The following is a 57,671-nucleotide window of genomic DNA, read 5'->3' as shown; positions in this document are numbered from 1 at the left end:
TTCATTTATAAAAGAATATGGAGCAGGTACAGAAAAGTTGGAAGAAGAAACCAAAAAAATATTTCCAAATGCTAAAATATTTAGAATGGATGCCGATAGTATAAATAGTAAAGGTGATTATGATAAAGTTTATAGAAGCATGAAAAATGGTGATATTGATATATTAATAGGAACTCAAATGCTTGCTAAGGGACTGGATTTTCCAAATGTTTCGGTTGTTGGAATAGTTTCAGCTGATGTAAGTCTTAATATTCCAGATTTTAGAGCAAATGAAAAGACTTATGGTCTAATAACACAAGTTTCTGGACGTGCTGGTAGAGGTGAAATAGAAGGAAATGTTATAATCCAGACATATAATCCGAATAATTTTGCGATAGAAACAGCTGCATCAAATGATTTTGATAGATTTTTGATGTTAGAATTACAAGAAAGAAAAAAATTTAATTATCCACCATTTATTAAAATATTAAATATTAATTTATCTTCATCTGAAAGAGCATACGCAATAAAAGTAGGACAAAAGATAATGATAAAAATAAATGCATTTTTAAGAGAGTATAATGCTGATTATATAGAACTTACTGGACCAGTGCCTAGCCAGATTGAAAAAATAAATAATAAATATAAATTTGATATTATATTAAAATCAAAAGATAAAGATTTATTAATAAAAATTTCTGAAAGACTAAGAGAGGAAAAAAGGGATAATAAGGTTTATTTAAATTATAAACTTGAGGAGGAATAATGGGATTAAGACAAATTAGATTAGAAAACGATCCAATATTATATAAAAAAACAAGAGAAATAAAAAACATTAACGATAGAATATTATCATTACTTGATGATATGGTTGAAACTATGAGAGAGCATCATGGAATAGGATTAGCCGCACCACAAGTTGGTATTTTAAGAAGATGTTTTGTAGCTGAAGTGAATGAGGGAGAAGTATATAAAGTTATTAATCCTGAAATAATAGAACGTGAAGGAAAAGCAGTTCAAATTGAAGGTTGTTTATCAATGCCAGATTTTAGAGGAACCGTTGAAAGAGCTGAAAAAATTAAGATGAAATACACAGATGAAAATGGTAAAGAACAAACAATAGAGGCAGAAGGACTTCTAGCAAGATGTTTTCAACATGAGAGTGATTATTTAGATGGTGTATTAATTAAATCTAAATACATAAAAGAAATATCTGATGAAGAATATCAAGAAATTTTAGATAGTCATAAAGTTGAAGAGGAAATGTAACAAATGAAAAGAATTATATTTATGGGAACACCTGAATTTGCTGTAAATCCTCTTATTGCCTTGAATGATTGCAAAGATATTGAAATAGGATTTGTAATTACAAGTCAAGATAAGAAAAGAGGTAGAAATAAGATTTCACCAACACCGGTCAAAAAAATGGCATTAGAACTAGGTATTGAATCTTATGAACCCAAAAATGTAAATTCAAAAGACTCATTAAAAAAAATATATGATTATAATCCTGATTATATAGTAGTTATAGCATTTGGTCAGCTAATAAAAGATGAATTATTAGAAGCATACAAAAATAGAATAATTAATATACACTCATCTTTATTACCCAAATATAGAGGAGCGGCGCCAATGCAGTGGACAATATTAAACAAAGATGAAAAAGCTGGTGTTTGTGCGATGCTAATAGAAAAATCTATGGATACAGGAGATGTTTTAGATTGTAGAAAAATTGATATAAATGAAGACACAGATATAAAGAGTTTACATGATAGACTATCAATATTATCTAAAGATTTAATTGTAAATACAATCCTAAATTATGAAAATTTATATAATGACAGAATAGAGCAAAATGAGGATTTTGCAACATATTCTCATAAAATCGAAAAAGAAATGGGTCACATTAATTTTAATAATAAAGCGAGTGATATTAAAGCTAGAATTATGGCATTTTCTACATGGCCATCTACTTTTGTTAATTATAAAAACCAGAAGATGAAAATACACAAGATTTCTATAATTGATAAATATAATGAAATTAAAATAGGAGAAATATTTAAGGCAGATAAAGACGGAATATTTGTAAATTGCCTTGATAAATGTATCGTAATTAAAGAAATTCAATTTCCAGGAAAGAAAGCGATGACAGTAGATACATATCTTCTAGGAAATCAAATTGAAATTGGGGAAAAATTAAATTAGGAGGATTATATGTTAGCATATTATAGATATGGTTACGGGAATATGAATATGGATTGGCCATTTTTATTTTTTTTAGGAGCAATGATTTTAAGCTTTTGGGCAAGTATTAAAGTTAGGTCAAATTATTCAAAATTTTCCAAAGTTGCTGTAAATAGTGGAATGACAGGGGCAGAAGTTGCAAAACTAATATTAAATAGACAAGGTATATATGATGTTACTGTTCAAGAAGTTTCTGGAAATTTAACAAATCACTACAATCCAAGAAATAAAACTGTAAGATTATCAGAAGGAGTATATGATGGAACAAGCATATCTGCTGTATCTATTGCTGCACATGAAATAGGGCATGCAATTCAACATAACGAAGCCTACTATTTCTTAACATTTAGATCAGCTTTAGCACCTATTGTAAGCTTTACATCTAATTTTGTTTTTATGTTGATAATTGCTGGATTTATATTACAAATAACATCATTAGTAAACTTAGGAATAATTCTATTTTCACTAACATTACTTTTTCAAATAATAACTCTTCCGGTAGAGTTTGACGCAAGTAATAGAGCATTACGTTGTTTAGAAGACTATAGAGTAATTACACAGGATGAAAAAAAGGGTTCTAAAAAAGTTTTAGGAGCAGCAGCATTAACATATGTAGCGGCAGCATTGGTATCGTTAGCTCAATTGCTAAGATTCCTAAATATGAGAAGAGATTAAATTAAACCGTAACATTCTTTTGATGTTACGGTAATTTTTATATAATAAAATTGACATAATAAGGAAGGTGATGAGTATTAAAGCAAGAGAAGTCAGTATTAATACAATATATAAAATACTAAAATTAAATGAATTTTCTAAAGAAGTAATAAATAGTGATATAGAAAAGGTGGTAGATCAGGACAAAAAATTATATATGCAACTAATTTACGGTGTTATCGAAAATGTAAAATATATTGATTATGTAATTCAAAAATATTCAAAAATGAAGTTAAGAAAATTAGATGAAAAAGTTTTAAATATATTAAGAATTGCAGTATATGAATTAAAATTTTTAAAATCAAAAAAATATGCAGTGATAAATGAAGCAGTGAATAATACAAAAAAAGTCAATTTTAAGGCTAAAAATATGGTCAATGCAATTTTGAGAAACATAGATAGAGATAAAAATTCATTTGATATAAATGTAAAAGATAATGATGAAAAACTATCTATAAAATATAGCGTTTCACTAGAATTAGTAAAATATATTAAGAAAAACTATGATAATTATGAAAAAATTATAGCTAGCTTTACAGATAAATCTAATTTATCTATCAGAGTTAATACAAATCAAATTGAGAAAAAGGAATTAAAGGAAACTCTTGAAAAAAAAGGATTTAGTGTCTTAACTTCAGATTTAACTAACAATGCATTAATAATTGAAAACCCGAGTGGTTTATTTGATATAAGTGAATTTTTAGAAGGAAAATTTACAGTACAAGATGAAGCAAGTATTTTAGTATCTGAAATATTAAATCCAAAAAAAAATTCATTAGTTTTAGATTTATGTGCAGCACCTGGATCTAAAAGTACACACTTATTACAAATAATGGAAAATCAAGGAAAAGTTGTTTCAAATGATATTTCACTTAATAAGATGGATAAAATAAAAGAAAATTTTGAAAGACTAAAATTAACTAATTTTGAAATAACAAATTACGATGCAACAGAATTTATAAATGATTTTGAAAACAAGTTTGATTATATACTCGTTGATGCTCCTTGTTCCGGACTTGGAGTAATTAAAAGAAAACCTGAAATAAAGATAAATAGAAGCATAAAGGATATCAAGTCTTTAGTAAAAATACAGCAAGATATTTTACATAAATCATATAAATACTTAAAGTCTGGTGGATACATTGTTTATAGTACGTGTACTATTGGTGATTTAGAAAATAAATTTGTTGTTAACGATTTTATAAAAAGAAATAAAGATATAAAGTTTGTAGATATAAATGGTAGTAATTATATAGAAATACTACCAGATAGTAATCATGACGGCTTTTTCATATGCAAGATGAAAAAAGATTAAAATTTTGATATAATGAATATTATTAATCTTAAAGAAGGTAGATATGAAATATTTTAGTGTTTCAGATACAGGAAAAGTCAGAAAAAATAATGAAGACTGCTATATAAATCATGAAGGTGAGGGATATGGCTTGTTTGTCGTGTGTGATGGAATGGGTGGTCACAATTCTGGTGAAGTAGCATCTGAAATAGCAGCAAATAGCATAAAAGAATATATAGTATTAAATTTTGATTCTGAAGATAATTTCACATTAATATCAAATGCAGTTGAAAATGCACATCAAAAAATATACAAAAAATCAATTGAGGATTCCAAACATAAAAATATGGGTACTACAGTTATTATTGCTCTTATTGTTGATGATATTTTATATTTTGCTAATGCTGGAGATAGTAGAATATATCTATATTCTAAAGATAATATGCAACAATTAACCAAAGATCACTCATATGTTCAAGAACTATTAGATGCAGGTGCGATTAGTAAAGAAGAAGCAATATTTTTTCCAAGAAATGAGATTACTAGCTGTCTAGGTACAAGACTAGATTATAAGCTTGATGTTGACGTAAGGAAATTAGATGCAGGAGATATGATTTTATTAGCAACTGATGGATTAACAGATATGATAGATGATCCCGATATTGAAAATGTTTTGGTAGAAGATTACGGTGTAAAGCACACCTCTGAAATATTATTATATATGGCTAATTCTACAGGGGGAAAAGATAATATAACAATTACTTGTGTTAAAGTAAATGAGGTTTTTTATGAATGATAAATTATTAAATAATAGATATCAAATAAAAGATATAATTGGAACCGGTGGTATGGCAATAGTATATGATGGTTTTGACACATTACTACAAAGGGAAGTTGCGATAAAGATACTAAAAGATTCCTTGATTGAAAAAGAAGATTTTATTGATAGACTTAAAAGTGAAGCTAAAAATTCTGCATCATTAAGTGATGACAATATAGTAAGTATTTATGATGTTGGCCATACAACCATTAATGGAAAAGATGTTGAATATATTGTAATGGAAAAAGTTGAGGGACAGACCTTAAAAGATGTTATCGCAAATGAGGCACCTTTAAGTAATGAAAGAATATTGAAGTATGCAATTCAGATTGCAAAAGCCCTACAAACTGCTCATATGAATGGATTAGTACATAGAGATATTAAACCTGCAAATATTTTGATTACTAAAAATGATAAGGTAAAAGTAGTTGATTTTGGGATTGCTCGTGTAACATCAGATGCAACTCTAACATACACATCATCGATTTTAGGTACAGTACATTATATTTCTCCAGAACAGGCAAAAGGAAAATTAATAGATTCCAGATCTGACTTATATTCATTAGGGGTATTATTATTTGAAATGGCAACAGGCAAAGTTCCTTTTGATGGAGAAAGTCCAGTAGGAATTGCTGTAAAGCATATCCAAGAAAGTCCTGAACAGGTCAATAAACTAAATCCCGATATAAGCGAAGATTTAGCTATGTTAATTGCTAAATTATTACAAAAAAAACCGGAAAATAGATATAAAACTTCAAGTCATTTATATACAGATTTAGAAAAAATTTCTAATGGAATAAGTTTAGATAACACATTAAAACTTGAAGCGATGGAAAATGAAAAATATACAAAAAAAATAAATGAAGTAAATTATAAATCGGAGAAAAAGATAGATTCTAGAGAAAAAACTCAAAATAGTACCAATTGGATAAATATTTTAATTGTTATTATGATACTTGGATTTTCGTTATTTACAATATACTATATTGTTGATTCAAAGGTAAATAAACAATCTCTTGGCGACGAAATCACGATGCCAAGTGTTATTGATATAAAAGAAGAAAGTGCAATTAAAATGCTCCAGGAAAGAGGATTATCTGTAACAATAAAAAATAGAGAATATAATCCACAAATTATAGAGGGAAATGTAATTTCTCAATCAATTAGTCCTCAAACAAAAATTAAAAAAGATACAGTAGTTGAGTTAACTATAAGTAAAGGAAGTGAATTGGTAACAGTACCAAATGTTGTTGGATTTGATATTGATAATATTAAAAAGTTACTAGCAGATTATGGTTTAGAAATTAGTGAAAAGACTTATGAAGAATCAGATACAAAAAAAGATTTAATTATAAAACAATTACCACAAGCCGGGGAAAAAGTAAAAAAAGGTTCTCAGATTAATTTAGTTATAAGTTCAGGCCGACCTGAAAAAAAGGTAGTAGTACCAAATGTTGAAAATCAGGATCAGGCTGTTGCTATCTCTACAATTAATTCATCAGGATTAACTTTGGGAAAAATAACAAAAAAACATAGTAATGATGTCAAAAAAAATGCTGTAATATCACAATCATTAAAGCCTGGTGAAGAAGTAAAAAGTGGTACAGCAATAGATATTGTTATTAGTATTGGTGAAGAACAGACGGATATAGAAAAAGAGAATGAATCAAATGGAAATGATAACTCTCAAAATAACCCACAACCACCATCTCAAGCTGAGAAGAAAAAATATATATTTAAGATAACAGTACCTAGTGGAGATTCAAAAAAATTTAATTTGAAAATATATAATTTAACGAGAAATAGAGAGTTAGTATTTGATAAAAATATTGAAAAATCCAAAGCGGATGAAAATGGAAAAATTAGAATATCTATAATTGATACTGTCGATTCTAAATTTGAAGCTGAATTTGATGGTAAAAAAGCAGAAATAAATTAAGGGAATTTAATGAAAAAAGGTTTAATAATACAATCTCAAAAAGAGTTATATCACGTAAAAACTATGGACAAAAAAATATATCTTTGTAAGGCCAGAGGATTATTTAGAGATAAAAATATTAAGCCCTTGGTTGGAGATAGAGTAGACATTCAAATTTTAGATGATAACACAGGATATATTGAAAATATATATGAAAGAAAAAATCATTTAATTAGACCACCAATTTCTAATATAGATCAAATAGTTATGGTTTATTCATTAAAAGATCCAGAGATAAATTATTTAATATTGGATAAGTACTTAGCCATGCTAGAGCACTTTAATATTCCAATGGTGATTTTAATTAACAAGATAGAGCTTGTAAATGATGATGAAATTAAAATATTTGAAGAAATTTATAAAAAAACAGACTATAAAATTATATACACTTCAGCCATTGAACAAAAAGGCATTGATAATTTAAGAAATGTATTAAAAAATAAAATATCATCATTTGCTGGGCCCTCTGGAGTTGGAAAATCTACAATTATAAATCTTTTACATGAAGATATTAATATGAAAATTGGAGATATTTCTAAAAAAACTTCAAGAGGAAAGCATACTACTAGACACGTAGAAATATTTGAAATTGATGAAGATACATTTATATACGACACACCTGGATTTACGGCACTATCACTAGATTTTATAGAAGATTACAAAGATGTTAAGTTTTATTTCAAGGAGTTTGAAAAATACAGCAATCAATGTAAATTTAAGAATTGTGAACATATAAATGAGCCAAAATGTGCAGTAAAAGGAGCATTAGAAGCAGGTGAAATAAGCACCTCAAGATACGTAAATTATACGCATATTAGAAATGAAATAATGAATAGAAAGGTATATTAATGAAAGAAATAGCACCATCTTTATTAGCGGCAGATTTTTATGACTTAAGATCTCAAATTAGAGAATTAAATAATTCAAAAGTAAAATATTTACACTTAGATATTATGGATGGTAGATACGTACCAAACATATCATATGGTTCTGACATAATAAAAAACATAAGAAAACACACAAATCTAATTTTTGATGTACATCTTATGGTAGAAAATCCAGAAAACCATATTGAGGAGTATGTAAGTGCAGGAGCAGATATTATTTCATTTCATCCAGAAACTACCAAACACCCTAACAGGGTGGTTAGTCAAATAAAAAAAGGTGGTATTAAAGCTGGTATAGTTTTGAATACACATACAGATGAGAATATTTTGAAATATCTTATTCAAGACATAGATTTAATCTTAATAATGTCAGTAGTACCAGGATTTGGTGGACAAGAGTTTATTCCACAAATATTTGATAAAATTATACGTGTAAAAAAACTTATCGAAGATTCTGGCCGTGATATCATACTAGAAATTGATGGTGGAATAAAGCTTCATAACGTAAAAAAGGTAATAGATTTAGGAATAAATTTAGCCGTTGCAGGCTCCGCTATATTTAATGAAGATGGAATCCAAAATAACATAGATAAATTTTATAAAGAAATTAACAATGAAAAATAAAAAAGCAGTAATTTTTGCCGGTGGTTGTATAAGTGGATTTAATAATAACGATATAAAAAACACATATATAATTGCAGTAGATAAAGGATTTGAATTTTTAGTTGACAACAATATAAATGTTGACCTTGCAATCGGTGATTTTGATTCCATCAATTCAAAATATATAGAAAAACTTGATAAAATAGATGTCCATTCATTTAGTAAGGATAAAGATTTTACAGATTTAGAGTTGGCATATCAATATTGCTTAAAATATAATTTTAGTGATATTAAAGTATATGGAGCTACAGGTACCAGACTAGATCATACATTTGCAAATCTTCAATTATTAAAGGGATATAAGGAAAAAGGATTAAATATTACGATTATAAATAAATATAACGTAGTATTTTATACCAATAAAAATACACTCATAAAAAAACAATTAGAAAATATTTCAATATTACCAGCGAATTTAAGAACCATCATTTCTCTTAAAGGGGTAAAGTGGGAACTTGAAAAATTTGAAGTTAGTTATGGAGAAGCTCTAACAGTTTCAAATAAATTTATTGAAGATGCTAAACTAACTGTGCATCAAGGTGGGGTATATATAATATTAAGCAAAGATTAATTTATATAATTTTTGATTTAAAATTTCCCAAATATGTAAATTGTAGATTATAATGTTTTATTGATGTGGCATAAATTTTAAAAATTAAAATAGTAAATGTACACTCACATTTTGATTAACTCCAAAATTGAATTAATCATGAGTTGTCCATTTACTATTATGAATTAATGATATGTAAAATTTAATTATATATTTTTATTAATTAATACTTCCCTAATTCTTCGGCAAAGATATTTAACATTTTGAAAACTGATTTTAGTGTGATGTCATTTATATCTTTTTTAGGATTATATTCTACAAAATCTATTGAATTAATTAATCTCGTCTGTATTAATCTTCTTATTATTTTTTCAGACTGATTATAATTTAGTCCATTTTCAACTGGAGTACCTGTACCTGGAACCAATGACTTATCCATTGAATCAATATCATAACTTAAATGAATTTTATTAATTCCTTTACTTTTAATATCATTAATAATTTCATCTAAACATTTTTCAATTCCCTTAGAATGAATATCATCCATATACCATACATTTACATTATATTTTTCAATGATATCATATTCTCCGTCGTCTACACTTCTTGCACCGATTATATATACATTTTCAGGTTTTATTTTAGCTCCGTCAAAATGAACATTAACTAAGTCTTCGTGACCTAAATTAAAGGAGGCAGCAATTGGCATCCCATGAATATTTCCAGACGGAGAAGACTCAATATCATTAATATCAGTATGTGCATCTACCCATATAACAGCAAAATCATTTCCGATTGCTCCGGATACACCTGCAAGTGAACCAATAGCTAGGGCATGATCACCACCAATTACGAATGGCATATTTCCAGAGGAAAGAGAATTATGAACTTCATTTGCTAAATCTTCAACTGCATTTTTTATAGGTCTTAAAAATTTTAAGCTTTTATGGTCGCTATATTTATCTTCTTCTGATACTTTTTCAACAAAGATATCATTTTTTACTTCTGTTACAATTTTATTTTGATTGAAGATATCTTCAATACCTTCCTCTATTATCTTATCTGTGCCAAATTCAACACCAGCTCTATCAAATCCATAATACATAGGAATCTTTATAAAATCAATTTTCATTTTTATCCTCACATATACTATTTTAAGTTAGTTTGTTGAAAATATAATACTATAGCTATATAATTAATTTAGTATTAATTTAGAACAAATATATTATATAATAAAAAAATGGAAATTGGTGAAAAAATGAAAAATTTACTAGAGATTATTAATTTAATAAAAAAAACTGATAATTTTATTGAAAGCACGGACGATAATATAATAATAAAAAATATTTCTTATTATTCAAGAGATATATCTGAAAGCACTTTGTTTTTTTGTAAAGGATTAAATTTTAAGGAAGAATATTTATTTGATGCGAAAAATAGAGGTGCAAATTCATATATATCTGAAAAAAAATTAAATATAGATTTACCATATATAATTGTTAAAGATATTAGAAAAGCAATGTTAGAAATTGCAAGGTATTTTTATGATTTTCCTGATAAAAAAATTAAAACTATAGGGGTAACAGGCACTAAAGGAAAGTCAACCACAGTTACATATATTAAAAGTATATTAGATGTATATTTACTTAAAAATGGTAAAAAAACTGCTGGAATCATATCTAGTATCAATACATATGATGGATTTGAGAATTTTAAATCGACTTTAACGACTCCAGAGTCAATTATGCTTTATAGATATTTAAATAATGCAGTAAAGGCAGGTTTAGAATATATGATAATTGAATCATCATCACAAGCCTTTAAATATTACAGAATGAACAACATTTCTCTTGACGTAGCAATATTCTTGAATATTGGGGATGACCATGTAAGCGATATTGAACATCCAACCTTTGAAGATTATTTTAATTCCAAACTACAAATCTTTAATAATGCAAATTTTGCAATTTATAACAAAGGCTCAGATTATATACACAAAATAGAAAATAGAATTAAAAAACTAAATATTCCATCAGAAACATTTTCAATTAATAAGAAAACTGAAACATCATTAGCTGAATATACTTTCTTGAAATCTAGTTTAAGATTCACATTAAATTATAAAGGAGAAAAAATTTTAGCAGAAATAAATCAATTAGGTATTTATAATATTGAAAATGCAATAGCAGCAATTATGGTTTCTAAACATTTTGGTGTGGATAATAATTTAATTCAAAAGGGATTAATAAATGCGAATATTGATGCTAGAGAAAAAATTATAGAATCAATTGATAAGAAGTATATTATGTTTATTTCTTATGCTCACAATGAATTGAGTTTTGATAAAGCTTATGAATTTATTAAAATAAAATATCCTGAGTATAGAGTAGTTTCAATTTTTGGGAATAGTGGTAAATTAGCAAGAAATAGAATTGAAGGAAACTCCAGATCAGCGTCAAAAAATTCTGATTATATAATAATAGTACCAGAAGATTCAGAATATATAGAATATTCTAAAATATCAGAAGTTTTATCAAAAGAAATAATTAAGTACACAGATAAATATGAAATATCAAATACAAGAGAAGAGGGGATAAGAAAAGCTTTTATGGATGCCTCAGAGAAAACTATATTTTTTATAGCTGGAAAAGGAACAGAAGATTTTCAAAAAGAACGTGGAAAATATATTCCAATTAAGAGTGATGTTGAAGTTGCAAGTTCTTTAATTGAAGAATATAACAAAAAATCAAAATAAAACTCTATATTTAAAATTTATATTTTATTTTAAATATAGAGTTTTAAATTATAAAATATTCACATAAAAAAATCCGTAAGTAGAGTTAATATAACCCCCCAAAAAGCACCTATTGCAATTAAATGAATTATCCCCATTTTTTTTGAATATAATATAAATCCAATTATAAAAGTTATTGCCCCTACAATGGAAATATTAGCCAACGTAAAATAAGAGCTATTAAATACAGATTCAAAAAACATATTTAATGAAGCTATGAATATCAATCCTGCTACAGCAGGTTTTAGTGCTTTTATTATTTTATCCATAAAAGAAATTTCTTTTGAAGAAAAAAATAATTTTGCTAATATTGTCATTATAATAATTTGAGGAATGATAGTAGCGGTAGTTGCAACAATAGATCCTATTATTCCATATACTTTTGTCCCTACAAATGTTGCAGCATTTATAGCTATTGGACCAGGAGTCATTTGTGATATGGTAACTATATCAGTCATTTCATTTATTGTTAACCAAGCATATTGATCTACAACAATATTTTTTATAAAGGGTAGTATGGCATATCCACCTCCAAAAGCAAGAGATCCAATTTGAAGAAAAATAAGAAAAAGTTTAATTAATATCATTTTTTTTCTCCTTTTCCGTATCTATAATGGAATACACAAATAGACCAAATATAGCAACTACTAAAATGATAAGCCCGGTATTAATATTGAAAATATAACTAGCAATGAATGATAAAATCATTATACACACTCCTAGCACCTTATTTGTTTGTAATGATTGTTTAGCCATTCTATATGATGTTATCATTAAAGTTGCTGCAATGACTCCACCCATCCCTTTTAATGCGGCATTAATAAAGTAATTTTTAGAAAATGATTCGTAAAAAAATGAGAGTATAGTTATTATAACAAGAGAGGGTAATGCAGAAGCAATGGCCGCGACTACACCACCAATAAAACCATGTAGTCTATATCCGGTTAATATTGATGCATTTATAGCCATAGGACCAGGCCCAGATGTAGCGACTGAAACTATATCTATCATTTCCTCTTCATTTATTAAATTGGATTTTGTAGAAAATTCATCTTTTATTACAGGTACAATTGTATATCCACCTCCAAAAGTGAATAATGCGATTTTAGTAAAAATAAAAAACATTTCTAATAAACTCATTTTTTTCTTATTCATTTATTGTTTTATCTCCTAATTTTTTATTTAATATATTTTCATAAACGATCTTATCATCAATAAGCATTTTTTTTTCAGTTCGATTTAACTGTTTCAGATATACCTCTGCTCTCATAGCTTCGCTTTTCGAGTTGAACTCTTTAATATATACATATTTTACAGGAGTTCGTCCTCTTGTGTATTTTGAAGCTTTTTTTTCATTATGTAATTTCAATCTTTTTTCTAAATTAGTTGTATAACCAATATAATAGGTTTTATCATTACATTCAAGTATATATACGTATGATTTCATTTAAATTCTCTTAAAATTTTATTTATAATATCATATGTATATCCTTTATATGATAAATATCTAGTTATCTTATTTTTCACGTTAATATCAGAAATATCTTTATCTTTATACTTTTTCTTAAAAACATATATTGCATTTTGGTATTCTACATCATCGTCTATTTCTCTTAAGTATATATTTGATATATTAGATTGTATGCCTTTTTCGTAAAGTTTGTTTTTTGTATAATTTATACTATTTCTTTTAATGTAAATAGAATAGTCGATATAATCTTTAGCATATTTTTCATCATCTAAAACATTTAATTTTTTAAAATAATTAATTACCTTTTCTATATAAGAAGTATTTCTTGATGACTTATACAATTTATTACGAACTTCTTGAGTAGTTCTACGCTTATAGTTTATATAAACATCCGCTATTTTTTTTAATTCTTGATAAATAGATTCATCCTTTACGGCTTCATATAATTCAATATCAATTTGCATTTGATTTTTTATATTTAATTCATTGTATTTTTCATAAGAAATTAAAAATATTTCTTTATCAATTATTATTTCAAATAATCCTTTACTGTCAATAAATGTTATTTTTTCAACAAACATATTTCCTCCTGCTAAATAAGCATACAACTTGCATACGCAAATGTCAAAATGTAAAAAATATATCCATATTAAATATAAGAAAGTTTATTTGTCGTACAAGTTTAATATTTCAATGTATATAGCTAATAAAGTTTGACAATTTAGCCAATAAATGGTATTCTATTGCAAGTACGTGACAGATAGGAGACATAATGGCTGAATTAAAATTTGAAATAATTGAAAATCTAGGCGTTTTATCAACAAATGCTAAAGGATGGAGAAAAGAATTAAATATCGTTTCTTGGAATGAAAGAGAAGCAAAATTTGATTTAAGAGAATGGAATGAAGAACATACAAGAATGAGTAAGGGAATTACTTTTACTGAAGAAGAGGCTAAAGTATTAAAAGAAATTTTAATTGATGAATTTAACAAATAATTAATTTAAGGACTTACTGTTTAAGGTAAGTCTTTAAAAATAATATTGTAGTGGGAGAAAAGATGATACTAGCAATTGCAGACTTGCATTTAGATATAACAAAAGAAAAAGATATGTCTGTTTTTGGTGGCAACTGGGAAAACTATGAAGAAAAAATATTTTCTTATTGGAATAATTACGTTGCCAAAGATGATTTAGTTTTGATATCAGGGGATACTTCATGGGCTATGAAATTGGGAGATGCCTATTTTGATTTGAAAAGAGTTGATAAATTAAATGGAAATAAAATTGTCTTAAGAGGAAATCATGATTATTGGTGGAGTTCACTAAAAAAAATAAAAGACTTAAAATTAAATACTATCGAGTTCTTACAAAACAATGCATTTATTCACAAAAATATTTTAATAGTAGGTACAAGAGCTTGGGACAGTAGAGATTCAATTGGATTTAACGAAGATGACGAGAAAATATTTGTTAGAGAACTACATAGATTAGAATTATCTATTCAATATGGATTAAAAAATTTTGATAACTTTCATGAAGTTATTGCCATGCTACATTATCCACCTTTCAATAGAGATAATTCACCAAACGAATTTGAAAGAATATTTAAGAAGTATAATATAAAAACAGTTGTATATGGTCATTTACATGGAGTTGCTGCAAATTCAGCTCCTGAAGGTGAAATAAATGGCATTAAATATATTTGTGTTTCAGGTGATAAGATTAATTTTATTCCCGTAAAAATAAAAGAAATATAACAGGAGATAAAAATGACAGAAGGTAAAGTATTATTAACGCAAGAAGGATACGATAAGCTTAATGAAGAATTAAACTATTTAATAACTGAAAAAAGGGGAGAAGTATCTGAAAAAATAAAAATTGCAAGAGGATTTGGAGATTTATCTGAAAATGCAGAGTATGATGAAGCCAAAGCTGAGCAGGTAAAAGTTGAAACAAGAATTAGTGAAATTGAATTGCAACTTAAAAAAGCTGAAATTATTGCAAGACCAACTTCTTTAGACTTAGAAATAGTTTATATTGGAGATAAAGTTTTGATAACGGATTTATCTAAAAATATTGATATGCAATTACAAATAGTAGGAACAGTAGAAGCTGATATTGCTGAACGTAGAATTTCAAATGAATCTTTGTTAGGTAAAGCCTTAATAAATTCAAAAGCAGGAGATATTGTTAGTGTAAAAACAAAAGCAAATACTATTAAATATAAAATAAAAGAAATTATTAGGTAGGTAATTATGTCAGATGTAAATATCAACGAGATGTTACAAATTAAAAGAGATAAGTTAAAAAGACTTAAAAATGACGGTAAAAACCCTCATATTATAGAAAAAGTTATTGTTACAGCAAAATCAAAAGAGATTATAAAAAATTTTGAAAATTTTGAGGGTAAAGAAGTTACCGTGGCAGGTAGAATTTTAGGTAAAAGAACATTTGGAAAAATAAGTTTCTGGGTGCTGCAAGATGATTTAGGTAAAATTCAAATTTTTAATAGAGAGAATGTGTTAGGTAGTGAAATCTATGAAGATACTAAAGATCTAGATGTAGGAGATATAGTTAAAGTATCTGGTGAAGTAATTAAAACACAAACTGGAGAAATTTCAGTACTTAACAATAATTTTGAATTATTAACTAAATCACTACAAATATTACCTGAAAAATTTCATGGATTAAAAGATGTAGATTTAAGATATAGACAAAGATATGTAGATTTAATTGTTAATCCGGAGATAAAAGATGTATTTAGAAAAAGAACAAAAATTTTATCAGGAATACGAGAATTTTTAGATAAAAACGGATACTTAGAAGTTGAAACACCTATATTGAATACTATACCAGGTGGGGCAAATGCAAGACCTTTTGTTACCCATCACAACACTTTAGATATTGATATGTATTTAAGAATTGCCAACGAACTATACTTAAAAAGACTTATTGTAGGTGGGTTTGATAAAGTATATGAAATGGGTAGAATGTTTAGAAATGAAGGCATGGATGCAACACATAATCCTGAATACACAGCTATGGAGTTATATGAAGCGTATGCTGACTATAATGATATGATGGAAATAACCGAAAATTTAGTTTTATATGTAAATGAAAAGGTAAATGGAGGATTTACCGTTAACTATCAAGGAACAACAATTGATTTTACTACACCATGGAAAAGAGTATCTATGGTTGAACTCATTAAGGAAGAAACTGGAATAGACTTTAATGAAATCACTGACTATGATGAGGCTGTTAAATTAGCAAAAGAACATAAAGTGGAATTGAAGCCTAGTGATAAATTAGGTAATATAATTGTAAGTTTCTTTGAAACATTTTGTGAAGAGAAACTTATCCAACCAACATTTGTCACACAATATCCAGTTGAAGTTTCGCCATTAACTAAAAGAAATCCAGAAAATGAAGCAATGACACAAAGATTTGAAGCCTTTATATATGGTAAAGAAATTGCCAACGCATACTCAGAATTAAACGATGCAGAAGATCAAAAAGAAAGATTTGATGAACAATTAAAATTAAGAGAAATGGGTGACGATGAAGCAAATATGATTGATTATGACTTCTTAAATGCTATCGAGGTTGGTATGCCACCAACAGGAGGTTTAGGAATAGGTATTGATAGATTAGTAATGTTCTTAACAGATCAAACTACAATTAGAGATGTGCTATTGTTCCCAACAATGAAGCCATTTGGTAAAAATGCAGTAGAAAATCAATCAGAAAATAATTCAAATACAGAAAAAACAATAGAAATGCTTGATTTATCTAAATTAAGGGTAGAGCCTTTATTTGAAGATATGATTGATTTTGAAACATTTTCTAAATCAGACTTTAGAGTTGTTAAGGTTAAAAATTGTGAAGAAGTACCAAAGTCAAAAAAACTTTTGAAATTTACGTTAGATGATGGTTCTGAAAAAGAAAGAGTTATTTTATCTGGTATTAAGGAATATTACAGTTCAGAGAGTTTAATTGGAAAGACACTGCTTGCGATTTGTAATCTTCCTCCACGTAAGATGATGGGAATCGACTCAGAAGGTATGATTATATCAGCTGTATATGAATATGAAGATAAAGAAAAACTTAACCTAATAATGTTGGATGATAATATTCCAGCAGGATCAAAATTATATTAAAAAACACGCAAATTATTAAACTGGGATTTCTCATGAATCTCAGTTTAATTTTTAAAACTATGTATGAGATGTATAATTAGAATAATTTTATTGGAGCAACTACTGATTTAGTAAAATAAAATGTAGTTTAAGACGTGCCAGCAAGGATAGTCCATGATGTAGTTAATTATTTGATAGTAGGGTTGATATTTAGAAATAGAAGTAAATAATATGAAAGTTCAACAAAACTAACTTAGATTAGATTTTGTTGAACTTTTTATATTTTAAAATAGACTTATTATATTGCTCATACAGCTTTTCTAATTTATAATATTTCAGTGTTTTTAATGTATCATCAAAATATTTAGTATATTTAGAATCATCAAGTTTATGCAAACAAAGTCCTTTTAGATAGGAAAATCTAAATTTATGTTGATATAAGTGATTGTCTTCAATTAATTTTATACAATTATCTATCATTTCTAAAGAATATATATAATTTTTCTTTGAAATGTATATTTTAATTTTCTCATGTTCGATTTGCAATTTAAGTTCAATATCATTTAAATTTAGTGAAGATAAAAAAATTATTATATCTTCGTGTTTATTCCTTTGTCCCAAATACTTATAAGAAATACCTAAATGCAATAGAACTTTTATATCAGATTTATTATATAAATAATTTTCAATATTATTAATTTCAAAATTGGGAATTGATATAAAAATAGCTCTTTCAAGATAATTTTTCGCTTTTATATATTGTTTTTCTATCATTGATTTATAAGCCCTAGAAAAATATAGTATTTGTAATAAATGGTGAGAATTAGGTTCTTGATTAATAGTTGATTGAATGTTATTTATAAATATTCTTAAATTATTTATATCCATATTAAACATTATATTTTTCAACTTTAGTTCTAATTCTTTTATATATAAATAAGAATTATCATTAGATAATATATAATCATTTATCAAATTACTATTGTAAATCTTTGACAATTTAATTAACATGTCAAGATTCGGCTTATTATCTCCATTTTCAATTCTTTGATATTGCCTTACACTAATATCTAGAATTTCTGAAATATTTTCCTGAGAATATTTATATTTTATTCTTAAATTTTTTAATTTTAGTTTTAAATCCATAATTATATTTACCTTATAGAGAATATTGTTAAAATCTTATGACATTTTTGTCGTTGTATATTATATAAAAATATATTAAAATTCATACAAGTAAAATATTTCTATATATTAATATTTTACAATAAAAATAAAATAAATGAAAGGATAATGTTATGGATTTCCTTTTGAATAGATAATTCAATCCAAATTTTATTCATATACTAAAATGCTAAAGGAGTTATTATGAATGTTTTTTTACGAAATAGAGATTTTAGAAATTTAACTATAAACAGTTGGATTTCAATGTTTGGGGACATAGTTTTTTATTTAGCACTTATTAATTATGTGGCAAATTTTGAATTTGCCGAAAAGGCAATATTTTATATAATTTTATCTGAAACTTTGCCCCAAATTGGCCAAATATTTTTTGGGACTGTAGCTGATTTTCAAAAGGATAGGATTCAAAAAAATATTTATTCCTTATTTATAAGGTTTATATGTTATTTATCGATAGCCTGGATATTGTATAACTTAAATTTCAATCTAAAAGTAGTTATTATAATATGTTTCATTAATATTTTATCAGATCTACTTGGAGGACTAACTAATCCAATGTTGATACCTATATACATGCAGATTGTAGGAGATGATATTACGAGTAGTATGGGATTTATGCAAGGAAGCAAAATGATTATAAGGACTTTGAGTAATATAATTGGTGGTATTGCCTTAAGTTTATTTTCTATAGAAGTATTTGCCTTGATTAATGCTATAACTTTTTTATTTGGATTCTTTTATTTTATCATAATAAAAAAATCTTTATCTAAGTATGAAGAAAGCATTATTATAGATAAAAAATTAAACTTTAAAAACTATCTTGGACATTTAATCGATTCTACAAAACTTTTATTTAAGATAAATGAAATGGGCAAATTATTAATTATAACATCTATATTGCAAACTGTAGGTAATCTTATTATACCGGTAACAACATTAATTTTAATAAAACATTCATTTTATAATTTTGAAACAGGCCAAGCTATTGCCATACTTACTGTTTTAATGTTTGTAGGAGCTATTATAGGAAATATATCTAGTGGTGGCTTGTTAAAAAATCTAAAGAATAAGACGATAGTATTTATATGTCTGATTTTACAAGTATCCATATTGCTTGGATTTACTTTGAATTCATTTGTTATAATAGCGATATCTTCAATCTTATGTTCAATATCTGTAGGCTTGATAAGTCCAAGACTACAATCTATAATATTTGGTACAGTACCAACAAATAAAATGGGCGCTATAGAGTCGGCTATAAATGCAGTTAGTCTTTTGATTCCTACATTTTTAACAGTTTTTATGGTATCGATAGTAACAAATTTTGGAGTATTATATGTAACTGTAGGCATGCTGGCACTATTAGTTATATCAGGAATAATTGCACTAAGAATGTCCTTTAATTTTACTTTAGATAAAGAGGAATAATATAAATTAATATACATCTTATAATGATAAATAAACTAGTAGTATAGCTTTAAAAATTACATCTATATGTATAAACAATTTGTTGAACCGACTTTTGGTCGTATTAAACTACCTTTTGAAGATGAATCCATAAATATAGGAACTGCCTTTGAAACTATTTATTTTTAGAAGAACATAGAAGTACCTTTTAGGGAAATCCATCGTGTTCTAGTTAAGAACGGTTAGTTTCTAATATGCAATGAAGGAGTATATAGTATTTTTAGCTAGAAAATTATAAAAAATTTGCGAATAATGAAAAACAAATTATAAGTAGAAGTAGAGAAAAAATCTACTTCTTTTTTTATTTCAAGGAGGATTAGAATGGCAATAAACAAAAGATATTATTAGATAAAACTAAAAGAAGAGATCTTAATGAAAATCCAAAACCTAGTAGATGTCTTTGTAGGATTATAAGTAAAAAAAATAAAAATGCCATGTAGGCCTCATTTTTCGTTGGAAATGTTTATAAGTAAAACGAAACAAGTAAAATGAATAAACATTTAATAAAGATGACTTTCTAAAACCTTGTAATTATAACAAAATTAAATTCAAAATTAAAATATTAATATCAAGACCTTTATATTAGCTTGATTATATGATAGTATAAAATTATAATATTGATAAAGGTTATCAGGAGGGAAGATGAAATATATTTTTATTATTTTAGGATTTATATTTTTAGCCATAGGTGTTGTTGGAATCTATCTGCCACTTTTACCAGCGACACCCTTTTTATTTCTTGCAACATGGTGTTTTGCTAAAGGCTCTCAAAGGTTTTATAATTGGTTTATACAAACTAGTATTTATAAGAACAATATAGAACCGATTAAAAGCAAAAAAGGCCTTAGCCTTAAGAAGAAAATTAGAATTTTAGCTTTAATAACATTTTTTATTTCCATTTCCTTTTATCTAGTGGATATTCTTTATGTAAGGATATGTTTGATTTTGGTTTTAATTTTCCATTATTTTTATTTTTTCTTCAAAATCAAGACTATGAAAGAGGACACAGATGCTAAATAAAAACCTATTAAAGGAACTTGGCAGAGAAAAAAATTCTTTAATGCTTTTAACAGTATAGTTCTATATTTAACTTGAAAATAATAAAATCCATTTCTATTTCATAAATAGTTTTGTAACAGAAGTAAATATACTATTTATGTATAGAATAAATTAAAACTTTTTTCAGTTTTATATAATTACTTAATCTCGTACAAAAATCTATGATCAGTTTGCTAGAACGTCAAAAATTGAAAAATATCAAAAAAGCCTTATTTCTCAGTTTTTGATAAATGAGAAGATTTGTGGATTGCAGTTGACGACCTACGTTTTAAAGTAAATATTTGGTATAATTACAACTTAATATTAGTTGAAAAGCAATCGAGTAAGAGCTTGATTGCTTTTGTTATGTAGAAAATTAGATGGAGAAAATTAAAATGAAAGAATTAGAAAAAGTAATGGAACAAATAAAAAAGGAAACTAATAAAATTAAAAGACACGAAACAGAAAGAAACTTCTTACTAAGAAGCTAAATAAACTAAGAATAAGTGCTGAAACTCAAAGAAAAATAAGGAAAGGCGGAGTATTTAAGGACTTTGAAAGAAAATTTACAGATAGGCAAGAAGATACAAATAATGATTTAGTTTTTTTAGAAAGTGAAGATTAATAATAAAGATTAGACGGTGGCTTTTATGAAAACCAAATATAAAAATTTACGAATAATATTTTTATAATATCGCTAAGTTGAGTATATAATTTTTTATACAAAATTGACAAGTAAATAACGAAGTGTTAATATATTAATGGAGAAATTATGAGAAAAGGAAGGTTATTTTATGGAAAATAAAATAGAATTAAACGGATTTTTAATGAAAATCCTTAACGGAACTGCGATGGGTATAGTAGTGGGTTTAATACCAAATGCTATATTAGGTGAAATATTTAAGGCGTTAGCATCACAAGCACAAATATTTCAAACTATTCGTACAATATTATTAGTATCTCAATCAGCTACACCCCTTTTAGTTGGTGTATTCATTGGTTATCAATTCAAATTACAGCCAATTGAGACTGCTTTAGTAGGGGTAGCTACAATGATAGGTTCAGGTATATTGGTATCAACAGATGCTGGTTTAGTAGCTAAGGGTATAGGCGATTTAATAAACACGATGATTTCTGGTGCTATGGCTGTGTACCTATTAAGTTTAATTAGAGGTAAATTAGGCAGTTTAACAATGATTTTATCTCCAGTTATAGTTGTATTAATAGTAGGTACAATATCTATACTACTACTACCTTATGTAAAGCAAATTACAACAGCTATTGGATATATAATACGTAACTTTACAGAACTTCAACCATTACTCATGAGCGTTTTATTGTCAATATCTTTTGCCTTAATAATAGTTTCACCTATATCAACAGTTGCAATAGCATATGCAGTAGGTCTTGAAGGTCTAGCGTCAGGGGCTGCTAACTTAGGTATTGCTTCTGCAGCAATGACATTAATAGTAGGAGCTATGTATGTAAATAAAATAGGTGTTCCACTTTCAGTATTTTTAGGTTCTATGAAAATGTTTATGCCTAATTGGTTAAGATATCCGATTATGAATATTCCACTTATAGCAAATGCTATAATTACAGGTTTATTGGCTTATTTATTTAATATACAAGGGACAACTGCATCAGCAGGCTTTGGGTTTTCAGGTCTTGTAGGCCCTATTAATGCATTATCATTTATGAATGGAAGTATGTTTAAGAGTATATTGGTATTATTATTTGTATTTTTTATAATACCGTTTACATCAGCATATCTAATAGATATTTTATGTACAAAAGTATTGAAATTATATGATAGAAATATTTTTGTTTATGGACAAGAAAAATAGAAAGGTGATTTATGAAAATAGTATTTTTTAATTATAAAGAAGTAGAAGAAAAGGCAGTTAAAGAATGGGAAGAGCAAAATTCAGACATTGAACTAGTTGTAACAGAAGAAGATCTCTGTGAAGAGACTAAAGATTTATTAGTAGATGCTGATGCTGTGTGTATATCTCAAATAAAAGAAATACCAGATTCTGTTTATGACTTTGCTAAAGAAAATAATATTAAAATATTTTCAACAAGATCAGCAGGAGTTGATATGTATAAAGTTGATAAATTAACAGATTTAGGCATTAAATTAACAAATGTACCTTCATATTCACCAAATGCTATAGCTGAACACGCTGTTACAGCTTCTTTAATTATTTCAAGAAATATTAAGAAAATTGTTAAAAATGTTAAAGAACACAATTTTTCATGGGAAAAGAGACTTGTTTCTAGAGAAATGAGAACATTAACAGTAGGTATCTTGGGAACAGGTAGAATAGGTAGAGCTGCAGCTAAATTATTTAGTGCTCTAGGTGCGAAAGTTATTGGATATAATCTTTACCCAAATGATGAAGCTAAAGAATATCTATCTTATATCGACAGTGTAAAAGAATTAGCAAAACAATCTGATATAATTTCCTTACACATGCCAGCAACAAAAGAAAATCATCATATTATAAATGATGAATTTTTAAGCTTAATGCCAGATAATTCAATTTTAATCAACTCTGGTAGAGGAGCATTAGTTGATACAGAGGCTTTGCTTAGAGCCCTAGATAGTGGAAAATTACTAGGAGCTGGTTTAGATGTATATGAATTTGAGGGACAATTTGTTCCTAAAGATTTAAGAGGACAAGAAATAAAAGATGATATATTTTTACAATTGATACAAAGAGATGATATTTTATATACACCTCATACAGCATATTTTACTGAAACAGCAGTAACTAGCTTAGTTCAAAAGGCTTTAGATTCATCAAAAAACTATTTAGAAAATGGAGAAGATGAATTTATTGTAAATGAATAATGAAAAATCAAAAATCGAGTAGTAATTACTACTCGATTTTTCTAGTATGTATATCTCTATATTTTGATGGTGTTAAATTCGTTTTTTTCTTAAAAAGTTGATTGAAGTATGACTGAGAATTAAAGCCAACAGTAGAAGAGATTTCTTGCATTGTCAAGTCTGAATTTTTTAACAAATCTTTTGCAGCATTTAATCTAACATGATTTACATAATCCATTGGTGTAATATCATATAATTTCTTAAATTGATGAATTAAATAGTATTTATTGATATATCCAATTTCTGACAACACATCTAATTTTAAATCCATTGCAAAATGTGAATCAATATAATTTTTTATATATTCTAATTGTTTATTTTTCTTAAAATCGTTTTCTATAGAAATCTCTTTATTGTTATGTCTTAATATCTCAATTAATAACATATTTAACAATGAGTTAGAGTATTCAGTATAATATGGATTCTTGTTTATAAAATCATTATGAATTCGCTTCATTAAATCAAAAAATATATTATCATTGTTTTCAAAAGAAATCTTAAAAATATATTTATTTATAAAATAATCTATAAATTTATCGTTATCTTTACTAGCATTAAGTTCTGAAATTGATATACCTTTTACAGCTATAACAAGATATTCTAATTCCTTAAAATTGTCTTTATTAGAATGTGCGTTTGCTTCAGTATGCATTAAATTAGAATTGATAACTAAGAAATCATTAGTTCTTAATTCTATTTCTGAATCTTTAAGAATAAGTTTTCCTGACCCTTTTATAACATAGAATATCTCGGTATGAGGATGAGTATGTAATTCTGGTTGCCAATTTCTATTTACTGTCACTCTATTAGAATATATTAAATTCGCATTTATTTTAAGAAATTCATTAAAACTGTTATTTTTGCCAAATTTATTCATATATCTACCTTCCTTTATATGAGTTTATTTTATCAAATAAATTTATAAAAAGAAAGATATAACGCAATATATATAAAATTATAATAAATATATTTATATACTGGTATCGATTTCATGATATAATATAGTTACATAAAAAAATAGGAGGGCAAAATGAATAAGAAGAAATTTTTAGCGTTATTTTTAGCGTTAATTATGGTATTTTCACTTGTAGCATGTGGAGGTGGAAAAAATAAAGAAACTCAAAAAGAAACAAAGAAGGAGTCAACAGAAACTAAAAAAGATGCAGAAAATGATTCAAGTAAATTTAAAGGAAAAACATTAAAATTTGCTGGGTTTAATGGTGGTTATGGTGACGGAGCATGGAAAGCAGTAATCAAAAAATTTGAGGAAAAAACTGGTGCTAAGGTTGAGGCAACTATCGAAAAAAATATCGATGAAGTTATCAGACCTCAAATTTTAGCAAATAATATTCCTGATGTTATGTACTATAGTATTGGTGCAAAATCTGGATTTACAGAAACATTGATTAAAGAAAAAGCTTTAATGGATATAACAGATATGCTAAATCAAAAAGTACTAGGTGAAGAAAAGACAGTTAAAGAAAAAATTCTACCTGGTTTCTTGGATACATTTATGACAAATCCTTACGGAGATGGAAAAACATATTTGGCTCCATTATTCTATTCACCAACAGGACTATGGTATAATGCATCATTATTTAAGGAAAATGGCGGAAAATATGACTTACCAAAAACATTTGATGAATTCTTCAAACTTGGAGAAACAGCAAAAGCTGATGGAAAATCATTATTTACTTATCCAACAACAGGATATTTTGACGGTTTCACATATGCTTTAATTAATGAAGTTGGTGGACCAGATTTATTCAATAAATTAATGAACTATGACGTTGATGCATGGAAAAAAGACGCTAAACCAGTATTTGAAACAATTGGTAAAATCAAACCTTATCTAGAACCAAATACAGTAGCTCAAGCTAACAACGAAGGTTTTACAAAAAATCAACAATCAGTAATCGATGGTAAAGCATTATTTATGCCAAACGGTACATGGATTGTAGGGGAAATGGCTAAATCAACTCCAGAAAACTTCAAATGGGGATTCATGGCATTACCTGAATTAAAATCAGAACATGGTAGATATGCATATACCTTCTTTGAACAAGCTTTCATTTTCAAAAAAGCAGCTGAACCTGAATTAGCTAAAGCTTTTGTATCATACCTATACTCAGATGAAGCAGCTAAATTATTCGCAGCTACTTATCCAACAAAAGAAGTTGATGAAAAAGGTGTAGAAAAAGAAGTAAATAAAGGTGGTGCAATCCAACCTATAACTGGAGCAGCAGATTTAGTAAAAGATGATTTTATGAAAAATGTATACAAAGTTTATGAAAGTGGCGTTAAACCTGCTTTAGGATCATTTGCAGCATCACCAGCTGTAGAAGGAAAATCAACAGGAGAATTATTCCAAAACGTTGACAGTGTAATGAATGGATCAAAAACTGTTGAACAATGGCATAACGATTTCGTTGAAACTATTAAAGCAATAAAAGAAGCTATTGATAAACAATAATAATTCAATACGGCGGTGGACGTAGGTCCATCGCCTATTTTTTTAGAATGGAGATATTATGAAAAGTAGTAAAAATAAAAAGGTATTTATTTTTTTAAGTTCATTTCCAGCTATACTCCTATACACAATATTTATGGTATTACCGACCTTGGATATATTTAGAAATTCTTTATATAAATGGGGAGGATTATCAAATGATAAAACTTTTATAGGATTAGAAAATTTTAGAAAGTTGTTAAATGATGATAAATTTATAACCGCATTTCAAAATACTGTATTTTTAATAGTTATGGTAACTTTTGTAACTATGATAATGGCAATTTTCTTTGCATCTGTTTTTACCAAAGAAAATATAAAAGGGCAGACTTTTTTTAGAATTATATTTTATATTCCTAACATCCTTTCCATTGCAGTTATTGCCGCTATTTTTGCAGTAATTTATGGTCAGGATGATGGATTAATAAACGGGCTATTTAGATTAATGAATCCCGAAACCTGGCGTAATATTTCATTCCTTGGTGATGAAAACTTAGTTGTATATTCAATCGCTGGGGCAATGATTTGGCAAGCAGTAGGTTATTATATGGTTATGTATATGTCTACAATGTCACAAATTCCAAAACATTTATATGAAGCAGCAAATATTGATGGAGCTGGCCCTATGAAACAGTTTTTCGATATTACGCTACCTTTGTCATGGGAGACAGTTAGAACAACACTTACATTTTATGTTATATCTAATATAAATATAGCGTTCCAAATTGTTAAGGTGCTTACAGACTCTAAACCAAATGGATCATCAGCAACATTATTAAATTATATGTATGATCAAGCGTACACAAACTCTGTATTTGGTTATGGGCTAGCAATAGGTGTTATTGTGTTCTTGTTCTCATTTGGATTGTCATCAATAGTTAGTCATATAACAAAAAGAGATTTAATTCAATTCTAGGAGGGAATAATGAAAAATACATCAAAGACTTATAAATTATTTATATACGTAAGTATTATTACCCTTGCTATCTTAATTTTAATTCCTGTTTTATGGGTGTTTTTAGCGTCATTAAAAAATGATGCAGAATTTGTAGGTGGTAATGCGTGGGATTTACCAAACAGACTTCAGTTTAGAAATTTTGCAGACGCATGGTCAAAAGCTAAGATGGGGAATATTTCTTGAACTCAATAATTACTACCTCACTAGCATTAGTATTATTATTAATAATAGGGATACCAGCATCTTATGTTTTAGCAAGAATGAAATTTTTTGGATTTAGATTCTTAAATTCATACCTTAAGGCTGGGCTATTTGTTAATTTATCATATATAGTAATACCGATATTTTTAATGCTACTAAATTGGAACAGATTACTTAAAACAACATTTTTTCTAAATAATACATTTGTTCTAGCGTTAATTTATGCAGCAACGGCATTACCATTTACAATATATTTACTTACAAACTTTTTTAGAGCTATCTCGAAAACTTATGAGGAAGCTGCATATGTTGATGGAGCTGGATATTTTAGAACAATGGTTGATATTATGGTACCAATGGCAAAACCAAGTATAATAACAGTTATTTTATTTAACTTTTTAGCTTTTTGGAATGAATATATTCTTTCATTGACAATAAATTCTTCAGCAGGAAAGACATTGCCAGTAGGACTTATTAATTTACAACAAGTTGCAAGGGGTGCAGCAAATTATGGTACATTATATGCTGGTCTAGTTATTGTAATGTTACCAACATTAATTTTATATATTTTAGTACAAAAACAACTTACCGAAGGTATGATGGTAGGTGGAGATAAAGGTTAGGAGTAATTATGAAAAAAGTAGTAGGTAGACTTACACTTCCAAGTGAAGCAAATTTTTATGAAGAAACAAAAAAATGTATGAATTTATTGGGAGCAGATGCCTTAAGAGACAGTGATGGAACAAAGTTACCAGAAGATATTAAAGATTTAGATGCCAAGATTTATACAACATATTTTGTTGCAAGAGAATATAATGATTTTGCAAAACAAAACATGGATGAAGTTCAACAATTTTATTTAATGACAGAATATAATACTGCTACATCCAGCACGTTAAAGATTCCAATCATGAAAGGGTATTTTAGAGAACAAGTAAGACCTGATTATAAACATGATCCACATAAGTGGTGGGAAGTAATTGATTGGACAAAGGGAGAAGTAGTGCCAACTGATAATTGGGAAGTAGATGAAAAAAATGAGCAAGTTATAATTAAAAATGCTAAAGAATTTCATCAATACACACTTTCATTTTTAGCAGATGCTATATGGGATACTACATCTATGTATAATCATATAACAAATGATTGGGGAGATAGAGAACACCAAATTCCTTTTAATATGATTAAACCGAATTCTTCTAGATTTATGGAAGAACAATTAGATAGATGGTTAAAAGAAAATCCTAAAACAGATGTAGTTAGATTTACTACATTCTTCTATCATTTTACAATTGTATTTAATGAAGAAGGAAAAGAAAAGTATGTTGATTGGTTTGGTTATTCTCAATCAGTTTCTCCAGAATTAATAACAGAATTTGAAGAAAAATATGGATATAAATTTAGACCTGAATTTATCGTGGATGAAGGATTTTATAATTCACCATTTAGAGTACCTTCAAAAGAATTTAAGGATTATCAAGAATTTGTACAACTAAAAGTAACAGAAAAAGCAAAAAAATTAGTAGATAAAGTTCATGCAGCTGGAAAAGAAGCAATGATGTTCTTAGGTGATAACTGGATAGGAACTGAACCTCATGGAGAATATTTCAAAAATATCGGATTAGATGCAGTTGTTGGTTCTGTAGGAGATGGAGTTACTTTAAGAATAATAAGTGATATAGAAGATGTAAAATATACAGAAGGAAGATTTTTACCATACTTTTTCCCTGATACTTTTTATGAAGGTAATGATCCAACAATAGAAGCCAGACATAATTGGTTGACCGCAAGAAGAGCAATTATGAGAAAACCTATAAATAGAATTGGTTATGGGGGGTATCTATCATTGGCATATAAATTCCCAGAATTTATGGATTATATTGCTAAAGTAGCAGATGAGTTTAAATCTATAATTGAAATAGTTGAAAACAATAAATCATATTCATCAGCAAAAGTGGCTATTTTAAATAGCTGGGGTAAAATAAGAGCATGGCAACCATATATTGTAGCACATGGTAAATGGTATAAATTAAGTTATTCATACATGGGAATGATGGAAGCATTATCTGGTATGGATATGGATGTACATTTTATTAACTTTGAGGATGTTAAAAATGGAAGACTAGAAGATTTTGATGCTGTAATCAATGCTGGTGATGCATATACCGCATTTAGTGGTGGAGATGCATTTAAAGATGAAAAGGTATTGAGTGAAATAAGAAAATATGTATATAATGGTGGTGGGTTAATCGGAATTGGTGAACCATCAGCATATCAAAGAGAAGGAAAATTCTTCCAATTACATGATATATTTGGCTTAGATAAAGAGTTAGGATTTGGGCAAAGTACCAATAAATACTTTAATAAGACTGTTGATAAACACTTTATTACTGAAGATTGTGTAGAAGATTTTGAATTTGGAGAATCGACTTCAAATGTATTTGCAACATCAGAAAAAACACAAATTATAGAATACTCAAATAATGAAGTACACATGGCTACAAATCAATACGGTAAGGGAAGAGCATTTTATATGTCTGGTATGCCACATAGTTTACAAAATAATAGAATCTTAAAGAGAGCCATACATTTTGTATCGAATAAAGAAAAAGAGTTGTATAAATATTTTGCTCAAGATACTAATGTTGAAGTTGCAGCATATCCAGATGTTAAAAAATATGCTATCTTAAACAATTCAGATAAGGAAATAATTACAAATGTATATGACGGAAATGGTAATATGCAAGAGGTTAAACTTGACGTAGCTGAAATTAAATGGATTGATGAGGTTTAATATGGATATGTATAAAAAAGATAATATAAGACGTATTGTTATAACAATAGGAACAATAGTTGGTTTATATTTACAATGGACAGGTAGAAAAATCCCTGGCTTAAAGGGACTTGGTATCCAATTTATATCTTTAGCAATTTTATTGTTTAGTCTATGGATATATAATAGGAAATTTAAGTAGGATATTATGAATAAAATATTTTTAGGAATTGATGGAGGCGGGACAAAAACAGCTTTTTCCATTATTGACGAAAATGGTAAACTACTTTCAGAAACAGTTAAAGGGACCATTCACATTAAACAAGTAAGTAAGGATGAATTTGAACAAATTATAACTGAAGGAATTAATGACTTATTAAAGGCTTCACAACTTAAACTTGAAGATATCTCTTTTGTTTTCGCAGGAGTTCCAGCATATGGAGAATATCCTGAATTAATTGATCAGGTTCATAATAGTTTTAAATCTATATTGGGACATGATAGATTTAGCTGTGGAAATGATTGTGTAGCTGGATGGGCTGCAGGACAAGCGCTAAGACCTGGTGTAAATATGGTTTTAGGAACCGGTGCAATTGCTTATGGAATTGATTACCAGGGAAATGAAGCTAGATCATCTGGATGGGGTGATTTTTGCGGAGATGAAGGTTCAGCATTTTGGATTGCAAAAAAAGTTATTGAGATATTTGCAAAAGAGTCTGACGGAAGATATCAAAAAGGTCCATTGTACGATATAGTTAAAAACAAATTGAATTTAAATTCTGATTTTGAAATAATAGGAATAACAATCGATGAAATGAATTGTGAAAGAAATAAGGTTGCAACACTATCACCAATTATACTAGAAGCATATTTACAAGGTGATAAACATGCAGATAAAGTAATTGATGAAATTGCGTACGAGGCTAAGATTTCAATAGAAGCAGTAATACAAAAACTGAATTTTAAGAAAGATGAAGATATTTTTGTATCATTTACAGGCGGAGTATTTAACATGGGAGATGTTTTAGTTGATAGAATAAAAAAACTCCTTTATGTAGATAAGAGAATTAAAATAGTATACACAACTATAGAACCGCATATTGGTTCTGCTTTGATGGCTTATAAGAAATCTGAGGGTAATGTATCAGAAGAAGTTATAAATAGATTGAGAGGTTAAGATAAATGGCAGGATTAAGTTTTAAAAATATTTATAAAATATATGAGGGGGGATTTCAAGCTGTAACTGATTTTAATCTTGAAATTGAAGATAAAGAGTTTATAGTATTTGTTGGTCCTTCAGGTTGTGGAAAATCAACAACTTTAAGGATGGTTGCAGGACTTGAAGATATTACAAAAGGTGAATTATATATTGGTGATAAGTTAGTTAATGATTTAGAACCAAAAGACAGAGATATCGCAATGGTATTTCAAAATTATGCATTATATCCTCATATGACTGTAAAAGAAAATATGAGTTATGCATTAAAATTAAAGAAAATTTCTGAAGAGGAGATTAATACAAAAGTTGAAAAAGCTGCAAATATATTAGGTATAGAAAGACTTTTAAATTGTAAACCAAAAGCTCTATCAGGTGGACAAAGACAAAGGGTTGCTTTAGGTAGAGCAATTGTTAGAAGTCCAAAAGTTTTCTTAATGGATGAACCTTTATCAAATTTAGATGCAAAATTACGTGTGCAGACAAGATCAGAAATTGTTAATTTGCACGAAGAATTACAATCCACATTTATATATGTAACACATGATCAAACTGAAGCTATGACAATGGGAGATAGAATTGTTATTATGAAGGATGGTATTATACAACAGGTAGATACCCCTCATAATGTGTATTTTTATCCTGTAAATGAATTTGTAGCAGGATTTATAGGTTCACCACAAATGAACTTTTTAAAATCTACTGTAAATAAAGAAAATGATAAATACTTTATTACACTATTTGATGGAGTAAAGCTACCATTAAATGAAGAAAAAGGTAAAAAGATAGAATTGAATAATTCTTTAGATAAAGTTTTAATTGTAGGCATTAGACCGGAGCATATTTATGATGAAAATAGGACTACAAATATGCCATTTATATCAGATGTAAGACTGTCTGAATTATTAGGATCAGAAAAACATCTTCATTTATATGTAAATAATGAGAAAATTGTAGCTAGAATTAATTCTGATAATCCTGTAGAAAGAAATGATAAAATCAAATTATATATTGATCCCGATAAACTACATTTCTTTGATCCAGAAACATCAGAAAATATAACACTTTAGTTATTTGAATTTATTTGGAAATTACAGTTTTATTTAAAATTGTAATTTCCTATATTTTCATAAAGCTTAAATCAAAAAAAAAGTTTGACAATATCTTTTTTCAATGGTAATATAATTATGTTGTTGAAAATTTGGCGGTATAGCTCAGTTGGCTAGAGCATACGGTTCATACCCGTAGTGTCGGCAGTTCGAATCTGTCTACCGCTACCAACCTGCGGAAGTGGCTCAGAGGTAGAGCATCGCCTTGCCAAGGCGAGGGTCGCGAGTTCGAATCTCGTCTTCCGCTCCAAAATTTACTCGGTATATACTGAGTTTTTATTTTATTTAATATTCTTGCGTCATTAGCTCAGCTGGATAGAGCGTTTGGCTACGGACCAGAAGGTCAAGGGTTCGAATCCTTTATGACGCGCCAAAGACTACAGATAAAGTAGTCTTTTTTTACTTAATTTAAAATATAATATAATACCAAGTAAATTATAATATTGAAAGAGGATAAATAATGAAAGATAAAAAATCTCTATTAGTTTCTATACTTATACTACTAAGTTTGTTTTTTATAGCTTATAAAATTGGATTTTTAGATAAGAAGATAAAAAACGTTAATAACTCACAAAAGAAAGAAGTTGAAAATTTAGCAAATAAAATAACTCGTTTAGAAGACAGCAGTATTGATTTGAAAGAGAAGGTAAAAAAAATATTAGATTATAAAGAAGATACTACTAATTTTGAAAAGAAATATAATTTTGAAGTTATAAATTTCAATGGAGAAAAAGTGGAAATAAAATTAAGTTTATTACCTAAGATTTTAAGCGATAAAATTGAAATTGAAATTTTTAATGAAAAAAATAATTTGTACAAATTAAATAAAAATAATAATTTTTTTGAGCGTATTATCAATGTTAATTTAAATGAAAATATTCCAACATACGCAAATGTTAAAGGACTTAATAACTCTTTAGATGAAACTGATAAAAATTCTGTTGGAAATAATTCTACATCTAGAATATTTAAACTTACACCATACTTTGAGGAGAAGATGCTCTCAGATGAAACTAAATATGGTGATATAGTATTTGATAAAATTTTCTATGTTTACGATAAAAAGCAGGTAAAAGTTGAACCTAAAAAAATCACTTATAATTATGACTACACGATAAAAAAGATAGACAAATTTAGAAAATCTAATTTTACAAATCATACATTAATGATTGAAAAAAATGGTAAAATAATTAAAGAGATAAATTTAGTGGAAAAAAATCAAGTAACTGAAAATAGATTTTTAATTGAAGGTGAAATTGAGGCTACAATAAAAGACAAAGTAAACTTTATAATTAAGTCGAAAAATGAAGCTAAAGATGAGTATATAACATATTTAAGCAAAATTGAAAATGGTGTTAATTCTATTTCTGGGGATACAGAAATTGTTATATTAAACGAAAATAAAGAAGTATATAATTATAAGAATAGTATGTATAAAAAATAGAGTAAATATATTACAAGGAATAAAAGAGTTGGTTATTGTTACTATTCTCTTGGTAATGTGTTTTCAAATCAAAGTTGGATTCTTTAAGAGATTATAGGACTGAACATGAAGTTACTGTAGAAGTTAAAATAAAAAAACAAATAAAGATAATGAAGTTGAATCTATTGTTCTTATTGATCACACTATATGGACTATGTATTGAAATAATGAAAAAGGAAGAGGGACAAGAGTTCACTTAGTTTCTGATTATATAAATAATGGTCCAAAATCAAAAGATGCAACAGAAAAAGAAATTAAATGTATGGAAAAAGCTAACGAAATGACATTAAAAGTATTGAATACTAAAATAGAATCAAATTATTAAAAAAATAAAAGAGGGGATTTCCCCTCTTTTATTCATTTGAATAATTATCAAAATAACCCTGGATATAAATTACCGGTGTACCTTTGTCACCAGAACCACTCATTAAATCACATAAAGAACCAACTAAGTCGGTTATTTGTCTAGGTGTTGTACCAAGTTTAGAGTTATTATCAACTTCTTCATTTTTATCTTTAATTAAGTTTTTAATTGCATGTACCGCTTCATCTCCAGTAATATTAACAAGATCATTATCAGCTAAATATTTAATTTTAATTTCATTTGGTCTACCAATTAATCCATCAGTAAATCCTGGAGATACTACAGGGTCAGCAAGCTCCCAAATCCTACCTACAGGATCTTTGAACGCTCCGTCACCATACACCATTACTTCAACTTTTTTACCAATTTTCTTTAATATTGAAATTTGAACCTCATCTACAAATTTTTTGGCATCTCTAGGAAACAATTTTAATGAATTATCACATGAAAGATTTGAACCATATAGTCCGTAATCTGAATTATATCCTGATCCATTAACAGGTGCTGACATTATATCAGCTAAAGTGTAAACCTCTTTTAGACCTTTATTTATAAAAAATTCTTTGAAGTATTCTTGTCGTGTATATTTGCAATTAAAACTGAATTAGAATTTTCTGCAATATCATATAGATTATTGCTATAAAGAATTTCGACCTGTCCACTTTTAAAAACTGATTTATAAATTTCTGGATAATTTATATTAGTAAATGGATGTAAATATTGTTCACCTAATAAATCGATATATTGCTTTTGAGTAAGCGTGTCCTTGTAGATATTTACATTTTTTCTCATTATTTCATACCTATCCATTACTAAGTTACCAACTTCATCTGAAGGATAAGATAAATAAATTTTTACACGCTTATTTGTATTTGCTATAGCCTTAAGGATATTTAAGAATCTATTTCTACTTAATATTGGATGCACTAATGTTATTTCGTCACTAAATTTATTGTTAATATTTTCGGTAATATCGGATAGTTTTACATAATTACCTTGTGCTCTTGCAAGTAATGATTCGGTGATTCCAATAATGTCCGTATTTTTAACATCGAATTTTAATTCATTTACTGATTCAATAAAACAATCAGTAACAATTTTCACCAAATTATCATCTTGTTTTACAATTGGAAGTCTAATACCAGTTGCGGTAGTACCTATTAATCTTGTCATATTTTTACTCCTTATTATTTTTTAGAGTTAAACATTATATTATATAACTCAAGTGGTTCAATATATTTATCATTTGATAAACTTTTATATTACCAGCGTAAATTTCATCAATATTTGTAAATAAGAAGGATTTCATCTCCCAGTGTCTATCAAATTTAAGTTTAATACCTTATAAATCAGGATTGAATTCTTTTAAGATACTTTTGACTATATCATATATTTCATTTTTTAACGACTTAATATCACTGTATTGCTTAACTGTCATAATATTAAATAAAGTAACAATGTATTCATTTATGACAGGATATCTTGATACATCATTCATAAATATTAAGAGATGATTACCATTTTTGAGTCTGCATAATTTTGAGTTTCATATTAACCCTTCATATATTTTTTTTGCAACATTATTACGAAAATATTTTATATTAAATATATATAAAATACAAATATATTTTTAAGAATCGAGTTGAATACAATTGTCTTATTAAGTATACTTATGATGTATTTTAATAACTATAAAAATAAAATTTGAAGAAAAATTTCTAAAACTAAAATTAATAATTTTAATAATTTATCAAAAAATCTAATTCTAGTGACGTACATAAACACCACTTCAACAAGAGAAGGTAAGTTTACGGTTACTGTGGGTCTTTTTGATGAATTAAATAAAAAATTCTATAGTTACATTAAGAGAATCTTCTTTTGGTCCAGTTCTTGAAAAAAAATGTGGCTCTGCAGGTGAAGGATATACACAAGTAGTACCAATGAATGGAATTAACTTACACATCAATGGTGATTTACACGCTATACCTTAAGATTATAATGTAATTATGATGCTTATAAATAATCATATATTTCAAGGAAATGAATTAAAATTTGATAAAGTTGAATTTGAATATGTTATCGATATGAATAAAAGAGGATTTAGAAAAATTAATATATTTTAGGGGTCAAAGTTTGAGAAGGAATCATTTTTTGAAATAACAGTGACGGATATTAATATTAGAAGTGGAGCAGGCTTTGTAGTTATATACCTTAATAAAGTATTAAGTATGCCAGAATTTACAAAATTTCCAGTCAACAATATAGATGTAGATGAAAAGAGAAATACTGTCAATATATCTTAGTGTGATTATTGGCATATTATTAACTATAAATTTTGGGTATAATAAAATTATAATATTAACTAAATATCTGGAGGATAAAATGTCAAAGAAAAATAAGATAATAATCGTTGGAGATGGAGCTGTAGGTTCAAGTTATGCATTTGCTTTGACCATACAAGGTATTGGAAGAGAAATAGGTATTATTGATTTAAATGAAAAAAAGGCTGAAGGTGATGCAATGGATTTATCTGATGCTCTTGCTTTTACAGCTCCTAAGAAAATATATAAAGCAAAATATGAAGATTGTTCGGATGCCAGTATAGTTGTAATTACAGCTGGCATACCTCAAAAACCAGGTGAGACAAGATTGCAGTTAGTGGATAAAAATCTTAAAGTATTTAAAAATATTGTTGATGAAGTTGTATCCTCCGGATTTAATGGAATATTCCTAGTAGCAACAAATCCTGTAGATATATTAACATACGCTACTTGGAAATTCTCAGGTTTTCCTAAAAATAAAGTAATTGGTTCAGGAACTGTATTAGATTCATCAAGATTTAGAAAAGAAATCGCAGAGTTAACAAATGTAGATGCAAGATCTGTACATGCATATATTATGGGAGAACACGGAGATACAGAATTTCCTGTTTGGTCACATGCTAATATTGGTGGACTTCCAATTAATGAGTGGGTTAACCAACATGACCACAATGTAGACGAAAATATATTGTTAAATTCATTTAATAAAGTTAGAAATGCAGCATATGAAATAATAAATAGAAAAGGTGCTACATACTATGGTATAGCTGTTGCTTTAGCGAGAATAACAAAGGCTATATTAAATGATGAAAATAGTATTTTTTCTGTATCAGCATATCTTGATGGTGAGTATGATGCGAAAGATGTATATATAGGTGTGCCAGCAGTATTAAATAATGAAGGAGTTCATAAAGTATTGGAAGTACCACTTACAGATATTGAAAAAGAGAGAATGCATGAATCTATTAACACATTAAAGAGCATAATTCAAGATTCATTTTAAGAAAAATATTTAACATCCAAAATCTAGAATCTAAATCTAGATTTTTTGATTTTTAAATGGAAATATTTTTTATATTATAGTATAATTTTAAATACATAAAAAAGTAATTGGAGTGAGAGATGCAAGAAAAAAGTGTAGACTTTGAAAGAAGTTTAGAATATCAATTTTTATATAATGAAGATCCAGATTCTGTTTTCTTGCTATTATCTTGGCTTGAAAATAATAGGATAGGATATAATTTTATTCCTAAATATATCGTTACAAAGGCACTTTTGACGGGTTTAAGAAGAAGTATAAGAAGCAGGAAAGATAAAAAATCTATTGTAGACGCCATTAGTAAATTAGTTTCAGAAGATTTAAATAGACTTGAAATGGCTTTTACAATCAAGGGATATAGAAATGCACAAAACTTTAATAACTTGATTGATACATTAGAAATTTTATCATTAAAAAAATTTAATCCAAATGAACTATCTACAATGCAATGTTTGTTTCATGATAGTAAAGATAAGGATGTAGAAAAATTTAAGGAAGAAGTTAAAAAAGCATTAATTAAGTCAAAAATTGTTTCAAATAATGAATATCATATTAATTTGTTTTTGGACAAATACATTAAAAATAAATTTTTTAGAGTTAACTTCTATATGGACAAGCAAGTCATAGTCGACTATAGTAACACAGACATATTAACATTAGAAGGAAAAAATTTAACTATAAATGAATTATTACATATTTATAGTAAAGCAAAATTCTACATCAACAGAAGTCTGAATATAGCATATTTTAATCAATTTTGGAATTCACTAAATGATGCAGTATTGTGTAGGTATCAATGATAATTTTAGGAATAGACCCTGGATTAGCAATAGTTGGATATGGAGTAATTGAAGTTAAAGGAAATAAAATAAAAGTTTTAGAATATGGGAGTATTCAAACTAAAGCAAATAAAAGTATTCAAGAAAGATTAGCTATTATATTTAATGAAATGAATTCTTTAATCGATGACTTTAGACCAGATGAAGTAGCTTTTGAAAAATTATTTCATCAAAAAAATAGTAAAACAGTTATTGATGTTAGTCAGGCAAGAGGTGTTGAAGTATTAGCTACAAAACTAAAAAATTTAGATATATATGAATATACTCCATTGCAAATAAAAACGGCTATTACTGGTTATGGTCGTGCTACTAAAATACAAATGCAAGAAGGTGTAAAGCGGATTCTTAATTTATCAGAATTACCAAAACCAGATGATGCTGCTGATGCACTAGCTATAGCTATATGTCATTCTTTTAGTGGAAAATTAAAAAAAATGTACAAAATGGGGTGAAGATGTTTTCATACATAATTGGTGAAATTAATATTATAAGGGAAAATTACATTATTTTAGAAAATAATAATATTGGATATAAAATTTTTATGTCAGAAAGACACATTTCTTCAATAGTCAAAGGAGAAACCAGAAAAATATATACGCATTTCAATGTAAATGATAGTGCTATAGAATTATATGGATTTTTAGATTTTGACGAGGTAGAAATGTTTTTAACTTTAAATAACATATCTGGTGTTGGCGAAAAGCAGCTCTTGCAATTATTTCAAGTTTAACTGTTTATCAAATAAATAAAGCTATAATTGAAAATGATATTGATGGTCTATCTAAAGCTAAAGGAATAGGGAAAAAAACTGCTAGTAGAATAATACTTGATTTATCTGATAAGATAGACATAAATAAACTTAAGTCCTTAAATGTTAGCTCGGATATATTAAATACAAAGCAAAATAACAACTTTTATTTTGCAGTAGATGCGTTAGTAAACTTGGGTTATAATAAGGGTGATGCAGAGAATATAATTAAAAATTTAGATACAAATAATATGGAATTACCAGATATTATTAAAATAGCATTAAAGAGGATATAATGTCAGAAAATAGAATTATAGAATCAAATAGAATTTTAGATGATGATTTAAATGAGTATTCACTTAGACCGAGATGGTTAAGAGAATATATAGGACAAAATAAAACAAAGGAAAAACTTGCTGTATTTATAGAAGCAAGTAAAAGAAGAAATGAAAGTTTAGACCATGTCCTATTACAAGGACCTCCAGGTTTAGGAAAGACCACATTGTCACATATTATAGCAAACGAAATGGGAGTAAATGTTAAAGTTACATCTGGACCAGCGATAACAAGACCAGGGGACCTAGCAAGTATTTTAACTAATCTAAATGAAAATGATGTTTTATTTATTGATGAAATACATAGAATAAATAAATCGGTTGAAGAAGTATTATATCCTGCTATGGAAGATTTTGCGCTGGACATTATTGTGGGTAAAGGTCCGTCTGCTCAGTCTTTAAGGATTGATTTAGAAAAATTTACACTAATTGGTGCTACCACAAAAGCAGGTATGCTTTCATCACCGCTTAGAGATAGATTTGGAGTTTTACTTGAACTGGATCTATATAAAAATGAGGATTTATCACATATTATTGAAAGATCAGCCTCTATTTTAAAAACAAATATAGACAAAGAAGCTACAATTGAAATTGGTAAAAGATCAAGGGGAACACCTAGAATAGCAAATAGACTATTAAAAAGAGTAAGAGACTATGCAGACATTAAAAATAATGGAAAAATTGATATTGACACTGCGAAAAAGTCACTTGAATTTCTCGAAGTGGATAGTATGGGATTAGATAAATTAGATTATAAAATAGTTAAAATCATTGCAGATAATTTTGGAGGTGGGCCTGTTGGTATTGATACAATAGCAGCAGCAATAGGTCAAGAAGCAATTACAATTGAGGATGTGTATGAACCATATTTGCTTCAAATTGGGTTTTTAAATAGAACTTCTAGAGGTAGAGTTTTATCTAAAAAAGCATACGAACATTTTGGATTAAGATACGAGGAAGATTAATGAACACAAAAGATTTTGATTATGAATTGGATCCATCTTTTATTGCTCAACATCCAGAGGATAAAAGAACTGAATCTAAATTAATGATATTAAATAGAAAAGACAATACAATTAAACACAAGCATTTTTATGACATCATAGATTATCTAAATGAAGGTGATTGTTTAGTTGTAAATAACTCAAAGGTTATACCAGCAAGAATTTTTTGTCATAGAGAGGATAGGAAAGAGGCTATAGAAGTTTTTCTATTGAAAAATGTAGGCGATAAGAAGTGGGAATGTCTTGTTAAACCAGGTAAAAAAATGAAAATAGGTGTTAATGTAATTTTTAGCGAAAAATTGAATGGTAAAGTTATTGATATTACTTCTGAAGGACATAGAGTCATACAGATGAAATATGAAGGAATTTTTAATGAAATTCTTGAAGAAATAGGAAACATGCCATTACCACCATATATTACAGAATATTTATCAGATAAATCTAGATATCAGACAGTATACGCCCTAAATGATGGTTCAGTAGCAGCCCCTACAGCGGGACTACATTTTAGTCAAGAATTATTGAATAAAATCGAAGCTAAGGGTATTACAATAGCTTATGTAACATTGCATGTTGGATTAGGGACATTTAAGCCTGTTTCTGATGATAAAATTGAAAATCATAAAATGCATAGTGAATATTATGAGTTAACAGAAGAAAATTCAAAGAAAATTATAAATGCAAAAGATAAAGGTAAAAGAGTAATAGCAGTAGGTACAACATCTGTTAGAACTCTTGAATCAATTTATAGTAAGTTTGGTTCAATAAAAGCTGATAGTGATTGGACGGATATATTTATTTTTCCAGGATATAAATTTAAGATTGTTGATGGTATAATAACTAATTTTCATTTGCCTAAATCTACGTTAATTATGTTAGTAAGCACATTTTATAATAGGGAAAGTATTTTGGAAGCATACGAAAAGGCCAAAGAAAATAATTATAGATTTTTTAGTTTTGGTGATTCTATGTTTATTAGTTAGGAGAAGTAATGTTGATTAAATATGAATTAGTCAAAAAATCCTCAGAATGCGAGGCTAGAGCTGGTATTATACATACAAGTAGAGGAAATATTGAAACACCAGTATTTATGCCAGTTGGTACTAGAGCAACGGTAAAGACTATGACTGTTGAGGAATTAGAAGAATTAAACGCACAGATAATTTTAGGGAACACTTATCACCTATTTTTAAGACCAGGTGATAATTTGATTGCAAAAGCAGGTGGTTTACACAAATTTATGAATTGGAAAAAACCGATATTAACAGATAGTGGTGGTTTTCAAGTTTTTAGTTTAGGTGATATGAATGAAATAAGTGAAGAAGGAGTTACATTTAGATTATATATTGATGGATTTAAACAATTTATTTCTCCTGAAAAATCTATCGAAATTCAACAAAATCTAGGTGCGGATATAATGATGGCTTTTGATGAATGTGTATATCCCGAAGCAACAAAAGAGTATGTTGCATCATCATTAGAAATGACTCTTAGATGGTTGGATAGATGTATAAAAGCTCATACAAATAAAGATCAAGCACTATTTGGTATAGTACAGGGTGGATTGTTTAAGGACTTAAGAAAAAAATCTGCAGAAGAAACTATAAAAAGAGATTGTGATGGATTTGCAGTTGGTGGTTTAAGTGTAGGAGAAACAAAGGAACAAATGATTGATATTTTAAGATATACTACACCGCTTTTACCAGAGGATAAGCCTAGATATAATATGGGAGTAGGCACACCAGATTATTTATTTGAATCGGTAGAAGCTGGAATAGATATGGCAGACTGTGTGCTTCCTACAAGAAACGCAAGGAATGGGTCTGCACTTACATCAAAAGGTAAAATGAATCTAAAAAATGCAAGTTTTAAGGAAGATTTTACTCCATTAAATCATAAATGTGATTGCTATACCTGTAAAAATTATACGAGAGCATATATTAGACACTTAGTAAATGTTGGAGAAATTTTAGGAGCAAGATTAATTTCATATCACAACCTTTACTTTTTAACGAATTTGATGAATAATATAAGAAAGTCTATATTAGAAGATAGATTTTTAGAGTTTAAGGAAGAATTTTATAAAGAATATGGATATTCAAAGGAGGATTAACATATGTATTTAGCACAAGCACAAGGAGTAGGATCATTGATTTCACCATTAATAATGTTTGGTGTAATTGGTTTAATATTTTATTTTATGATAATAAAACCACAAAAGAAACAACAAAAGCAATTTAAGGAAACTTTAGATAACTTAAAAATTGGAGATCATATTATTACAAGAGCAGGTATGAGGGGAGAAGTTGTTCAATTAAAAGGGGATTCATTTATTTTAGAATCTGGACCAGAAAGAGTTAAATTAGAATTTCTAAAACAAGCAATTTCATACGTTGAAAATCCACAGGATCAAACAAACCATGAAAATCCATTTGCAGGAGCACCAGTTGGAGATTTATCTTATGGAAATGATGTAAGATTTATAAATAAGATTAAAGAATTGAAAAAAGCTAAGAAGATAGATAAAGAATTAGATATTCTAATTGAAGATGTTTACGAATTTGTAGTGATTGAAGAAGTTGGTAATGAAGATAAAGTTCAAAAAACTTTTAGAGTTGAAAAAGAAAGAGCTACAAATATATTAGATCAATTGACAGAATTGGGAGTTATCACAAAACCTAATGAAAATAATGATAGATTTATAAATATAAATCCAAGAAAATAATTTAGAAAAATGAAAAGTTTATTACTTTTCATTTTTTTTATCAAGGAGAAATTATGGAAAACTGGTATTTAATTAACCAAATAGAACTTTATAAAAAAATAGATACAGATAAACTAACTAATTTTCAAAAAATGATTATAGCGAATCGTGGAATTAGTTCACCCGATCAGGTGAATATATTTGTTTCCCATGATATAAACAATATGCATGACCCTCTATTGATGAAAGATATGAAATTAAGCGTTGATATTTTGTTTTCTGCAATAATGAAGGATGAGAAGATTAGAGTTGTTGGTGATTATGACCAGGATGGTGTTGCAGCTACCGTTATTTTAATTAAAGGTATAGAAGATTTTTATGATAAAATCACATATACCATTCCTGATAGAGTCGAAGATGGATATGGTATTAATAAAAAAATTATTGATGAGTGTATACAAGATAACGTAAAATTAATTATTACTTGTGACAATGGTATTTCTGCTATTGAACCTATTGATTATGCAAGAGAAAATGGAATAAAAGTTATAGTAACTGATCATCATCAGCCTATTATTTTTGAAGGAAAAGAAGTATTGCCAAATGCAAATGCGATAGTAAATCCTCATCAATTCAATTGTATGTATCCTTTTAAAGGGATATGTGGTGCAATGGTTGCCTATAAATTTATAGAGTCAATTCATCATTTATATGGAAAACAAATCGGACTCGATAAAAACATTTTCATAGAATTGATTCAACTTGCTACGTTGGGTACTGTTTGTGACATGATGGAAATAATAGATGAGAATAGAGTATTAGTTATAGAAGGATTAAAAAAAATAAATGAATCACCTTTAAAAGGACTATCAACTCTTTTAGAAACAAGAAATTTAGATTTTCCGGTAAATATCTACACTATAGGCTTTATCATTGGTCCAACTATAAATGCATCAGGAAGAATATATACGGCAAATCTTGGAGTTGAATTATTTCTAGAAGAAGACGAAGATATAAGAAAAAAATATTCAAAAACATTAATTGATTTAAATGAAACAAGAAAGCAAATGACAATAAATGGAGAAGAAAGAGCCATTGAGACAATAAATTCTCAAAAACTTTACAAAGATGATATAATAGTTGTATATGATAAATCTATACACGAATCAATTTGTGGGCTTGTTGCTGGAAAAATAAAAGAAAAATATAATAAACCTACTATAGTTTTATCATATTCTGAAAACAAAGATTTTTTAAAAGGAAGTGGTCGAAGCATTGCAGCCTATAATATGTTCGTTGAATTAAATAAGTATAGAAATGATTATATTTCATTTGGGGGCCATAAAATGGCGTGTGGAATATCTTTTAATAAAAATTATTTAGATGAATTTAGAAAGAAAATAAATGATGCAAGTACGTTAACTACGGAAGACTTTAGTAAAGAAATAGAAATTGATTATAATCTTTCTTTTTCACAAATTAACGAAAAAATTATATATGAAAAAGAATATTTAAGACCATATGGTTTTGGATTTAGTGAACCAATATTTGCTTCTAAAGATGTAATAGTGAGAAAAATAGACGTAATTGGAAAAAATAAAAATGTTGTAAAATTAATTTTAGAAAAAGATAATAAAAGATTACAAGGGATTTCTTTTGATGTGGAATATTTTTATAAGATATTTTCAAAAAAATACGATGTAAAAGATATTATGTCAATTAAAAATTTAGAAAATAGAAAAATTGATATTGCATATAAATTAAACATAAATGAGTATAATTTTTATAGAAATATTCAATTATTAATAACTTCAATGAGGTAATATGTTAGATAGATTAATTAACAAAATAAAAGAATACAATTATAATCCAGACGTTGAATTAATAACAAAAGCTTTTAATGTTGCTCGTGAAATGCACAAGGGACAAGTACGTAATTCTGGTGAAGAGTATATTGTTCATCCTGTAGAAGTATGTATGATTTTAGCATCATTACAAATGGATGATGAAACCATATGTGCTGGGTTAATGCATGATGTCTTAGAGGATACAGACTATCCAAAAGATAAAATGGAAGAAGAGTTTGGAGAAGAAATAGTTGTATTAGTTGATGGAGTTACAAAATTAAAAAATCTTCAATACAAAACCAAAGAAGAAACTCAAATTGAAAGTATCAGAAAGATGGTACTTGCAATGGCAAATGATATCAGAGTAATAATAATTAAATTGGCTGATAGATTGCATAATATGCGAACACTTGAATACAAAAAGAGAGATAAGCAAATAAGTACTGCTCATGAAACATTGGAAATATATGTTCCTATTGCTCATAGACTAGGGGTTAATACTATAAAATGGGAATTAGAAGATTTATGCTTAAGGTATATTGATCCTATTTCATACTATTCTGTAGCACAACAAATTGATCAAAAGAGGTCTGAAAGAGAAAAAATAATTAATATTATTGTAGAAAATTTATCTAAAGAACTCGATAAAATAGGCGTAAATTATAATATTTCTGGTAGACCTAAGGGAATTTATAGCATATATAATAAAATGAAAAAACAGGATACAACAATAGATAATATATTTGATTCTATTGCTGTTCGTGTTATTGTTAAGAATATAAGTGAATGTTATGCTGTTTTAGGCATAGTTCACAACCTTTGGAAACCATTACCAGGTAGATTTAAGGACTATATTGCTATGCCAAAACCTAATTTTTATCAATCACTTCACACTACAGTAATTGGTGAAAATGGGCAGATATTTGAGGTACAAATCAGAACTGAAGATATGCATCAAAACGCAGAATTTGGTATAGCTTCTCATTGGCAGTATAAAGAAGGTAAAAAGAAAGTTTCTAATTTTGATAGTAGATTAAATTGGATTAGACAATTAATAGAGTGGGGAAAAGATACGGGTGCATATGAATTTATGGATTCATTTAAAGGAGATTCTTTTTAATGATGAAGTATATGTATTTACTCCACAAGGTGATGTTATAGATTTACCAAAGTCTTCTACTCCTGTTGATTTTGCATACAAAGTGCATTCAGAGGTAGGAAATAGATGTGTTGGAGCAAAAGTAAATGGTAAAATTCAACCTTTATTTTATAAATTAAAGACTGGTGACATCGTAAACATATTAACTTCTAAAAACTCAACCTGCCTAAATATTGATTGGTTAGAATTTGTTGTAAGCACACATACAAAAAATAAAATTAAATCATATTTTAAGAAGAAGTCAAAAGATAAAAATCTGGATGAAGGAAAAGATTTATTAGAAAAAGAAGTTAGAAGAAAGGGATATGATCTTTCTAAAATACTTCAAAAAGAATGGTTACAGCAGTCTGCAGAGAAATTCAATAAAAATAGTATTGAAAATTTATACAGTGCAATTGGAGAACAAAGTTTAAATATTGAAAATGTAATTAAATTTTTAGAAGAAAAATATGATGAAAAATTTAAGAAAGAAAAGGAACTTTCAAATTTAGCTAATATTGAAATTGATAATAAAGTTAATAAAAATTATAATGTATCTGAAGGTATTACAATTGATGATATATCTAATTTGGATGTCAAATATGCTAAATGCTGTAATCCTGTTCCTGGAGATAAGGTTATAGGATATATAACAAATGGGCATGGTGTTTCAATTCATAGAAAAGATTGTAATAATATTAATAACTTAAGGAATAAAGAAAGATTAATTGACGTTAAATGGAATAGAAATTCAGATTCTAGTTTTAATGTGGTTATTATAATTATAATAATAGATAAACCAGGATATTTAGCAGAATCTTACTAAAAAAATATCTAAGGCCGGATTTAATATTACTAGTATTAATACAAGACTTAATTCTGATACAACAATAAATATTCAATTGTCAATTAGAATTAAAAATGTTGATGAAATCAATAAGATATTTAATATTATTCGTAAAATAGATGGTACAATAGATGTGTATAGGGAGCAAAATTGAGAGCGATAATACAAAGAGTTAATTATGCAAAGTTGTATATTGATAAAAACTTATATTCTGAAATAAATAATGGTCTATTAGTTTATCTGGGGGTACATAAAGAAGATGAACAATCAGATTTAGATTATATAGTTAGAAAAGTTATAGGTTTAAGAGTTTTTGATGATATAAATTCTGTAATGAATTTATCAATTAAAGATATAAGTGGTGATATTATGATAGTATCACAATTTACATTGTTTGGAGATGTGCGAAAGGGAAATAGGCCTAATTATATGATGTCTGCAAAAGGTGATTTTGCAAGAAAAATATATAATCAATTTGTTAGAGAAATAAAAAAGCAAGTAAGTAATGTATCCACCGGTGTATTTGGATCAGATATGAAAATAGAATATAGCAATGATGGTCCTGTAACGATACAGTTAGATTCAAGTAAACTTTACTAGGAGTATTTATGAAAATACAAATATTAAAAGATGGTAATAATCCAATTAATACAAATTCATATTTAATTTATGATGAAGAAAGTAAAGATGCATATATAATAGATGCACCAACAAAAACTAAACCTTTTACAGATAAGATAGAAAAATTAAATCTTAATGTTAAATATCTTTTACTTACTCATGGACATTGGGACCATATCTATCATGTTGATTTTTGGAGAGAAAAATATGGAGCAAAGATTGTTGCTCATAAGCTTACTAAGGATTATCTACATGATATTAGTTTAAATGCATCAGGTACTTATATACCAGAAATGACTACTGATGCAGATATTTATTTAGAAGGAAATTCTGGAGAATTTGAAATATTTAAATACATCTCAACACCAGGACATAGTTATGATAGTATATCTATAATACTTGGCAATATAATATTTTGTGGTGATTTAATATTTAAGAGAGCTGTTGGAAGAACTGATCTAAAGGGTTGCAATCAAAGAGATCTCATAGATTCAATTAGAAATAAAATTTACAAATTTTCAGATGATATTAAGTTATTGCCGGGACATGGAGAAAATACAACAGTAGGTGAGGAAAAAATGTACAATCCATTCGTACCCGCAGTTAAGGAGTAATTATGAAAAGAAGTCACTATAACGGAGAATTAAGAATTAAAAATTTAGGACATGATGTCGAGTTATACGGTTGGGTATCTAAAACTAGAGATTTAGGACCAATAGTCTTTTTAGATTTAAGAGATAGAAGTGGAATTACACAAATTGTTTTTAAGAAAGAAGAAAATGAAGATTTATATAATCAAGCTAAAGAGATAAAATCAGAATATGTAATTGGTGTAAAAGGCAAAGTTTTTGAAAGAGAAAATAAAAATAATGACATACCAACAGGAGAAATTGAAGTTATTGCCAATTCTCTTAAATTATATAGCAAGTCAGATGTTCCGCCTATTTATATCAAGGACGAAGATAATGTTTCTGAAGAACTAAAATTAAAATATAGGTATTTAGATTTAAGAAAACCTAAAATGCAAAATATATTAAAACAAAGAGCTGAAATTGTAAAAGCCTTTAGGGATTTTCTATATGAAGAAGGATTTATTGAAGTTGAAACACCATTTTTAGGGAAACCAACTCCAGAAGGTGCCAGAGATTATATTGTACCGTCTAGATTGTCAAAACATGGATTTTATGCTTTGCCACAATCACCACAGCTATTTAAACAATTATTGATGATTGGTGGATTAGATAGATATTATCAAGTAGTAAAATGTTTTAGAGATGAAGATTTAAGAGCAAATAGACAACCTGAATTTACACAGGTTGATATTGAAATGAGCTTTGTCGATGAGGAAGATGTTATTTCATTGAATGAAAGATTGCTTCAAAAGATATTTAAGAAAGTAAAAGGAATTGACTTACAATTACCATTTTCAAGAATGAGCTATGAAGAAGCAATGAATAGATTTGGTTCTGATAAGCCTGACTTAAGATATGGATTTGAAATAAAAGATATTTCAAGTTTATCGGAATTTATTGATTTTAATTTATTTAAGGATTCTGTATTAGAAGGAAAATTTATAAAGGCGATTAACTTTAATGGATTATCAAGTTGTTACTCTAGAAAACAAATTGATAAACTAACATCAGTTGTAAAAGGGATGGGGGCAAGTGGATTAATCTGGTTTAGATATGAAAATGGAGAATTAAATTCATCTATTAATAAATTTTTAAATGATGATTTCAATAAAAAATTAACCGAAAAATTAAGTCTAGAAAATGGAGATTTGGCACTGATTATAATAGATAAAGCTCCAAAAGTACTCGAACTAATGGGATCATTAAGAACTCATATAGCAAAAGAAAGTTTAAAATTTAATGAAGATGAATTTGCCATTACATGGATAAATGAATTTCCAATGTTTGAGTATGATGAAGAAGATGAAAGATATGTTGCAAAACACCATCCATTTACTCATCCAATAGATGAAGATTTAAATAAATTAAATAATAATCCAGAAGATATGAGAGCAAAAGCATATGATATTGTAATTAATGGAGATGAAATAGGAGGTGGCTCAATTAGAATATACGATTCTAATTTACAAAAACAGATATTTAATGCATTAAAATTAACAAAAGATGATATAGAAAATAAATTTGGATTTTTTATTGATGCATTAAAATATGGAACACCTCCACATGGTGGTATTGCATTTGGTCTAGATAGATTGGTTATGACAATGCTAAATATTAATAATATAAGAGATGTTGTAGCATTTCCTAAGACACAGTCCGCTTCAGATCTACTTACATCTGCACCAACTGAAATTGAAAAACAACAATTAGATGATTTAAATATTAAATTTATTGAAGAATAGAGGTAAGAATGAATAAAATAGGAGTAATTACTGAAATTGGGAATGGTGAAGCGATTGTAATGGTTGGAAGTGCAAAAACTTGTGGCAATTGCGGTTGTGGAGCACTCACCAGAAAAAATGGTGAATTATGTGACAATCATAGATATATTAAAGTCAAAAATACTATTGATGGAAAAGTAGGAGATCCTGTAAATATTGAATTTGAAACATTAAAAATGTTGAAAACTTCAGCAATGTTATATTTACTACCTTTAATAATGCTAGTTGTAGGGATATTTTTAGGAAACTATTTACAAGGAAGCAACTCAAATGATTTAATTTCGTTTGGTGTAGGTGTTTTACTATTAGGAATTTCCTTTTTAATATTAAATAAACTTGACAAAAATAAAGAAAAAAAAGAACTAATTACAATTTCTGAATTTAGGGGGATGTAATATGAAAAATTTAATGCAGTTTGACGATGAAATATATAATATTATTATGGAGGAAAAGAAAAGACAAGAGAATAATATTGAACTTATAGCATCTGAAAACTTTGTTTCTCCAGCAGTTTTAGAAGCTACTGGATCTATAATGACTAATAAATATGCTGAAGGTTATCCAAATAAGAGATATTATGGTGGTTGTCAAATAATTGATAAATCTGAACAGTTAGCAATAGATAGACTCAATAAATTATTTGGTTCTGAGCATGCAAATGTTCAAGCTCATAGTGGTTCAAGTGCAAATGTAGCTGTTTATTTTGCATTACTTAATCCAGGCGATAAAGTTTTATCTATGAATCTAACAGAAGGTGGACATTTAACTCATGGAGCTCAAGTATCAATATCTGGATCATATTATAATTTTGTACATTATGGTGTATCAGAATCTTGATGAAAAAATTGATTATGAAAAGGTCAGAGAAATTGCATTAAAAGAAAAGCCAAAGATGATACTAGCTGGAGCATCAGCATATTCTAGAGCAATAGACTTTAAGAAATTCAGAGAAATTGCAGATGAAGTAGGCGCTATATATATGGTTGATATGGCACATATAGCTGGTTTAGTTGCAGCTGGATTACATCAAAATCCAGTTCCTTATGCAGATGTTGTTACATCTACAAGTCATAAAACATTAAGAGGGCCAAGAGGTGCATTTATTTTATGTAAAAAAGAGTATGCAAACAAAATTGATAAAGCAATTTTCCCTGGTACACAAGGTGGTCCATTACAGCATGTTATTGCAGCTAAAGCTGTATGTTTTAAGGAAGCAATGTCTGAAGAGTTCAAGAAATACCAATCTCAAGTAATAAAAAATGCCAAAGCATTAGCACAAGAGATTGAAAGTAGAGGAATTAGATTAGTTTCAGGCGGAACAGACAATCATTTAGTTTTAGTTGATGTATCGAGTGTAGGATTGACTGGAAAGGATGCAGAACATTTATTAGATCAAGTAAATATTACTGTAAATAAAAACACAATTCCAAATGAAAGAAAAAGTCCATTTATAACTTCTGGAATAAGATTAGGATTGGCTGCAATGACTAGCAGAGGTTTAAAAGAAGAAGATTTCAAAATTATAGGTAGACTTATATGTGATGTGCTATTAGAGAGAAAAGAAAAAAAAGAAATAATTAAAGAGGTTCAATCAATTGTAAAAAAATATCCTCTTTATTAAGGAGAAATTATGGCAAAACCTATAGTAAGTATTATTGGTAGACCTAATGTAGGAAAATCAACATTATTTAATAAATTAGTTGGAAAAAGAATTTCAATAACTGAAGACACACCTGGTGTAACAAGAGATAGACTATATAGTGAAGTAGAATGGCAAAATAATTTTTTTGTTTTAGTAGATACAGGTGGATTGGAATTAGAGTATTCGGGAGATTTTAATAAGGAGATTGAGATTCAAGCTGATATTGCAATTGATTCGTCTGATTTAATTTTATTTCTTGTTGATGGCAGAGAGGGTATGACTTCTTTAGATCAAATGATTGCTCAAAAATTAAGAAAATCAGGAAGAGAAGTAATTGTTGTTGTAAATAAAATTGAAGTAAGAGATACGCCAAGTGAAGTGTATGATTTCTATACTCTAGGAATTAGTGAAGTTTTATCAATTTCTGCTGAGCAAGGATATGGCCTTGGAGATTTACTTGATGAAATTGTTAATAGATTTCCAGAAGGTAGCTTAAAAGAAGAGGAAGAAGAAACTTTACAAATTGCAGTTATTGGTAAACCAAATGTTGGAAAATCGTCATTTATTAATACTATAATAGGTGAAGAAAGAGCAATAGTTTCTAGTATAGCAGGGACTACAAGAGATTCTATTGATTCTAAATTTGAAAGAAATGGTAAAAAATATACATTTATAGATACTGCAGGAATTAGAAGACAGAGATCAGTTGATTCAAGGGTTGAAAGATTTTCAGTAATAAGAACATACAGTGCTGTAGATAGAGCAGATATGGTACTATTCTTTGTTGATGCAACTGAAGGGATTACTGAACAAGACACAAAAATAATTGGCTATGCACACAATCAAAAAAAAGCCTCAATAATAGTAGTAAATAAATGGGATTTAATTAAAAAAGAAACTAATACTATGAGGGATTTTATCACTGATATAAGAAATAAAATTACATTTACTTTATATGCGCCAATTACATTTATTTCTGTAAAAGATAATCAAAGAATTGATAAATTATTTGAAGTTATTGATGCAGTAGATGAAAATTATTCTTTTAGAATCCCTACAGGAACATTAAATACTATGTTGAGAGATGCGATGCTAATTAATCCGCCAAAATCTAAAAAGGGTAAACAGCTAAAAATATATTATATGTCACAAGTTACCACGAGACCACCTAAATTTTTAATATATGTAAATGATGAAGAATTGATGCATTTTTCATATCTTAGATTTATTGAAAATAAAATTAGAGATAATTTTAATTTTGAAGGCGTTCCAATTGAATTAGAGGTAAGAAATAGGAGATTTGATGTATGATGTATCTTCTTATATTTATTATTGCATATATGATAGGGTCTATTTCAGGTTCAATCACAATTGTAAAAAAGTATTTTAATGAAGATATTAGAGGTAAGGGAAGTGGAAACGCTGGTACGACAAATACATTAAGAGTTTATGGAAAAAAATATGCTGTAATCACACTACTTGTAGATGTTTTAAAAGGCTCTATAGCAGTTTTGATTGGAGCGTATTTAGATTCAGAGTATGGTAGTTATATTGCAGGTGCAGCGGTTGTTATTGGTCACTGTTGGTCAATTTTTTATGGATTTAGTGGTGGAAAGGGTATGGCTACAAGTTTAGGTGTTAATTTAGTGTTTAGCCCTTTAATATTGTTGATACAATTGATAATTTTTGTAATTGTAAATATTTTCACAAAAATTGTTTCAATATCATCTATTATTTGTACACTTTTTGTTCTAATATATGTTTTACTTTTTGAAACAAATAATACACCATTTATTATTATGTTAGTTATAAATTCAGTTGTACTCATATACAAGCATAAGGGAAATATTAATAAATTAATAAATGGAAATGAAAATAAGATCAATATAGTTGAGAAACTCTTTAAGAGATAAAGGAGTGAATATGCAAATATCTGTTTTAGGTGGTGGTAGCTGGGGAACAGCTATTTCTAAAGAATTATCTAAAAAATATGATATATTAATGTATATCAGAGATAAAGAATGTAAAGATTATATAAATAAAAATCATAGAAATAAAAAATATTTAAGAGAGCATGATTTGCCTGAAAATATTGTAGCGACTTCTGATATCAAGGAAGCACTTAAAAATAAATATATAATAAATGCGATACCTACACAAAAAATTAAATCTATGCTTGAAGATAATTATCATCTATTTAATAAAGATGCCATAATTATTAATTTATCTAAAGGTATTGAAGTATCTACAAATAAGAGGATATCAAATATATTTAAAGAATTTTTACCTGAAAATAAATTTGTAGCTTTATCTGGGCCTTCTCATGCTGAGGAGGTTATACAGTCTGTCCCAACGTCTATAGTTGTTTCTAGTGATGATTTTAAGATAGCTAAAGAAATACAAGATATGATGATTAGTTCATCACTAAGAATATATACAAATGATGATTTGATTGGAGTTGAGTATGGTGGTGCTGTAAAAAATGTTTTAGCACTAGGGATTGGTATTCTTGATGGGTTAAATATTGGAGATAATACTAAAGCTGCCATGATGACTAGAGGAATACATGAGATGACAAGATTTTGTATAGAAATGGGAGGACAAAGAAACACTCTTTATGGATTAGCCGGAATTGGAGATTTAATAGTAACTGCCACCTCGAAACATAGCAGAAATAGAAAAGCTGGTGAATTAATAGGAAAAGGTAATACAGTTAAAAAATTAGAAGCCGATATAGGGATGGTTGTTGAAGGTATATCCACATGCAAAGCGCTTCATGATATAAGCATAAAAAAAGATATTTATATGCCTTTAACAAATATAATTTATAGTGTATTATATGAAAATCTTTCTATCGAAGATTCTATTGAAATTTTAATGAATAAAAGTGGTAAAGATGAATTTGAAATCTAAAAAAAGAGCAAGAAGAAGACGAGGACGTAGGAAAAATTTTTTTATTTATATTATAGGTATATTAATTACATTAATATTTATTTTTGCAGGTTTGCAAAAAATAAATGAATTAAAAAAAGAAAAAAATTTATACAATATAAAAAATCCATTCATGCTTAAAAAAGAAATTAAGGCTAAAGTATATTCGTTATTTGATGAGATTGTACTAGATAATTTTCAGAATATAGATATTACTTTAGAAAAATATAAAATATATGGTAGACATCAAATTGTTGAAGGAACAAATAATTTTGATGCATTGGATAAAGCAAATAATATAAATAAAAATCTAAAAAATAAAGATAGTGAAAATGATATAAATAAGATTGTAAGCAATATATTAAACAATGAAATATATAAAAATAATTTTAACCACTTTTCAAATAGTAATAAGTCAGATAGTTTTGAAACGTATCAGAAATATTATGATTCTTTTATTAAGAATCAAAAAATTATAACTTTTGATTCTGGATATATACTTAATAGAACAGATGGATACGAAAATTTAATTGGATTTGATGATTTTGAAAATATTAATTTTAATAAAATAAATTTTGACATAACAAATAAAAATGAATTAATTGGATTAAAATATGTAAATAATAAGAAATATAATATACTTTTAAAAATTTCAAAAACTATATCTTTTAATGAAAAACTATTTAAAAATTTAAATATAAAAATAGAGAGTGGCGAATATAGAGCGTATCTAGAAGGTATTAAAGAATATAAAGATTTTTATATATTAAAATATCAATTAAATGATGGCATAGAATCAGCACTAAAAAATCGATTTTTTAACACTAATATTAAGATAGAATTAGGAATGGTTTATAAAATCCCTAAAAATAGTATTACAAAGTTTAATGGTTATGAGGGCGTTTATTATATTAAAAATGGGCGGGTAGATTTTACTCCAATAACTAAAATATCAGAAGATGATCAATTTTCATATGTTAGTGTAAATATGCCAAATACTATTAAAAATGGTCATTTTAAGGAACTAACTTCATTTACAAAAGTTATTATTAATAATAGAAACTTGAAAATAGGTGATTTCTATTAAATTATTTGGAAAAATAAAAAAAATATATTATAATGAAATTAATATAAAGTAGGAGGTAGTATGAGTTTTTGGAATAAAGTAAAAGATTTTGTTGGTATAGAAGATAACTATGATGATGAAGATTACCAAGATTATGAGGAATCGAAATACGATAATGATACTGTACAAAATGTTATAGATGAGAATAAAGTAACATTTGAAACTAGCAAGGAGGATAAAGCTAGAAAATTTAGTACATATAGATCTTATTCTACATCCAGTGATAATTATAAAGAATCTGATTCTATGAATATGCGTACTAAATATAATAGTTCTAATGATGATATGGTAGTAACAATTAAAGAACCGTTAAAATACGAAGATGGCAAACAAATTATAGATGATGTAAAGCAAGGAAAAACAGTTGTATTAAACTTAGAAATGCTAGAAGTAGATAATAAAACACAAATATTTTACTTTGTAAGTGGTGGAGTTTACGCACTAGAAGGTTCAATTCAAAATGTAACCAAAGATATTTATGTTTTAGTTCCAGCTGGTGTAAAGGTTGATGGTAAATTAAAAGATAAGTTATCTGAAAAATCTATATATCAAATATAACATAATTAAGAGGGCGAAAGCCCTTTTTTAAATAAAAGGAAAAAATATGTATATAATATTATTAATTGTAGGAATTATATTAGATCAACTTACAAAAATTTGGGCTATAAGTAATCTTAAAAATAAAGATTCTATCATCGTTATTAAAGATTGGTTGCACTTAAGTTATATTGAAAATTCTGGGGCGGCTTTTGGTATATTTCAAAGTGCAACAATAATATTTGCAATAATTACTATTGCAGTTTGTTTTGGTATCTCATACTATTTATTAAAAAATAGTAATAATATTGACACTTATATAAAGCTTCCACTTGTTATGATTATGTCGGGTGCATTAGGAAATTTAATAGATAGACTTAGATTAGGTTATGTTGTAGATTTTATTTATACACCACTTGGTGGAATATATGATTTTCCAGTGTTTAATTTTGCTGATATCTTTGTAACAGTTTCTGCGATATATTTAATTTTTGCTATCTACTTTTTAGAAGGTAAAGATGTTTAACAATAATTGGGATAAAGTATTGAGTGATTTTATGAATACAGAAGAATTTCAAAATTTTTACAGTGAATTAATGAAATCGTACAAATTTATGAATATATACCCTGAAAAAGAAAATATTTTTAGATCCTTAAAATTAACTGATTATAATGATGTTAAGATCGTAATATTAGGGCAAGATCCGTATCATCAAAAAGGACAGGCTAATGGGTTAGCATTTTCTGTGAATAGTAATACTAAACTTCCGCCGTCACTTATTAATATTTTTAATGAAATAAGAAGAGATACTGGAATAGATAATATATCAGGGGATCTAACTAATTGGG

Annotated in this window: 63 protein-coding genes, 3 tRNA genes and 2 pseudogenes (2 of these 68 cut by a window edge); 59 read left to right on the top strand and 9 right to left on the bottom strand. The window is 27.3% G+C overall.

All coding sequences use genetic code 11. The features are described from left to right. From priA to AC4KN9_RS04195, 10 genes are all read left to right on the top strand, one after another. Positions 1-745, top strand: the 3' portion of a protein-coding gene (gene priA, locus AC4KN9_RS04240; RefSeq protein WP_491017399.1) for a primosomal protein N'. The gene continues 1,616 nt to the left of window position 1, outside the view; 745 of the gene's 2,361 nt are visible here — the last part of the coding sequence; the start codon falls outside the window, past its left edge; its stop codon occupies positions 743-745. Continuing rightward, positions 745-1,248, top strand: coding sequence for a peptide deformylase (def, locus tag AC4KN9_RS04235; protein WP_491017398.1), 504 nt, complete (start codon positions 745-747; stop codon positions 1,246-1,248). Before priA ends, def begins: the two co-directional genes overlap by 1 nt. Before the next feature lie 3 nt (positions 1,249-1,251). Beyond that, complete coding sequence (gene fmt, locus AC4KN9_RS04230) at positions 1,252-2,184, top strand: methionyl-tRNA formyltransferase (RefSeq protein ID WP_491017397.1); 933 nt, start codon at positions 1,252-1,254, stop codon at positions 2,182-2,184. 9 nt (positions 2,185-2,193) lie between these two features. Continuing rightward, positions 2,194-2,898, top strand: coding sequence for a zinc metallopeptidase (locus tag AC4KN9_RS04225; protein WP_491017396.1), 705 nt, complete (start codon positions 2,194-2,196; stop codon positions 2,896-2,898). A gap of 70 nt (positions 2,899-2,968) precedes the next feature. Further along, a complete protein-coding gene (gene rsmB / locus AC4KN9_RS04220) occupies positions 2,969-4,252 on the top strand; it encodes a 16S rRNA (cytosine(967)-C(5))-methyltransferase RsmB (RefSeq protein WP_491017395.1) in 1,284 nt (427 codons plus the stop codon). 43 nt (positions 4,253-4,295) lie between these two features. Further along, positions 4,296-5,027 carry a Stp1/IreP family PP2C-type Ser/Thr phosphatase gene (locus AC4KN9_RS04215; protein ID WP_491017394.1) on the top strand — a complete coding sequence of 244 codons (732 nt, stop codon included), beginning with the start codon at positions 4,296-4,298 and terminating at the stop codon, positions 5,025-5,027. After that, on the top strand, positions 5,020-6,990 hold the full coding sequence (pknB, locus tag AC4KN9_RS04210) for a Stk1 family PASTA domain-containing Ser/Thr kinase (protein ID WP_491017393.1): 1,971 nt from the start codon (positions 5,020-5,022) through the stop codon (positions 6,988-6,990). Before AC4KN9_RS04215 ends, pknB begins: the two co-directional genes overlap by 8 nt. Positions 6,991-6,999: 9 nt before the next feature. Further along, positions 7,000-7,878, top strand: a complete 879-nt coding sequence (rsgA, locus tag AC4KN9_RS04205; protein ID WP_491017392.1) for a ribosome small subunit-dependent GTPase A — start codon at positions 7,000-7,002, stop codon at positions 7,876-7,878. Next, positions 7,878-8,540 carry a ribulose-phosphate 3-epimerase gene (gene rpe / locus AC4KN9_RS04200; RefSeq protein ID WP_491017391.1) on the top strand — a complete coding sequence of 221 codons (663 nt, stop codon included), beginning with the start codon at positions 7,878-7,880 and terminating at the stop codon, positions 8,538-8,540. Before rsgA ends, rpe begins: the two co-directional genes overlap by 1 nt. Continuing rightward, positions 8,530-9,150 (top strand): thiamine diphosphokinase, encoded by a 621-nt coding sequence (locus AC4KN9_RS04195; protein ID WP_491017390.1) that lies wholly within the window; start codon positions 8,530-8,532, stop codon positions 9,148-9,150. The genes rpe and AC4KN9_RS04195 overlap by 11 nt, the downstream gene beginning before the upstream one ends. A 202-nt stretch (positions 9,151-9,352) precedes the next feature. On the opposite strand, the gene rocF is transcribed toward AC4KN9_RS04195, so the two are convergent. Then, entirely contained in the window at positions 9,353-10,261 is a 909-nt protein-coding gene (gene rocF / locus AC4KN9_RS04190) for an arginase (RefSeq protein WP_491017389.1), read from the bottom strand. A gap of 126 nt (positions 10,262-10,387) precedes the next feature. Between rocF and AC4KN9_RS04185 the strand changes: the two genes are divergently transcribed. Beyond that, on the top strand, positions 10,388-11,884 hold the full coding sequence (locus tag AC4KN9_RS04185; RefSeq protein WP_491017388.1) for a Mur ligase family protein: 1,497 nt from the start codon (positions 10,388-10,390) through the stop codon (positions 11,882-11,884). Positions 11,885-11,943: 59 nt separating this feature from the next. Here the strand turns inward: AC4KN9_RS04185 and AC4KN9_RS04180 are convergent, their stop codons facing one another. Genes AC4KN9_RS04180 through AC4KN9_RS04165 form a run of 4 tightly spaced genes read right to left on the bottom strand, consistent with a single transcriptional unit; the run spans position 11,944 to position 13,975 of the window. Further along, positions 11,944-12,510 carry a chromate transporter gene (locus tag AC4KN9_RS04180; RefSeq protein ID WP_491017387.1) on the bottom strand — a complete coding sequence of 189 codons (567 nt, stop codon included), beginning with the start codon at positions 12,508-12,510 and terminating at the stop codon, positions 11,944-11,946. After that, positions 12,497-13,078, bottom strand: a complete 582-nt coding sequence (locus tag AC4KN9_RS04175) for a chromate transporter (RefSeq protein WP_491017386.1) — start codon at positions 13,076-13,078, stop codon at positions 12,497-12,499. The genes AC4KN9_RS04180 and AC4KN9_RS04175 overlap by 14 nt, the downstream gene beginning before the upstream one ends. After that, positions 13,071-13,370: a GIY-YIG nuclease family protein gene (locus AC4KN9_RS04170; RefSeq protein WP_491017385.1), complete on the bottom strand. Its 300-nt coding sequence runs from the start codon at positions 13,368-13,370 to the stop codon at positions 13,071-13,073. The genes AC4KN9_RS04175 and AC4KN9_RS04170 overlap by 8 nt, the downstream gene beginning before the upstream one ends. Then, positions 13,367-13,975, bottom strand: coding sequence for a regulatory protein RecX (locus AC4KN9_RS04165; protein WP_491017384.1), 609 nt, complete (start codon positions 13,973-13,975; stop codon positions 13,367-13,369). The genes AC4KN9_RS04170 and AC4KN9_RS04165 overlap by 4 nt, the downstream gene beginning before the upstream one ends. A 191-nt stretch (positions 13,976-14,166) precedes the next feature. Here AC4KN9_RS04165 and AC4KN9_RS04160 point away from each other — a divergent pair, with 191 nt between their 5' ends. The 4 genes from AC4KN9_RS04160 to lysS all read left to right on the top strand — a co-directional run bounded on the left by AC4KN9_RS04160 (position 14,167) and on the right by lysS (position 17,555). After that, positions 14,167-14,391, top strand: a complete 225-nt coding sequence (locus tag AC4KN9_RS04160; protein WP_491017383.1) for a YdbC family protein — start codon at positions 14,167-14,169, stop codon at positions 14,389-14,391. Between the two features lie 62 nt (positions 14,392-14,453). Continuing rightward, the gene (locus tag AC4KN9_RS04155; protein WP_491017382.1) at positions 14,454-15,152 is read left to right on the top strand and encodes a metallophosphoesterase; all 699 of its coding nucleotides are present in this window, start codon (positions 14,454-14,456) and stop codon (positions 15,150-15,152) included. A 12-nt stretch (positions 15,153-15,164) separates the two neighbouring features. Further along, positions 15,165-15,644 carry a transcription elongation factor GreA gene (gene greA / locus AC4KN9_RS04150; RefSeq protein ID WP_491017381.1) on the top strand — a complete coding sequence of 160 codons (480 nt, stop codon included), beginning with the start codon at positions 15,165-15,167 and terminating at the stop codon, positions 15,642-15,644. Positions 15,645-15,650: 6 nt separating this feature from the next. Next, positions 15,651-17,555: a lysine--tRNA ligase gene (gene lysS / locus AC4KN9_RS04145; protein ID WP_491017380.1), complete on the top strand. Its 1,905-nt coding sequence runs from the start codon at positions 15,651-15,653 to the stop codon at positions 17,553-17,555. Positions 17,556-17,792: 237 nt separating this feature from the next. On the opposite strand, the gene AC4KN9_RS04140 is transcribed toward lysS, so the two are convergent. Then, positions 17,793-18,680, bottom strand: a complete 888-nt coding sequence (locus AC4KN9_RS04140) for a helix-turn-helix domain-containing protein (RefSeq protein ID WP_491017379.1) — start codon at positions 18,678-18,680, stop codon at positions 17,793-17,795. Between the two features lie 222 nt (positions 18,681-18,902). Between AC4KN9_RS04140 and AC4KN9_RS04135 the strand changes: the two genes are divergently transcribed. From AC4KN9_RS04135 to AC4KN9_RS04115, 5 genes and pseudogenes are all read left to right on the top strand, one after another. Beyond that, positions 18,903-20,144, top strand: a complete 1,242-nt coding sequence (locus AC4KN9_RS04135; RefSeq protein ID WP_491017378.1) for an MFS transporter — start codon at positions 18,903-18,905, stop codon at positions 20,142-20,144. A 105-nt stretch (positions 20,145-20,249) separates the two neighbouring features. Next, positions 20,250-20,366: pseudogene (locus tag AC4KN9_RS04130) on the top strand (methyltransferase domain-containing protein); the annotation flags it as partial. A 459-nt stretch (positions 20,367-20,825) separates the two neighbouring features. Continuing rightward, complete coding sequence (locus tag AC4KN9_RS04125; protein WP_491017377.1) at positions 20,826-21,203, top strand: YbaN family protein; 378 nt, start codon at positions 20,826-20,828, stop codon at positions 21,201-21,203. 812 nt (positions 21,204-22,015) lie between these two features. Then, on the top strand, positions 22,016-23,068 hold the full coding sequence (locus tag AC4KN9_RS04120; protein ID WP_491017376.1) for a PTS sugar transporter subunit IIC: 1,053 nt from the start codon (positions 22,016-22,018) through the stop codon (positions 23,066-23,068). Between the two features lie 11 nt (positions 23,069-23,079). After that, the gene (locus AC4KN9_RS04115; protein WP_491017375.1) at positions 23,080-24,078 is read left to right on the top strand and encodes a D-2-hydroxyacid dehydrogenase; all 999 of its coding nucleotides are present in this window, start codon (positions 23,080-23,082) and stop codon (positions 24,076-24,078) included. Between the two features lie 28 nt (positions 24,079-24,106). Here the strand turns inward: AC4KN9_RS04115 and AC4KN9_RS04110 are convergent, their stop codons facing one another. Continuing rightward, positions 24,107-24,994, bottom strand: coding sequence for a helix-turn-helix domain-containing protein (locus AC4KN9_RS04110; RefSeq protein WP_491017374.1), 888 nt, complete (start codon positions 24,992-24,994; stop codon positions 24,107-24,109). Between the two features lie 153 nt (positions 24,995-25,147). Between AC4KN9_RS04110 and AC4KN9_RS04105 the strand changes: the two genes are divergently transcribed. The 12 genes from AC4KN9_RS04105 (at position 25,148) to AC4KN9_RS04050 (ending at position 34,327) form a co-directional block, all read left to right on the top strand. Then, positions 25,148-26,590, top strand: coding sequence for a carbohydrate ABC transporter substrate-binding protein (locus tag AC4KN9_RS04105; protein WP_491017373.1), 1,443 nt, complete (start codon positions 25,148-25,150; stop codon positions 26,588-26,590). A 58-nt stretch (positions 26,591-26,648) separates the two neighbouring features. Further along, positions 26,649-27,542, top strand: a complete 894-nt coding sequence (locus tag AC4KN9_RS04100) for a carbohydrate ABC transporter permease (RefSeq protein WP_491017372.1) — start codon at positions 26,649-26,651, stop codon at positions 27,540-27,542. Between the two features lie 9 nt (positions 27,543-27,551). Next, entirely contained in the window at positions 27,552-27,767 is a 216-nt protein-coding gene (locus AC4KN9_RS04095; protein WP_491017371.1) for a hypothetical protein, read from the top strand. Beyond that, complete coding sequence (locus AC4KN9_RS04090; protein WP_491017370.1) at positions 27,764-28,408, top strand: carbohydrate ABC transporter permease; 645 nt, start codon at positions 27,764-27,766, stop codon at positions 28,406-28,408. The genes AC4KN9_RS04095 and AC4KN9_RS04090 overlap by 4 nt, the downstream gene beginning before the upstream one ends. A gap of 8 nt (positions 28,409-28,416) precedes the next feature. Continuing rightward, a complete protein-coding gene (gene gnpA / locus AC4KN9_RS04085) occupies positions 28,417-30,579 on the top strand; it encodes a 1,3-beta-galactosyl-N-acetylhexosamine phosphorylase (protein WP_491017369.1) in 2,163 nt (720 codons plus the stop codon). A 1-nt stretch (position 30,580) separates the two neighbouring features. Beyond that, positions 30,581-30,760 (top strand): DUF6903 family protein, encoded by a 180-nt coding sequence (locus AC4KN9_RS04080; protein WP_491017368.1) that lies wholly within the window; start codon positions 30,581-30,583, stop codon positions 30,758-30,760. A gap of 6 nt (positions 30,761-30,766) precedes the next feature. Next, positions 30,767-31,735 (top strand): N-acetylglucosamine kinase, encoded by a 969-nt coding sequence (locus AC4KN9_RS04075; protein WP_491017367.1) that lies wholly within the window; start codon positions 30,767-30,769, stop codon positions 31,733-31,735. Positions 31,736-31,740: 5 nt separating this feature from the next. Beyond that, the gene (locus AC4KN9_RS04070) at positions 31,741-32,844 is read left to right on the top strand and encodes an ABC transporter ATP-binding protein (RefSeq protein ID WP_491017366.1); all 1,104 of its coding nucleotides are present in this window, start codon (positions 31,741-31,743) and stop codon (positions 32,842-32,844) included. A gap of 133 nt (positions 32,845-32,977) precedes the next feature. After that, a tRNA-Met gene (locus tag AC4KN9_RS04065) sits at positions 32,978-33,054 on the top strand. A gap of 4 nt (positions 33,055-33,058) precedes the next feature. Further along, positions 33,059-33,133, top strand: a tRNA-Gly gene (locus AC4KN9_RS04060). Between the two features lie 46 nt (positions 33,134-33,179). After that, positions 33,180-33,256: transfer RNA gene (locus AC4KN9_RS04055), tRNA-Arg, on the top strand. Positions 33,257-33,343: 87 nt separating this feature from the next. Then, positions 33,344-34,327: a hypothetical protein gene (locus AC4KN9_RS04050; protein ID WP_491017365.1), complete on the top strand. Its 984-nt coding sequence runs from the start codon at positions 33,344-33,346 to the stop codon at positions 34,325-34,327. A gap of 392 nt (positions 34,328-34,719) precedes the next feature. Here the strand turns inward: AC4KN9_RS04050 and AC4KN9_RS04045 are convergent, their stop codons facing one another. Continuing rightward, a complete protein-coding gene (locus AC4KN9_RS04045) occupies positions 34,720-35,241 on the bottom strand; it encodes a coenzyme F420-0:L-glutamate ligase (RefSeq protein ID WP_491017364.1) in 522 nt (173 codons plus the stop codon). A gap of 38 nt (positions 35,242-35,279) precedes the next feature. Continuing rightward, positions 35,280-35,903, bottom strand: a complete 624-nt coding sequence (locus tag AC4KN9_RS04040) for a coenzyme F420-0:L-glutamate ligase (RefSeq protein ID WP_491017363.1) — start codon at positions 35,901-35,903, stop codon at positions 35,280-35,282. Positions 35,904-36,571: 668 nt separating this feature from the next. On the opposite strand from AC4KN9_RS04040, the gene AC4KN9_RS04035 reads away from it, so the two are divergent. The 27 genes and pseudogenes from AC4KN9_RS04035 to AC4KN9_RS03905 all read left to right on the top strand — a co-directional run. Then, positions 36,572-36,721, top strand: coding sequence for a formate--tetrahydrofolate ligase (locus tag AC4KN9_RS04035; protein ID WP_491017937.1), 150 nt, complete (start codon positions 36,572-36,574; stop codon positions 36,719-36,721). A 165-nt stretch (positions 36,722-36,886) separates the two neighbouring features. Beyond that, entirely contained in the window at positions 36,887-37,033 is a 147-nt protein-coding gene (locus AC4KN9_RS04030) for a hypothetical protein (protein WP_491017936.1), read from the top strand. Between the two features lie 79 nt (positions 37,034-37,112). Further along, positions 37,113-38,054 carry an L-lactate dehydrogenase gene (locus AC4KN9_RS04025; RefSeq protein ID WP_491017362.1) on the top strand — a complete coding sequence of 314 codons (942 nt, stop codon included), beginning with the start codon at positions 37,113-37,115 and terminating at the stop codon, positions 38,052-38,054. 119 nt (positions 38,055-38,173) lie between these two features. Further along, positions 38,174-38,890 carry a hypothetical protein gene (locus AC4KN9_RS04020; RefSeq protein WP_491017361.1) on the top strand — a complete coding sequence of 239 codons (717 nt, stop codon included), beginning with the start codon at positions 38,174-38,176 and terminating at the stop codon, positions 38,888-38,890. Continuing rightward, positions 38,887-39,381, top strand: coding sequence for a crossover junction endodeoxyribonuclease RuvC (gene ruvC / locus AC4KN9_RS04015; protein WP_491017360.1), 495 nt, complete (start codon positions 38,887-38,889; stop codon positions 39,379-39,381). Before AC4KN9_RS04020 ends, ruvC begins: the two co-directional genes overlap by 4 nt. Positions 39,382-39,383: 2 nt before the next feature. Beyond that, on the top strand, positions 39,384-39,659 hold the full coding sequence (locus AC4KN9_RS04010) for an OB-fold domain-containing protein (protein WP_491017359.1): 276 nt from the start codon (positions 39,384-39,386) through the stop codon (positions 39,657-39,659). Beyond that, the gene (ruvA, locus tag AC4KN9_RS04005) at positions 39,614-39,973 is read left to right on the top strand and encodes a Holliday junction branch migration protein RuvA (protein ID WP_491017935.1); all 360 of its coding nucleotides are present in this window, start codon (positions 39,614-39,616) and stop codon (positions 39,971-39,973) included. The genes AC4KN9_RS04010 and ruvA overlap by 46 nt, the downstream gene beginning before the upstream one ends. Then, complete coding sequence (gene ruvB, locus AC4KN9_RS04000) at positions 39,973-40,977, top strand: Holliday junction branch migration DNA helicase RuvB (protein WP_491017358.1); 1,005 nt, start codon at positions 39,973-39,975, stop codon at positions 40,975-40,977. The genes ruvA and ruvB overlap by 1 nt, the downstream gene beginning before the upstream one ends. Then, positions 40,977-41,999, top strand: coding sequence for a tRNA preQ1(34) S-adenosylmethionine ribosyltransferase-isomerase QueA (gene queA / locus AC4KN9_RS03995; protein WP_491017357.1), 1,023 nt, complete (start codon positions 40,977-40,979; stop codon positions 41,997-41,999). Before ruvB ends, queA begins: the two co-directional genes overlap by 1 nt. An 8-nt stretch (positions 42,000-42,007) precedes the next feature. Next, positions 42,008-43,129, top strand: a complete 1,122-nt coding sequence (gene tgt, locus AC4KN9_RS03990) for a tRNA guanosine(34) transglycosylase Tgt (RefSeq protein WP_491017356.1) — start codon at positions 42,008-42,010, stop codon at positions 43,127-43,129. A 3-nt stretch (positions 43,130-43,132) separates the two neighbouring features. Next, positions 43,133-43,741: a preprotein translocase subunit YajC gene (gene yajC, locus AC4KN9_RS03985; protein WP_491017355.1), complete on the top strand. Its 609-nt coding sequence runs from the start codon at positions 43,133-43,135 to the stop codon at positions 43,739-43,741. A gap of 53 nt (positions 43,742-43,794) precedes the next feature. Then, complete coding sequence (gene recJ / locus AC4KN9_RS03980) at positions 43,795-45,543, top strand: single-stranded-DNA-specific exonuclease RecJ (protein ID WP_491017354.1); 1,749 nt, start codon at positions 43,795-43,797, stop codon at positions 45,541-45,543. Between the two features lies 1 nt (position 45,544). Then, positions 45,545-46,687 (top strand): RelA/SpoT family protein, encoded by a 1,143-nt coding sequence (locus tag AC4KN9_RS03975; protein WP_491017353.1) that lies wholly within the window; start codon positions 45,545-45,547, stop codon positions 46,685-46,687. Further along, on the top strand, positions 46,650-47,531 hold the full coding sequence (locus tag AC4KN9_RS03970; RefSeq protein WP_491017352.1) for a TGS domain-containing protein: 882 nt from the start codon (positions 46,650-46,652) through the stop codon (positions 47,529-47,531). The genes AC4KN9_RS03975 and AC4KN9_RS03970 overlap by 38 nt, the downstream gene beginning before the upstream one ends. A 4-nt stretch (positions 47,532-47,535) precedes the next feature. Further along, complete coding sequence (locus tag AC4KN9_RS03965) at positions 47,536-47,706, top strand: ACT domain-containing protein (protein WP_491017934.1); 171 nt, start codon at positions 47,536-47,538, stop codon at positions 47,704-47,706. Further along, entirely contained in the window at positions 47,703-48,152 is a 450-nt protein-coding gene (dtd, locus tag AC4KN9_RS03960) for a D-aminoacyl-tRNA deacylase (protein WP_491017351.1), read from the top strand. Before AC4KN9_RS03965 ends, dtd begins: the two co-directional genes overlap by 4 nt. An 8-nt stretch (positions 48,153-48,160) precedes the next feature. Further along, positions 48,161-48,787, top strand: coding sequence for an MBL fold metallo-hydrolase (locus AC4KN9_RS03955; RefSeq protein ID WP_491017350.1), 627 nt, complete (start codon positions 48,161-48,163; stop codon positions 48,785-48,787). Positions 48,788-48,789: 2 nt separating this feature from the next. Continuing rightward, positions 48,790-50,547: an aspartate--tRNA ligase gene (gene aspS / locus AC4KN9_RS03950; RefSeq protein ID WP_491017349.1), complete on the top strand. Its 1,758-nt coding sequence runs from the start codon at positions 48,790-48,792 to the stop codon at positions 50,545-50,547. Positions 50,548-50,555: 8 nt separating this feature from the next. Further along, the gene (locus AC4KN9_RS03945; protein ID WP_491017348.1) at positions 50,556-50,981 is read left to right on the top strand and encodes a SoxR reducing system RseC family protein; all 426 of its coding nucleotides are present in this window, start codon (positions 50,556-50,558) and stop codon (positions 50,979-50,981) included. 1 nt (position 50,982) lies between these two features. Next, positions 50,983-52,207: pseudogene (gene glyA, locus AC4KN9_RS03940) on the top strand (serine hydroxymethyltransferase). Positions 52,208-52,216: 9 nt separating this feature from the next. Continuing rightward, positions 52,217-53,539, top strand: coding sequence for a ribosome biogenesis GTPase Der (der, locus tag AC4KN9_RS03935; protein ID WP_491017347.1), 1,323 nt, complete (start codon positions 52,217-52,219; stop codon positions 53,537-53,539). Next, the gene (gene plsY, locus AC4KN9_RS03930) at positions 53,536-54,141 is read left to right on the top strand and encodes a glycerol-3-phosphate 1-O-acyltransferase PlsY (protein WP_491017346.1); all 606 of its coding nucleotides are present in this window, start codon (positions 53,536-53,538) and stop codon (positions 54,139-54,141) included. The genes der and plsY overlap by 4 nt, the downstream gene beginning before the upstream one ends. Before the next feature lie 10 nt (positions 54,142-54,151). Beyond that, complete coding sequence (locus AC4KN9_RS03925; RefSeq protein ID WP_491017345.1) at positions 54,152-55,141, top strand: NAD(P)H-dependent glycerol-3-phosphate dehydrogenase; 990 nt, start codon at positions 54,152-54,154, stop codon at positions 55,139-55,141. Beyond that, the gene (locus tag AC4KN9_RS03920) at positions 55,125-56,246 is read left to right on the top strand and encodes a biotin/lipoyl attachment domain-containing protein (protein WP_491017344.1); all 1,122 of its coding nucleotides are present in this window, start codon (positions 55,125-55,127) and stop codon (positions 56,244-56,246) included. The genes AC4KN9_RS03925 and AC4KN9_RS03920 overlap by 17 nt, the downstream gene beginning before the upstream one ends. Positions 56,247-56,306: 60 nt before the next feature. Continuing rightward, on the top strand, positions 56,307-56,843 hold the full coding sequence (locus tag AC4KN9_RS03915; RefSeq protein ID WP_491017343.1) for a cell division protein SepF: 537 nt from the start codon (positions 56,307-56,309) through the stop codon (positions 56,841-56,843). Positions 56,844-56,889: 46 nt separating this feature from the next. Continuing rightward, positions 56,890-57,348, top strand: a complete 459-nt coding sequence (lspA, locus tag AC4KN9_RS03910) for a signal peptidase II (protein WP_491017342.1) — start codon at positions 56,890-56,892, stop codon at positions 57,346-57,348. Then, positions 57,341-57,671, top strand: the 5' portion of a protein-coding gene (locus tag AC4KN9_RS03905) for a uracil-DNA glycosylase (RefSeq protein WP_491017341.1). Its footprint extends 323 nt past the window's final position; only the first 331 of its 654 coding nucleotides appear in the window; its start codon is at positions 57,341-57,343; the stop codon falls past the right edge of the window. Before lspA ends, AC4KN9_RS03905 begins: the two co-directional genes overlap by 8 nt.

It is taken from the genome of Helcococcus sp. SA-HE-C1, from assembly GCF_985670335.1.
This window is presented reverse-complemented; position numbering and strand designations above follow the sequence as displayed.

Excerpts from the sequence above, each read along its gene's own strand:
- AC4KN9_RS04180 (WP_491017387.1), bottom strand. The coding sequence starts at position 12,510 with ATGATATTAATTAAACTTTTTCTTATTTTTCTTCAAATTGGATCTCTT.
- lspA (WP_491017342.1), top strand. The coding sequence starts at position 56,890 with ATGTATATAATATTATTAATTGTAGGAATTATATTAGATCAACTTACA.
- AC4KN9_RS04175 (WP_491017386.1), bottom strand. The coding sequence starts at position 13,078 with ATGAATAAGAAAAAAATGAGTTTATTAGAAATGTTTTTTATTTTTACT.
- AC4KN9_RS03975 (WP_491017353.1), top strand. The coding sequence starts at position 45,545 with ATGTTAGATAGATTAATTAACAAAATAAAAGAATACAATTATAATCCA.
- AC4KN9_RS04045 (WP_491017364.1), bottom strand. The coding sequence starts at position 35,241 with ATGTCAGCACCTGTTAATGGATCAGGATATAATTCAGATTACGGACTA.
- AC4KN9_RS04095 (WP_491017371.1), top strand. The coding sequence starts at position 27,552 with ATGAAAAATACATCAAAGACTTATAAATTATTTATATACGTAAGTATT.
- AC4KN9_RS04215 (WP_491017394.1), top strand. The coding sequence starts at position 4,296 with ATGAAATATTTTAGTGTTTCAGATACAGGAAAAGTCAGAAAAAATAAT.
- AC4KN9_RS04105 (WP_491017373.1), top strand. The coding sequence starts at position 25,148 with ATGAATAAGAAGAAATTTTTAGCGTTATTTTTAGCGTTAATTATGGTA.
- AC4KN9_RS03915 (WP_491017343.1), top strand. The coding sequence starts at position 56,307 with ATGAGTTTTTGGAATAAAGTAAAAGATTTTGTTGGTATAGAAGATAAC.
- AC4KN9_RS04135 (WP_491017378.1), top strand. The coding sequence starts at position 18,903 with ATGAATGTTTTTTTACGAAATAGAGATTTTAGAAATTTAACTATAAAC.
- lysS (WP_491017380.1), top strand. The coding sequence starts at position 15,651 with ATGTCAGATGTAAATATCAACGAGATGTTACAAATTAAAAGAGATAAG.
- fmt (WP_491017397.1), top strand. The coding sequence starts at position 1,252 with ATGAAAAGAATTATATTTATGGGAACACCTGAATTTGCTGTAAATCCT.
- ruvB (WP_491017358.1), top strand. The coding sequence starts at position 39,973 with ATGTCAGAAAATAGAATTATAGAATCAAATAGAATTTTAGATGATGAT.
- rsmB (WP_491017395.1), top strand. The coding sequence starts at position 2,969 with ATGAGTATTAAAGCAAGAGAAGTCAGTATTAATACAATATATAAAATA.
- AC4KN9_RS04170 (WP_491017385.1), bottom strand. The coding sequence starts at position 13,370 with ATGAAATCATACGTATATATACTTGAATGTAATGATAAAACCTATTAT.
- der (WP_491017347.1), top strand. The coding sequence starts at position 52,217 with ATGGCAAAACCTATAGTAAGTATTATTGGTAGACCTAATGTAGGAAAA.
- AC4KN9_RS04140 (WP_491017379.1), bottom strand. The coding sequence starts at position 18,680 with ATGGATTTAAAACTAAAATTAAAAAATTTAAGAATAAAATATAAATAT.
- AC4KN9_RS03955 (WP_491017350.1), top strand. The coding sequence starts at position 48,161 with ATGAAAATACAAATATTAAAAGATGGTAATAATCCAATTAATACAAAT.
- AC4KN9_RS04100 (WP_491017372.1), top strand. The coding sequence starts at position 26,649 with ATGAAAAGTAGTAAAAATAAAAAGGTATTTATTTTTTTAAGTTCATTT.
- AC4KN9_RS04080 (WP_491017368.1), top strand. The coding sequence starts at position 30,581 with ATGGATATGTATAAAAAAGATAATATAAGACGTATTGTTATAACAATA.
- recJ (WP_491017354.1), top strand. The coding sequence starts at position 43,795 with ATGGAAAACTGGTATTTAATTAACCAAATAGAACTTTATAAAAAAATA.
- rocF (WP_491017389.1), bottom strand. The coding sequence starts at position 10,261 with ATGAAAATTGATTTTATAAAGATTCCTATGTATTATGGATTTGATAGA.
- gnpA (WP_491017369.1), top strand. The coding sequence starts at position 28,417 with ATGAAAAAAGTAGTAGGTAGACTTACACTTCCAAGTGAAGCAAATTTT.
- aspS (WP_491017349.1), top strand. The coding sequence starts at position 48,790 with ATGAAAAGAAGTCACTATAACGGAGAATTAAGAATTAAAAATTTAGGA.
- AC4KN9_RS03920 (WP_491017344.1), top strand. The coding sequence starts at position 55,125 with ATGAATTTGAAATCTAAAAAAAGAGCAAGAAGAAGACGAGGACGTAGG.
- AC4KN9_RS04195 (WP_491017390.1), top strand. The coding sequence starts at position 8,530 with ATGAAAAATAAAAAAGCAGTAATTTTTGCCGGTGGTTGTATAAGTGGA.
- AC4KN9_RS04010 (WP_491017359.1), top strand. The coding sequence starts at position 39,384 with ATGTTTTCATACATAATTGGTGAAATTAATATTATAAGGGAAAATTAC.
- AC4KN9_RS04075 (WP_491017367.1), top strand. The coding sequence starts at position 30,767 with ATGAATAAAATATTTTTAGGAATTGATGGAGGCGGGACAAAAACAGCT.
- AC4KN9_RS04160 (WP_491017383.1), top strand. The coding sequence starts at position 14,167 with ATGGCTGAATTAAAATTTGAAATAATTGAAAATCTAGGCGTTTTATCA.
- AC4KN9_RS03970 (WP_491017352.1), top strand. The coding sequence starts at position 46,650 with ATGAATTTATGGATTCATTTAAAGGAGATTCTTTTTAATGATGAAGTA.
- AC4KN9_RS04050 (WP_491017365.1), top strand. The coding sequence starts at position 33,344 with ATGAAAGATAAAAAATCTCTATTAGTTTCTATACTTATACTACTAAGT.
- AC4KN9_RS04040 (WP_491017363.1), bottom strand. The coding sequence starts at position 35,903 with ATGACAAGATTAATAGGTACTACCGCAACTGGTATTAGACTTCCAATT.
- AC4KN9_RS04020 (WP_491017361.1), top strand. The coding sequence starts at position 38,174 with ATGCAAGAAAAAAGTGTAGACTTTGAAAGAAGTTTAGAATATCAATTT.
- plsY (WP_491017346.1), top strand. The coding sequence starts at position 53,536 with ATGATGTATCTTCTTATATTTATTATTGCATATATGATAGGGTCTATT.
- AC4KN9_RS04155 (WP_491017382.1), top strand. The coding sequence starts at position 14,454 with ATGATACTAGCAATTGCAGACTTGCATTTAGATATAACAAAAGAAAAA.
- AC4KN9_RS03945 (WP_491017348.1), top strand. The coding sequence starts at position 50,556 with ATGAATAAAATAGGAGTAATTACTGAAATTGGGAATGGTGAAGCGATT.
- ruvC (WP_491017360.1), top strand. The coding sequence starts at position 38,887 with ATGATAATTTTAGGAATAGACCCTGGATTAGCAATAGTTGGATATGGA.
- AC4KN9_RS04165 (WP_491017384.1), bottom strand. The coding sequence starts at position 13,975 with ATGTTTGTTGAAAAAATAACATTTATTGACAGTAAAGGATTATTTGAA.
- yajC (WP_491017355.1), top strand. The coding sequence starts at position 43,133 with ATGTATTTAGCACAAGCACAAGGAGTAGGATCATTGATTTCACCATTA.
- tgt (WP_491017356.1), top strand. The coding sequence starts at position 42,008 with ATGTTGATTAAATATGAATTAGTCAAAAAATCCTCAGAATGCGAGGCT.
- AC4KN9_RS04110 (WP_491017374.1), bottom strand. The coding sequence starts at position 24,994 with ATGAATAAATTTGGCAAAAATAACAGTTTTAATGAATTTCTTAAAATA.
- AC4KN9_RS04070 (WP_491017366.1), top strand. The coding sequence starts at position 31,741 with ATGGCAGGATTAAGTTTTAAAAATATTTATAAAATATATGAGGGGGGA.
- rpe (WP_491017391.1), top strand. The coding sequence starts at position 7,878 with ATGAAAGAAATAGCACCATCTTTATTAGCGGCAGATTTTTATGACTTA.
- rsgA (WP_491017392.1), top strand. The coding sequence starts at position 7,000 with ATGAAAAAAGGTTTAATAATACAATCTCAAAAAGAGTTATATCACGTA.
- AC4KN9_RS04025 (WP_491017362.1), top strand. The coding sequence starts at position 37,113 with ATGTCAAAGAAAAATAAGATAATAATCGTTGGAGATGGAGCTGTAGGT.
- AC4KN9_RS04185 (WP_491017388.1), top strand. The coding sequence starts at position 10,388 with ATGAAAAATTTACTAGAGATTATTAATTTAATAAAAAAAACTGATAAT.
- AC4KN9_RS04115 (WP_491017375.1), top strand. The coding sequence starts at position 23,080 with ATGAAAATAGTATTTTTTAATTATAAAGAAGTAGAAGAAAAGGCAGTT.
- AC4KN9_RS03925 (WP_491017345.1), top strand. The coding sequence starts at position 54,152 with ATGCAAATATCTGTTTTAGGTGGTGGTAGCTGGGGAACAGCTATTTCT.
- queA (WP_491017357.1), top strand. The coding sequence starts at position 40,977 with ATGAACACAAAAGATTTTGATTATGAATTGGATCCATCTTTTATTGCT.
- pknB (WP_491017393.1), top strand. The coding sequence starts at position 5,020 with ATGAATGATAAATTATTAAATAATAGATATCAAATAAAAGATATAATT.
- greA (WP_491017381.1), top strand. The coding sequence starts at position 15,165 with ATGACAGAAGGTAAAGTATTATTAACGCAAGAAGGATACGATAAGCTT.
- AC4KN9_RS04125 (WP_491017377.1), top strand. The coding sequence starts at position 20,826 with ATGAAATATATTTTTATTATTTTAGGATTTATATTTTTAGCCATAGGT.
- AC4KN9_RS04120 (WP_491017376.1), top strand. The coding sequence starts at position 22,016 with ATGGAAAATAAAATAGAATTAAACGGATTTTTAATGAAAATCCTTAAC.
- AC4KN9_RS04225 (WP_491017396.1), top strand. The coding sequence starts at position 2,194 with ATGTTAGCATATTATAGATATGGTTACGGGAATATGAATATGGATTGG.
- def (WP_491017398.1), top strand. The coding sequence starts at position 745 with ATGGGATTAAGACAAATTAGATTAGAAAACGATCCAATATTATATAAA.